Here is a 54121-nt window from a genome sequence, read left to right on the forward strand (position 1 = left end):
GTTCCCCCCCGTGGCCGACCTCGTGCCCCCCCTGTTCGGCATCGTCGCCTGCGTCGCCGGCGGGCTCGACGCCGGGGGTCCCGACGTCCTGGCCGTGGTGCGCACGCTGGTCGGCGCCGCCTTCCTCGGGGCGGTGACCGACGCCATGCTCCTCGGCCACTGGTACCTGGTGCAGCCCGGGCTGGGCCGCGAGCCGCTGGTCGAGCTCAACCGGTGGCTGGCGGTGATCTGGCCGGTGGAGGTGGCGGCGCTGCTGTGGCCGACGGGCATGCTCTCCGTGCTGTCCGGCTCGGTCGACGACGGCTGGGGCGGGCTGCTCGGGTGGTTCTGGGCAACCTGCGCGGTGACCACGGTGATCCTCACCTTCGTCACCCGGGCCGCCCTCAAGGAGCGCGCCTACTCGGCGGTGATGGCCGCCACCGGCCTGCTGTACCTGGCCATCCTCACCGCCTTCGGGACCGACCTGGTCGCACGGGCGGTCCTCGCACCGGGGTAGCCCCGCCCCTCCCCGGGCGTCAACTCCCCGCCGGCGCCGGCCCGAGGAGCGAGGCGGGGGCCAGGATGGGCGGCCGGGGGTCGCAGCGCACGGCCACCGCCACCGCGTCGGACACCCGCCAGTCGAGGTGGAGCTCGCCGCCGCCCACCTCCACCACGACGTCGGCGGCGAAGGTCGACGTCTCGGGCGAGTGGCTGACGACGATCCGCACGAGCCGCCCCCCGAGGGCGTCGAGCGTCTGCTTCAGGGCGTCGTGCGTCATCGGGCGCCGGGCCACCCGCCCCTCTAGGGCGAAGGCGATGGCCCCGGCCTCCGGGGGCCCGACGAACACCGGCAACCGGCGGTCGCCGTCCCGCTCCTTGAGGTCGAGGAAGTGGTGGGCGGCGCCCACCTCCCCGAGCCCCACGCCCTCGAGCGTCACCTCCACCAGTTCGGCGGTCTCCACGGTGTCCTCCCTCCGCTGGGCAAGGAGGGCACGGCGGGCCGCGGTGTACGACTCGCCCGTCCGGGCGGCGCGTTCCCGTACCAGCCGCTTGAACCCCTTGCCGGTGGTCATGGCTCCTCGCTGGGCGCCGACGGGCGCGCCCTGGTCCGGCCCGAGGACTCTGGTCCCCTTCGCCACCAGCCCCACCGGGGCTCGCCGTGGTCGGGCGTCGAGCCGCGCCCGGGCTCTACGGTGCGACCGGCGCCGCCGCCCTGTCAAGGGGTGCGCGGGCCAGCACCACCACGGCGGCGAGGATCAGCAGCCCGCCCACCAGCTGGGCGGCGGACAGGCGCTCGTCGAGCACCAGGGCGGCCAGCACCACGGTGACCACGGGCTCGAGCGTCGACAGCGTGGACGCGTCGGTGGGCCCCAGCCGCGCCATGCCGGCGAAGAAGGTGGTGATGGCGACCACCGTCGACACCAGGGCGATGGCGACGACCGCCGCCCAGCTGCCGGCGGTGGCGGGGAACGCCGGGCGCTGGACGGCCACCACCCCGGCGTAGACGGCGGCGGCCGCCGCCATGATCACGGCCGACGCCGGCAGGGCGCCGCTGCGGGGCGTGAGCCGGCTGCCGACCAGGATGTACGCCGAGTAGATGACGGCCGCCGACGCCCCCAGCACGACGCCGAGCGGCTCGCCCGACAGCTCGGGCCCGATGGTGAGCACGGCGCCGGCCAGGGCGACGCCCAGGGCGGCCACCCGGGGTCGGGTCAGGCGCTCGCCCAGCACCAGCACCGACAGGACGGTCACGATGGCGGGGTAGGCGTAGAGGAGCAGCGCCACCAGGCTGGCCGACGCCTTGGTCAGCGCCGTGAAGAACGAGAGCGACTGGCCCACGTACCCCAGTCCGCCCATGGCGGCCAGCCCGGCCAGGAGCCGCCCCCGGGGCCACGCCAGCCCCCGCAACCGCATCAGGAGGGCCATGAGCGGGGCGGCGATGGCGAACCGCAGGAACAGCACGGCCGTGACGTCCGCCCCGTCGTCGTAGGCCAGGCGGGCGAAGACGGCCATGGCCCCGAACGACGCCGCCGACACGGCGATGAGCACGACGCCGGCGGCGCGGGGGGACATGGGGCGCAGTCTGTCGGGCCAGCGCCGGTTCTCTGGACGGAGGACACCGGATACCGGTGTCCTCCGTCCGGAGAACGGTCGGGCGGCGATACTCAGGCGGTGAGCTCGGCCAGGAGGGCCCGGGCCTCGGCCGCGGTGGCGGCCACGCGGGCGCGGCCGGCGACGTCCCGGAGGACGGCGAGCGGGTGGCGGCGGAGCAGGTCCTTCACCTCGGCCAACGCGCCGGGGACCATCGAGAGCTCGCGGACACCGAGCCCGACGAGGGCGGCGGCGACCTCGGGGTCGCTGGCCGTCTCGCCGCACACGCCGACCCACGTGCCGTGCTCGGACGCGGCGTCGACGACGGTGCCGATGAGGTCGAGGACCAACGGCTCGCACACGTCGGTGAGCTCGGCCACCTCGGCGACCAGGCGGTCGACGGCGAAGAGGTACTGGAGCAGATCGTTGGTGCCGACCGAGAAGAAGTCCACGTGGGGGGCGATGCGGCGGGCGGCCAGGGCCGCCGACGGGACCTCGATCATGACACCGACCTCGACGTCGTCGAGCGGGACCCCCTCGTCGCCCGCCACCCGCTCCAGCTCGCTGCGGGCGGCGACGACCTCGTCGACCCGGCTGACGAGCGGGAACATGATGCCGGTGACGCCCCCTCCGGGGCGGGCGGCGTGGGCCCGGAGCAGGGCCCGCAGCTGGTCCTCGAACAGCTTGGGCCGGCGCAGCGACAGGCGGATGCCGCGCACGCCGAGGGCGGGGTTGGGCTCGGGCTCGCGGACGACGAAGGGGAGCGGCTTGTCGGCGCCCACGTCGAGGGTGCGGAAGACCACCCGCCGGCCCGGGAAGGCGGCGAGCACCTCGCCATAGTAGGCGGCCTGCTCGGCGACGGTGGGCTCGCTGCGGCGGTCCTGGAACAGCATCTCGGTGCGGACCAGCCCGGCGCCCTCGGCGCCGGCGCCCACGGCGGCGGCCAGGTCGTCGCGCCCGGCGACGTTGGCGACCAGCTCGACGAGCACCCCGTCGGCCGTGCGGCCGGGCTCGGCGCTGGCCGCCGACAGCCGGGCCCGGCGGGCCTCCTCCTCGTCGGACCGCGCCAGCAGGGCGGCGAGGACGTCGCCCTCGGGTTCCACGTGCACCTCGCCGGTGCGGCCGTCGACGGCGATGCAGCGGGCACCGGCGGCCACCGTGAGCACGCCGGCGGCGCCGACGACGGCGGGGATGCCGAGGGTGCGGGCCAGGATGGCGGCGTGGCTGGTGGGGGAGCCGGTCTCGGTGACGATGCCGGCGATGCGGTCCCGGGGGATCTCGGCCGTCTGCGACGGGGTGAGCTCGCGGGCCAGCAGGACCGATCGCCCCTCGGGGAGGTCGTAGGCGCGGGAGACGCCCGAGAGGATGCCGACGACCCGGGCGCACACGTCGTCCAGGTCGGCGGACCGGGCCGCCAGGTACTCGCTGGACGAGGCGGCCAGCAGGGTGCGGAAGGCGCCGAAGGCGGCGGCCACCGCCGACACGGCCGAGCGGCCGGCGTCGATCAAAGTGGCCGCCTGGTCCTCCAGCTCGGGGTCCTCGGCGAAGGCGGCGTGGGCCTCGAAGATCTCCGCCTCCTCGCCCGCCACCGCCCGCATCCGGTCGGCCATGGCGTGGAGCTCGGCGGCCGCCTGCACGAGCGCCTGGTGCAGGCGGGCCTTCTCGGCATCCGGGGGGCCGGCCGGCCCCGGGTCGACGACCTCGGTGACGGGGGGCACGACCACGAAGGGGGCACCGATGGCGACGCCGGGCGCCGCCCCGCTGCCGCGGAGCGAGGCGCTCACCGGGGGCCGTCCTCGCCCAGGCCGGACTCCACCAGGAGGACGAGCGACTCGAGCACGGCGTCGGCGTCGGCGCCGTCCACCTCGATGGTGACCTCGTCGCCCTGGTGGCAGTCGAGGGTGAGCACCGACAGGACCGAGCGGGCGTTGACGGTGGTGTCGCCCTTGGTGAGGCGGACCTGGTGGCCGCTCTCGGCCACCGCCGAGGCGAACACCTTGGCCGGGCGGGCGTGCAGCCCGGTGGGGTTGGGCAGGGTGACGGTGCGGCTCGGCATCAGACCGTCACCGCCTCGCGGGGCGCGGCGCCGGCGTCGGCGTGAGCCTGGTCCCGGTGGACCGACTTCAACCCGACGACCACAGCCGCGGTGACCGCCGTGCCCAGGATCCCGGCGAGCAGGTAGCCGATCTTGCCGTCGATGAGGCCGAGCACGAAGATCCCGCCGTGGGGCGCCCGCAGCTGGGCGTCGACGGCCATCGAGATGGCCGCGGCGGTGGCCGACCCGGCGATCAGGGCGGGGATGACCCGTAGCGGGTCGCCGGCCGCGAACGGGATGGCGCCCTCGGTGATGAACGACAGCCCGAGCGGCCAGGCGGCCTTGCCCGACTCCCGCTCGGCGTCGGTGAAGAGCCGGGGGCGGACGGCCGTGGCCAGGGCCAGGCCCAGGGGCGGCGTCATGCCGGCGATCATCACGGCGGCCATGACGGCGAAGTTGCCCGAGTCGAGGGAGGCGAGGCCGAAGGCGTAGGCCGCCTTGTTGACCGGGCCGCCCATGTCGAACGCCATCATCGACCCGATCAGCAGCCCGAGCAGGACGGCGTTGGTCCCCTGGAGGTCGGTGAGCCAGTCGGTGAGGCCCGACTGGACGTCGGCGATGGGGTTGCCGATGAGCAGCACGAGGACGGCCCCGGTCACCAGCGTCCCGACGATCGGGTACACCAGCACGGGCATCATCTTGGACAGCGCCCCGCCGACGTTGATGCGCATGAGAAGCATCACCACCGCGCCGGCCAGCAGGCCGCCGGCCAGGCCGCCGAGGAAGCCGGCGCCCAGCTCGTTGGCGATGAGCCCGGCGACCACGCCGGGGGCGATGCCGGGCCGGTCGACCATCCCGAAGGCGATGAACCCGGCCAGGATCGGGACCAGCATGCTGAAGGCGATGGCGCCGATCTTGAACAGCAGAGCGCCCAGCTGGACGCGGGAGTCGAACACGGAGGACAGGGCGGGCCAGTCCTCCACCTCGGTCACCCGGGTGGCGCCGCCGATGGAGAAACCGAGGGCGATGAGGATGCCGCCGGCGACGACGAAGGGCAGCATGTAGCTCACGCCGGTCATCAGCCAGATGCGGAACTGCTCGCCGGGCGACGTCCCCGCCGGGGCGGCGGCGGCCATGGGCGACGGCCGGGCGGCGGTGCGGGACGGCGCCTCGGCCGCCGCCGCCTCCACCTCGGCGATGACCTCGGCCGGCCGGTCGATGGCCCGGCGGGTGCGGACCTCGACGCTGGGCAGGCCGTCGAAGCGGCTGCGCTCGCGCACACCGGCGTCGACCGCGAAGATCACGGCGTCGGCGGCGGCGATGGTGGCGGCGGAGATGCCGGGGCCGCCGGCGGCGCCCTGGATCTCCACCTCGATCTCGTGGCCCGCCTCGCGGGCGGCCACCTCGAGGGCCTCGGCGGCCATCGCGCTGTGGGCGATGCCGGTGGGACAGGCGGTGACGGCGACGAGCTTCACTGGATCTGCTCCTTCAGGATGGACACGACGGCCTCGGCGGTGGGGGCCTCGCGCAGGGCGGTTCTGAACGACTGGTGGACGAGCCGGCGGGCCAGCTTGGACAGCACGGTGACGTGGACGTCGTCGGCCCCGGCCGGCGCCGCGATCAGGAACACCAGGTCGGCGGGGGCGTCCTCGGCGCCGAAGTCGACCCCGCCGGGCACGCGTGCGACGACCACGCTCGGCTCGGTGACGCCGGCGTGCTTGGCGTGGGGGATGGCGATGCCCGACTCCATGCCGGTGCCGCCCGTCTCCTGCTCGCGGGCCCACACGGCGTCCACGAAGCCGTCGCGGTCGGTGAGCCGCCCGGCGGCGGACAGCCGGTCGGCGATCGCCTCGATGGCGGCCCGGCGGTCGGGCGCCTCCAGGTCGAGGATCACGAGGTCGGGCGTCACGAGCGTGTCGATGGCGACGGTCATGGGGTCTCCCTTTCGGCGGGTCAGGCGGACAGGACGAGCGAGCGGGCGGGACGGACGGCGACGGCCCCGATGTCGATGGCGCCGGGGCCGGGCACCTCGGTGCCGGGGAGGGCGACGGCGGCGGCCGCCCACGCCACGCCGGCCCGCAGGGCGTCGGCCCCCGCGCCCCCGGCGGCGAGGAAGCCGGCGAGGAGCGAGTCACCCGCCCCCACGTCGCTGCGGGCGGCGACGGCGGGCGGGACGGCCAGGACGGGCTCGGACCCGTCCACCAGCAGGGCGCCCCGGGCGCCGATCGAGACGACGACCGCGGCGGCCCCCGCTGCCCGAGCCGCGTCGGCGGCGGCGATGACGTCGTCCACCGTCGCCAGCGGGCGGCCGGCCAGCTCGGCCAGCTCCGCCAGGTTGGGCTTGATGACGTCGGGCCGGGCGGCGAGGGCGGCGGCCAGCGGGGCGCCGCTGGTGTCGACGGCGGCCCGCAGGCCGGCGCCGCGGGCGTGCTCGACGAGGGTGGCGTAGATGCCCGCCGGCGCACCGTCGGGGAGCGACCCGCAGCCGACGAGCCAGGCCGCCCCGCGCATGGCGATGATGGCGGCGTCGACGAGGGCCTCGAGCTCCTCGGGGGCGAGGGGCGCCCCCGGGGCGTTCACCTTGGTGACGGTGCCGTCCGGCTCGCTCAGGGTGATGTTCGAGCGCGTCCCGCCCGCCGTCGCGACGGTGTGGTGGGGGATGCCCCCCTCGCCCAGCAGCCGCGACAGCACGGCGCCGTCGCCACCGCCGAGGGGCAGGACGGCCAGGCTGGCGTGGCCGTTGGCGACCAGCGCCCGGGTCACGTTGACGCCCTTGCCGCCGGCGTCGATCCGGGTGGACGTGGCCCGCAGCACGGCGCCCCGCTCGATGCGGGCGACCTCCAGGGTGCGGTCGACCGACGGGTTGGGGGTGACGGTGACGATCATCGGGCGACGACCACGTCGAGACCGGCGACCCGGAGGGGGAGCAGGTCGCCGTCCTCGGCGCCGCCGTCGGTGACGGCCACGTCGAGGTCGGCCAGCTCGGCGAAGCGCACGAAGTGTTCCTGGCCGAACTTGGTGGAGTCGGCCAGCAGGACGACCCGGTCGGCTGCTCCGACCATGGCCCGCTTCACGGCCGCCTCCGCCGTGTCCGGCGTGGAGCAGCCCCGCTCGGACACCCCGTTGGCGGCGAGGAACGCCACGTCCACCCGGAGGCTGCGGAGGGCGTCCACCGCGAACTCGTCGACGTTGGCCAGCGTACGGGCCCGCAACCGGCCGCCGACGACGATGACGGTGACGGTGGGGATGGGCGCCAGCGCCAGGGCGTGGGGCACGGCGTTGGTGACGACGGTGAGCCGGCGGTCGGTGGGCCACACGTCTACGACCGCCCCCGTGGTGGTGCCGGCGTCGAGGAGCACCGTGCCGCCCTCGCCCGGGAACTGCGCCACCGCCGCCCGCGCGATGGCGGCCTTCTCGGCGGCCATGTGCTCGGACCGCTCGGCCACGGCCGGCTCCACCCGCAGGTGCTCGAGGGCGACGGCGCCGCCGTGCACCCGCCGCAGCTCACCGCGGGCCTCGAGCTCGATGAGGTCCCGCCTCACCGTCTCGGGCGTCACGTCGTGGGCGGCGGCCAGCCGGCGGACCGACACCCGGCCGCGGCGGCGCAGCTCGTCGGCGATCGACTCCCGGCGGTCCTGGGCGTCCATGATTGGAGTATGTTGGATATGGCGGCAGATGTCAACGGAAATCCCACCGGGATCCCACACCCGGGACGGTCGCCCCGGTACGTCACCGGTGCACGGGGCGGGTGCTCGGGGTCGGGTACCGTCGGGCCCCGATGGGGCCGCAGTACGAGTTCGCCACCGTGTGGCGGGTGCCCGGCACGGTCGACGAGGTGACCGACGTCCTGGGCGACGCGACCGGGCTGCCGCGGTGGTGGCCGGCCGTCTACCTGGCCGTGGACCTCGTAGAGGCCGGCGGCCCCGACGGCGTCGGCCGCACGCTCGACCTCCACACCAAGGGCTGGCTGCCGTACACGCTGCGCTGGCGGCTGCGCATCACCGAGCCCGTCACCCGTGCCGGGTTCGCCCTGGAGGCCGCCGGCGACCTCGAGGGGACGGGCCGCTGGGCGTTCGAGCAGGACGGGCCCGAGGTGGTGATCACCTACGACTGGCGGGTGAGCGCCACCAAGCCGCTGCTGCGGCGCCTGAGCTGGCTGCTGCGCCCCGCCTTCGCGGCGAACCACCGCTGGGCGATGGCCCGTGGGGAGGAGAGCCTGGCCCTGGAGATGCGGCGGCGCCGCGCCGGCTCCGAGGAGGCCCGCCGCCGGGTGCCCCCACCGCCACCGCCCACCTTCGCCCGGTGGGGGCGGGTCAGGCGATGAAGTACTTGGCCTGGGGGTGGTGGAGCACGATGGCCGACGTCGTCTGCTCCGGGTGGTACTGGAAGCCGGTCTCCTCGCTGACCTCGACGCCGATGCGGCCCGCCTCGAGCAGCTCGGCCACGGTGAGGTTGTCGGCCAGCTCGGGGCACGCCGGGTAGCCCCACGAGTACCGCCCGCCCCGGTACTGCTGGCGGAACAGGCCGGTGAGCGTGGGCCCGTCCTCGTCGGCGAAGCCCCACTCCTCGCGGATGCGCCGGTGCCACAGCTCGGCCAGCGCCTCCGCCATCTCCACGCCCAGCCCGTGCAGCAGGAGGTACTCCTGGTACCGGTCCTCGGCGAACAGGCGGGCGGTGGCCTCGGAGACGGCCGCGCCCATCGACGCGATGGAGAACGCCACGTAGTCGGGCTCGGCGCCGATCGGGCGGACGAAGTCGGCGATGCACAGCCACGGCTCCTTGCCCTGGCGGGGGAAGGAGAACCGGGCCCGCTCGGCCGTGCGGGTGTCGTCCGTCCAGATCACGACGTCGTTCCCGTCGGCGTTGGCGGCGAAGAACCCGTAGACCACCTGGGGCACGAGCAGCCCCTCGGCCTTGGCCCAGGCCAGCTGCTCGCGCAGGATGGGCCGGATGCGGTCCTTGAAGGCGGTGTCCGTCTCCTCGCCGCCCTTCTCGGGGCGGAACTGCCACTGGTTGCGGAACAGCGCCGTCTCGTTGAGCCACGTGGCGATCTCGTCGACCGCGAGGCCCTTGACCACGCGCGACCCGAGGAAGGGCGGCTTGAACACCTCGTTGTCGGTGGCCACCTCCGGCGACCGGGCGGGCGCCGGCACGCCGGCGCCGTCGTCGCCCCTCTTCGGTCGAGGTCGCCCGCTCGGCTGGCGGCCGAAGCTCGGGTCGTCCACGCCGCCCCGCTTGAGCTCCATGAGCCGGTCCATCGTCCGCAGGCCCTCGAAGGCATCCTTGCCGTAGAAGACGCGACCCTTGTAGACCTCCCGCAGGTCGGCCTCGACGTAGCGCCGGGTGAGCGCGGCTCCCCCCAGCACCACGGGGATGTGGGCCAGCCCGCGGTCGTTCAGCTCGAGCAGGTTCTCGCGCATGATGAGGGTGCTCTTCACCAGCAGGCCGCTCATGCCGATGGCGTCGGCCCCCACCTCCAGGGCCTTCTCGACCATCTCGGTGATGGCCACCTTGATGCCGAGGTTGTGCACCTCGTAGCCGTTGTTGGAGAAGATGATGTCGACCAGGTTCTTGCCGATGTCGTGGACGTCGCCCTTCACCGTGGCGAGCACGATGCGCCCCTTGCCGCCCTGGTCGGACTTCTCCATGTGGGGCTCGAGGTGGGCGACGGCCGCCTTCATCGTCTCGGCCGACTGGAGCACGAACGGCAGCTGCATCTGACCGGAGCCGAACAGGTCGCCGACGACCTTCATCCCGGCCAGCAGGGTGTCGTTGACGATGGCCAGCGCGCTCGTCGTCCGCAGCGCCTCGTCGAGGTCGGCCTCCAGCCCGTCCCTGTCGCCGTCGATGATCCGCTGCGACAGCCGGCGCTCGACGGGCCAACCCGACCGGTCCTCCTTGACCAGCGAGGTGGACGACACGCCCTCGAACAGCCCCAGCAGCTCCTGGAGGGGGTCGTAGCCGGGCCGGCGCCGGTCGTAGACGAGGTCGAGGCAGACCTCCCGGGCCCGCTCGTCGATCTTGGCCAGCGGCATGATGCGGGCGGCGTGGACGATGGCCGCGTCGAGCCCCGCCTGCTGGCACTCGTGCAGGAACACCGAGTTGAGCACGTGGCGGGCGGCGGGCGTGAGGCCGAACGACACATTAGACAGGCCGAGGATGGTGCGGACGCCGGGCAGCTCGGCCTTGATGCGGCGGATGCCCTCGATGGTCTCCACGCCGTCGCGGCGGCTCTCCTCCATGCCGGTCGACAGCGGCAGGGCGAGGGCGTCGAAGAACAGGTCGGTGGGTTCGATGCCGTAGCGCCCGACGGCGAGGTCGTGGATGGCCCTGGCCGCCCGCAGCTTCCAGTCGGCCGTGCGGGCCTGGCCCTCCTGGTCTATGCACGTGCAGACGACCGCCGCGCCGTACTCGCGGGCCAGGGTGAGGAAGCGGTCCAGGCGGGTGCCCGGCGCGTCTCCGTCCTCCAGGTTCACCGAGTTGAGGATGGGCTTGCCGCCGATCCACCGCAGGCCCGTCTCGATGACGTCGGGCTCGGTGGAGTCCAGCATCAGCGGCAGGGTGGCCTGGGTGGCGAAGCGGGAGGCGATCTCCTCCATGTCGGCCACGCCGTCCTCGCCCGTGTAGTCGACGCAGACGTCCAGGACGTGGGCGCCCTCCCTCACCTGCTCCTTGGCCATGGCGACGCAGGTCTCCCAGTCGTCCGCCAGCATGGCCTCCCGGAACTTCCTGGAGCCGTTGGCGTTGGTGCGCTCGCCGACGACCAGGAACGACGGCGACTGGTCGTAGGGGACGTGGCTGTAGAGGGAGGCGCAGCCCGGGTCGGGCCGGGTGTCGCGGCGGCCGGGGGTGAGGTCTTTGCATCGCTCGACCACCACCCGCAGGTGCTCGGGCGTGGTGCCGCAGCACCCGCCGATCACCGTGACGCCGAGCTCGGTGACGAAGCGGGCCTGGTGGTCGGCCAGCTGCTCGGGCGTGAGGTCGTAGTGCATCCTCCCGTCCACCACCGAAGGGAGGCCGGCGTTGGGGATGCACGAGATCGGGGTGCGGGCGTACTGCGACAGGTGGCGCAGGTGTTCGCTCATCTCCTGCGGTCCGGTGGCGCAGTTGAGCCCGACGACGTCGGGCCGCAGGGCGTCGATGGTGGTGAGGGCGGCTCCGATCTCGGTGCCCGGGAGCATCCGGCCCGTGAGCTCCATGGTGACCTGCACCTGGAGCGGCACGTCCCGGCCGGCGGCCGCCATGGCCCGCCGGCAGGCGATCATGGCGATCTTGGCCTGGAGCAGGTCGAACACCGTCTCGATCACGATCAGGTCGACGCCGCCCTCGAGCAGGGCGGCGGCCTGGACCTCGTAGGCGTCCCGCAGGTCGGTGAACCGGATCTGGCCGAGGGACGGGAACTTCGTCCCCGGGCCCATCGAGCCCGCCACCCAGGCCCCGTAGCCGTCGGCCACCTCGCGGGCGATGCGGGCCGCCCGGACGTTGAGCTCGTGGGCACGGTCGGCGATGCCGTACTCGGCGAGCACCGGGGCGAAGGCGCCGAACGTGTCGGTCTCGACCACGTCCACGCCGACCTCGAGGAACGACCGGTGGAGCTCGTGCACGACGTCGGGCCTGGTCGCCACCAGGACCTCGTTGCACCCCTCCAGGGCGGGGCCGCCGAAGTCGTCGGCACCCAGCTCGCGCAGCTGGAGGTTGGTCCCGGTGGCGCCGTCGAAGACGACCACCCGCTCGCGCGTCGCATCGAGGTAGCTCCCAGCCGCCACCCCGCCAGGCTACCGGCGGTCCGCGTGTGGCCCCCGGGCAGCTGTTCAGTGCGCGCCGGCGCGCCAGGTGCTGGCGCGCCAGCGCGCACTGAAATGTGGGGCGGGACCCCCGAGCGATGACCTAGCGTTCGCCGGCGTGCGGAGGGGCCGGTCGTCGCTCGCGGTGGCGGTCCTCGTCGTGTCGTCGCTCGCGGCGGCGTGCGGCGGTGGACGGGGAAGCGACGCCGACGACTCCCCGCTCGGGCAGGTGCGCGCCCTGCTCCGGGAGCGGGCGGGCCTGCTCGCCGAGGGCGACGTGGACGGCTACCTGGCCGCCGTGGCCCCGAGCGCCGAGGAGGCGGAGCGGGCCTTCGCCGAGGGAGCGGCCGCCGTGCCGCTCGCCTACGCCAACGTCACCTTCCGGCCCCGCGGCGCCAGGAGCACGGCGACCAGCTTCCGGGACGCCGACGTCCAGCTGGTGTACCGCTACGAGGGGCTCCCGGCGGACAACCAGTTCCGGATGAGCTTCGAGTACGACGTCGAGCGCCGCGGGGAGAGGTGGCTGGTCACCCGTTCGGAGATGGTGACGGCCGGCGACGAGGGGTTCTCGGGCCCGCCCATCTGGGCCACCGGCCCCGTCGCCGCCTCCCGCAGCGACCACTTCCTCGCCCTGTACCGGCCCGGCCTCACCAACGCCGAGCGGGCGCTGGCGGCGGCCGAGGAGGCCCGGAAGGGGCTGGCCGAGCGGATCGAGGTGCTCGAGCTCGACCCGGTCAACCTCGTGCTGCTGGCGGGCAGCGAGGAGGAGTACGCCGAGCTCACGGGGCGGGCGACCGACGCCGGGGAGCTCGCCGCCGCCCGGTTCGTCTTCAACTCCCTCGGCGGTCCCGAGTCCCGCCAGATGATGTTCAAGGCCGACGTGGTGGTCGGCGACGGGGAGCCGACGCTCGGCGAGGGAGGCGAGATCCTCCCCGCCGCGCAGGTCTTCCAGCACGAGCTGGCCCACCTGGCGCTGTCCCGCCACGCCGGCCCGTTCACGCCCGGGTGGGCCGTCGAGGGAGCGGCCATGTACCTGGCGGGAGAGCGCCGGGTGGCTGCCTGGAGGGTCGGCCTGGCGTCGGGTGCCTTCGACGGGATGTCGCTCGCCGGCATGCAGCCCGGCCTGTCGGACGGCCTCCAGTACGCCTACGCCAACGCCGCCGTCCTGCACCTGATCGACGAGCACGGGCCCGAGCGCTTCTTCGACCTCTACGCCGGCTTCCGGCCCCTCCGGCCGACGCCCGAGTTCGCGCGCGACCCGATGGGGATCGTGCTGTCGACCCACTACGGTCTCGACGTCGCCCAGCTGGACCGGCTCACCCGCGCCTACATCGAACGGGCCGTCGCCGGGAGCGGCTGAGCCCGCCGGTAGCCTCCGCCGGGATGAGGATCTACACCCGCAGGGGCGACGACGGCACCACCGGCCTGTACTTCGGCGGGCGGCTCCGCAAGGACCAGCCGTCCGTGGAGGCGTACGGGACGGTGGACGAGGCGCAGGCCTTCCTCGGCCTGGCCAGGGCGGAGGCGGAGCAGGGGTCGGAGCTGGACGAGCTGCTGGTCGCCCTCGAGCGCGACCTGTGGGTGCTCATGGCCGACCTGGCGACGGCGCCCGCGAACCGCCACAAGCTGGAGCCCGGTCGCACCCTGGTGACCGAGGCGATGGTGGCGGCCCTCGAGTCCCGCATCGACGACCTGACGGAGAGGACCACCATGCCCGAGGAGTTCGTCGTGCCCGGGGAGAACCGCACGGCCGCCCGGCTCGACGTCGCCCGCACCGTCGTGCGCCGGGCCGAGCGGGCGGCGCTGGGCGTGGCGGCCGACGGGTCCCACGTGGTGCCCTACCTCAACCGCCTCTCGGACCTGCTGTGGACGATGGCCCGCTGGCAGGCGTCCGCCTTCCTCCCGGCGCGCGGCGCCGGCGGCGGGAGCCCGTCGTGAGCCCCGTCCGGTTCTCGGCGAGCGACGAGGTGCCCCACGACGTCGAGGTCCTCGCCGTGCCCGTCCTCCACGGGGCCGCGCCCCCCGAGACCACCCTCGGCTTCGAGGGCAGGCCGGGGCAGACGCAGCTCGTGGTGTCGGGTGGACGGGCGGTGCTGTCGGTCGGCCTGGGCGACCCCGACGCGCTCGACGCCGACGCGTTCCGCAAGGCGGGCGCGTGCATCGTCCGCACGGCGTGGAAGGCCCACCGGGTGGCGACGACCGTGCTCGACGCCGTGCCCGACGGGCCCGACCGCGGGGTGGCGGCCCGGGCGCTGGTCGAAGGCGCCGGCCTGGCCGCCTACCGGTTCTCGCGCTACCGCCGCCAGCCCGACGCCTGCCGCGTCGAGGAGCTCACCGTCGTCGTCCCCGACGCCGCCCACGTCGAGCCGGCGCTGGCCCGGGCGGCCCGGGTGGTGGAGGCCGTCTCCCTCGCCCGCGACCTCGTCAACGAGCCCGCCGGCTCCCTCTCGCCGACGGGGTTCGCCGAGCGCGCCGCCTCGGTGGCGGAGGCGGCCGGGCTGACGATCGAGGTGCTCGACGAGGCGGCCGTGACCGCCCAGCGGCTGGGCGGCCTGGCCGGGGTCGCCCGGGGCTCGGAGGAGCCGCCCTGCCTGGTGAAGCTCACCTACCAGCCGGCGGGCGCCCCGTCCGCCACCGTGGCGCTGGTGGGCAAGGGCGTCACCTTCGACTCGGGAGGGCTGTCGCTCAAGACGGCGGACGGCATGATGACCATGAAGACCGACATGTCGGGCGCGGCCGCCGTCCTGGGCGCCATGTCGGCCCTGCCGGCGCTGGGCGCCGCGGTGCGGGTCGTCGGGTTCCTGCCCCTCACCGAGAACATGCCGAGCGGCCGGGCCGTCAAGCCGGGGGACGTGCTCACCATCCGCAACGGCAGGACGGTCGAGGTGCTGAACACCGATGCCGAGGGCCGCCTGATCCTGGCCGACGCCCTGGCCCTGGCCGCCGAGGAGGCGCCCGACGCCATCGTCGACCTGGCCACCCTGACCGGCGCCCAGGTGGTGGCGCTGGGCCGGCGCATCAGCGGGCTGATGGGGAACGACGACGGCCTGGTCGACCGGGTCCGGGCCGCCGCCCAGCGGGCCGGGGAGCCGGCGTGGCGGCTCCCGCTCCCGCCCGAGTACCGCGACCACCTGGACTCCGAGGTGGCCGACCTCAAGAACATCGGCAAGGCGGGGGAGGCGGGGACGGTGGTGGCCGGGCTGTTCCTCCAGGAGTTCGTGGGCGACGTCCCCTGGGCCCATCTCGACATCGCCGGCCCGGCCCGGGCCGAGGCCGACGACGGGTGGCTCACCAAGGGCGGCACCGGTGTCGGCGTCCGCACCCTGATCGAGCTGCTCACGTCCTACGGCGACGGCGACGGCTGACCCGCCGCCCCACCCGCGCCGGCTCGTTCCGGCGGCACACCCGGGCGGATAACGCCCCTCCCTGCCGCCGGAACCGCTGCTGACCATCCTCGGCGGCGACGGCTGACCCGCCGCGCCACCGGCGCCGGCGCGTCCCGGCGGCAGATCCGGGCGCATAACGCCCCTTCCTGCCGCCGGAACCGCTGGTCGCCTCCTGAGCGACGGCGGCTGACGGGCGGGCTCAGGCCTCGACGACGGCGTTCAGCTCGGCGGACCGCTGCTCGGCGTCCTCCAGGGTGTCGCCGATGCAGGTGGCCCCCATCTTCCCGAACCGGGGGATGGCGCCCATCAGGTGCAGGCACACGCCGGTGGCCGTCGCCGGGTCGTAGGCGATGCCGGCCCGGTCGACCGCCTCGATCACGTCGGCCGGGGTGCGGCCCACCAGCCGCTCGGACTTGAGGTTGTCGGTGGCGACGTAGCGCTTCGGCACCCCGCCCGCCAGCAGCTCGCCCGAAGCGACGTCGTACGTGCCGCCGGTGGCGAGCCGGGTCATCCAGTAGGGGTGGGTGGTGCCGCCCATGCGCAGGTTGATCTCGCTCAGGTAGACGTCGAAGCCGTCGCCGACGGGGACCACGATGAAGTCGATGCCGAACGAGCCGATGACGCCCTCGCCCGCCAGCACGTCGGCCACCGCCAGCGCCGCCTCCTGGATGAGGATGCGGTAGCGGGGGTCGGCCGGGAAGCGGCACCCGAGGTAGACGTGGTTGCTGGGCCCGCCCAGGACCTGGTCGTGGGTGGAGACGACCTCGAACGAGCGGTCGGGCGCGATGCGCACCTGGACGCTGGGCGACACCACGTCGGGCGAGCGCAGCAGCTCCTCCACGATGCCGCCGCTGGCCTCGATCTTCGCCCCGAACGACGGCCACGACTCGTCCGACGCGCAGAACGTGGTGGCCGACAGCGGCAGCGGCGACGCCAGCCCGGCCAGGTCGATGAGCGCGTTGCCCTGCCCGGAGAACCCGTGGTTGAGCTTCACCACCACCGCCTCGGCGCCCGGCCGCCGCTCCCGCAGCCGGTGGATGGCGGCCTCGACGTCCTCCAGCGAGAACAGGCCCTCGTCGCCCTCCAGGACGGCCACCCCGGCCCGGCGGGCGACCCGGCGGGAGCCCGTCTTGGAGCCGAGGTGGACGAGGTCGGGGTGGGGCCCGTAGAAGGGCAGTCCGAGCTGCTCGCTGAGGTCGTGCTCGGCGGGCGTCATGTTGAACGGCAGGACGTGGGCGTCGTCCGCCTGCCCGGCCAGCTCCCGAACGCGGGCGACCACCTCGGGGCGGTGGAGCAGCTTCTCGGTGAGGGGCAGGGGCGACGGGTCGTCCAGCGTCATCATGGTGAGGCGGGCCCGGGCGCCCGCCGCGTCGGGCACGAAGCGCAGGTAGTACTCGACGATGGCCTCGTCCACCGGGAGCGACGTCAGGTACACCATGCGCAGCTCGGGCCGGCGCAGCAGGAGCGTGGTGAACAGCAAACGCTCCTCGTAGAACTGGATGCCGGTGATCTTCCGCAGCTCGGCCACCGCGAAGGTGGGCGACGGGAGCACCACCAGCGTGCCCGTGCCGGGATCGGTGGCGTGCCGGCGGCCGCGGCCCTCGGCGAAGGCGCGCTGGCGGTCGTGCCACGACGACGGAGGGGCCTCCGCCCCGGCCGGGATCAGAGGACCGCCCCCGCGAGCGCCTCGTCGACGGCGGCGAGGACCTCGGCGGAGAGCGCCACGCCGGCCGCGGCCGCGTTCTCCCGCACCTGCTCGGGGCGGCTGGCGCCCACGATGGCGGACGACACCACCGGCGGGCGGAGGACCCACGCCAGGGCGAGCTGGGCCATGGTCAGCCCTGCCTTGTCGGCCACCGGGACCAGGCGCTGGACGGCGGCCAGCAGGTCGTCGCCCCGCCACCGCTTCATCCAGTGGCCGACCGCCGGGTCGGCGGCCCGGCTGCCCCCCGGCGGCGGCGAACCGGGCCGGTACTTGCCGGTGAGGACGCCCTGGGCGAGGGGCGACCACACGATGTTGCCGATGCCCTCCCGGCGGCACAGCGGGAAGACCTCGGCCTCGGGCCGCCGCCACAGCATCGAGTACTGCGGCTGGCTGGACACGAACCGGGCGACGCCGTCGACGGCGTGGGCGGCCCGGACCTGGTCCGCCGTCCACTCGCTGAAGCCCAGGTAGCGGGCCTTTCCCTGGTCGACGAGGTGGGTGAGCGCCTCCATCGTCTCCTCCAGCGGTGTGTCCGGGTCGTAGCGGTGGCACTGGTAGAGGTCGACGTGGTCGGTGCGCAGGCGGCGCAGCGAAGCGTCGCACTGCTTGGCGATCTGGGCGGCCGACAGCCCCCGGTCGGTGTCCGACATCGGGAAGTAGGCCTTGGTGGCCAGGACGTAGCTGGACCGGTCGACGCCGGCCAGCGCCTCGCCCAGGAACGACTCGGCGGCGCCGCGGCCGTAGACGTTGGCGGTGTCGAAGAGGTTGATCCCCACGTCGAACGCGGCCCGGATGCAGGCTTGGGCACGCTCGGCGTCCACCGCCGACCCGTAGGTCAGCCACGACCCGAGGCTGATCTCGGACACCTCGAGGTCGCTCGCCCCCAGTCGCCGGTAGTGCACCCGGACTTGCTACCAGAACCGGGCGCGCAGGCGGCGACGCGCCCGGCCCGGCGGGCGACCGCCGGTCGTTCAGGCCGCGACGCGCCGGGCCCCGGGTCGACCGCCGTTCGTCAGGCGGCGGGAGCGGGCGACGAGCCCTCGGCGGCCGGGTCGACGGTGGACGCCGCCCGCAGCGCCCGGCGGTGGCGGTCCCAGGCCCACGCCGCCGACTCCCGGGCCAGCGCCGGGTGGTAGCGCCAGCGCAGGAGCTGGCGCTCGGCCGCCTCGAGGTCCTCGCCCAGCTCCAGCAGCGACAGGGCGAGCTGGCGGCCGCGGCGGCGCATGGCCTCCAGGGCGGGGACCCGGAGGTCCGCCTCCTGGAGGGCCTGGTGCTGGGCCTGGAGCACGGCCGGCAGCCGGAGCACCTGGCGGCGGTTCAGCGGCGGGACCTTGCGCCGCACGGCGAGGACGGGGTCGCCGTGCGGCTGCGCCAGGTCGAACTGCACGAGGCGGGTGAGCGCCCGCATGAACGGCGAGTTGCGCCCCCCCTTGTCGCCCAGCCCGAGGCAGCGGGCCGTCTCGGCGAGGGGCAGGTCGAAGCCGGCCGGGTTCGCCTCCAGGCCGGCGACCAGCCGCCGCAGCAGCCAGGTGGTCGACGGGCCGAGGATTCCCAGCCAGTACGTCTCGACGTAGGCGGAGCGGGGGTCGTGCCCGAGCGAGTCGATGACGTCGTCGGGCCACGGGCGGATGGCGAGGGAGCCGGCGGGCTCCGGCGAGTCGGGCGCGGAAAGGGACGGGACGAGCGGGGCAGGCATTTGGTGGCCTCCACGGCGGCGGGGTGCGGCGAGCGGGAGCGAGGAAGTGCGTTTCGATATATTCCATGCCCTTCTGCCCCGCCTGTCAAGGCCCAAATGCCGTGACACGCTGGCCCGTGCCGGTTCGTCGACCGGCCGGTCCGCCCGGGCTACCAGCCGCCCCGGTGGACCACCTGGTGCAGCGGCCGGCGGCCCCGGACTAGCGTCGAGGACGGCCGGTCGTCGCCCGCCGGGTGGCCGAGCGCCACGGCGCCGATGGGGTGGAGCTCGGGCGGGACCCCGAGGTCGGCCAGCAGCGCCTCCCCGCCGTCCGGGAGGGCGAAGAACAGGGCGCCCAGCCCCTCGTCGACGGCGGCCAGCAGCAGGATCATGGTGGCGAAGGCGCAGTCGACGTCCCAGTAGGGCACCCGCCACCGCTGCTCGTCGGGTGGGACCGAGCCCTTGTCGGGCTCGGCGTAGCGGTCGAGGTACGCCTTCGGGGAGGCCAGGGGGAGCACGAGCACGGGCGCCCGCAGGAGCCCCGGCCACGGGAAGGCCTCCCGCCGCTCCGGGGGCAGCGTGCGGCTCCAGAAGCGCGCCGTCTGCTCCGGCTCGTCGAGCACCACGAACGCCCACCCCTGGGTGAACCCGGCCGACGGGGCGCGCACGGCGGCGGCCAGGAGCCGGTCCACCACGGCGCGGTCGACGGGCCGGCCGTCGTAGCTGCGCACCATCCGGCGGCGGCGGACGACCTCGGCCAGCTCCATGCCCGGACGTTAGGACGGCCCCGCCCGTGCGGTTGGGGAATGTCGACCGATCAGGTAGGGTTTAGCTCGGGGAAACACCGAACACCCGTCGTCGGAAGGTTGGTCGCAACGATGCCCTCGAGCCGTGAGCTGCTCGCCCAGGTCAAGGCCCACATCACCGAGGTCGACGCGGCGACGGCCCAGGCCCGTCTGCGCGAGAGCGTCGTGCTGGACGTGCGGGAGCCCGACGAGTACGCGCAGGGCGCCATCCCGGGCGCCGTGCACCTCGTCCGGGGCCACCTCGAGATGCAGGTCGAGGGCAAGATCCCCGACAAGTCCAAGCCGGTGATCGTCCACTGCGCCAGTGGCGTCCGCTCCGCCTTCGCGGCCAAGACGCTCCAGGACCTGGGCTACACGAACGTCGCCAGCCTGGCCGGCGGCTTCAACCGGTGGAAGGACGAGGGCCGCCCGTGGTCCGAGCCCCGCACCCTGTCGGCCGACCAGCGCAACCGCTACCACCGCCACCTCCTGCTGCCCGAGGTGGGCGACCGGGGCCAGCAGAAGCTGCTGGACGCCAAGGTCCTGTTGCTGGGCGCCGGCGGCCTGGGGTCGCCCGCCGGGCTGTACCTGGCCGCCGCCGGTGTGGGGACGCTGGGCGTCATCGACATGGACGTGGTCGACGCGTCCAACCTCCAGCGCCAGATCCTCCACAACATGGACCGGATCGGCGACCGCAAGGTGGACTCGGCCAAGAAGACGCTGACCGCCCTCAACCCCGACGTGAACGTCGCCACCTACGACGTGCGCCTGGGCGCCGACAACATCCTCGACATCATCGATGGCTACGACGTGATCGTCGACGGCACCGACAACTTCCCGACCCGCTACCTGGTCAACGACGCCTCGTTGCTCAAGAGGATCCCGGTGGTCCACGGGTCGATCTTCCGGTTCGAGGGCCAGGCCACGGTGTTCGCGCCCTACGAGGGCCCCTGCTACCGCTGCATGATCCCCGAGCCGCCCCCCGCCGAGCTGGCGCCGTCGTGCGCCGAGGCGGGCGTGCTCGGCGTCCTGCCCGGCATCGTCGGCAGCATCCAGGCCATGGAGGCCATCAAGATCGTCCTCGGCCTGGGCGACCCCCTCGTCGGCCGCCTGCTCGCCTACGACGCCCTCGAGCAGTCGTTCCGGACGTTCAAGGTCCACCGGGACCCCGAGTGCCCGGCGTGCGGGCCGAACGCCGGCCCCATCACCATCGCCGAGTACGACGAGCTGTGCATGCCGCACCCTGTCGCCGTCGGAAGCGGAGCTTCCTCGGCGAGCTGATCGGGCAGGGCCGGCCGGCGGAGCCGGCCGGCCCTGCGCTGACACCTCGTCGCCGCCAGCCGGCGAGGGCCGCCTCTGGCGGCCGTCGGGCGGCCGCCGGCGCCCGTAGCCGACCTCTAGCCTCCCCTCTCGTGACGGGCGACTCGCGCTGGACGGACTCCGGGATCGTGGTCCGGCCGCTCTACACCGCCGGCGATCTGGTCGGCTGGGACCCCGGCGCCGCGCTCGGGCTGCCGGGGTCGCCGCCCTACACCCGGGGCGTGCACCCGTCCATGTACCGGGGGCGCCTGTGGACCATGCGGCAGTATGCCGGGTTCGGTGACGCCGAGGCGACCAACGAGCGGTTCCGCTTCCTGCTCGACGCCGGCCAGACCGGCCTGTCGTGCGCCTTCGACCTGCCCACCCAGATGGGCTACGACTCGGACCACCCGCGAGCGGAGGGCGAGGTGGGCCGCGTCGGCGTCGCCATCGACACGGTGGACGACATGCGCCTGCTCCTCGCCGGCCTGCCCCTCGACCGGGTCACGACGTCGATGACCATCAACGCCACGGCGGCGGTCCTGCTGCTGCTCTACCAGCTGGTCGCCGAGGAGCAGGGCGTGGCGCCCGACCGGGTCCGGGGGACGGTCCAGAACGACATCCTGAAGGAGTACGTGGCCCGGGGCACGTACATCCACCCGCCCCGGCCGTCCATGCGGCTGGTCACCGACCTGTTCGCGTACTGCCGGCGGGAGCTCCCGGCCTGGAACACCATCTCGGTGTCCGGCTACCACATCCGGGAGGCGGGCTCGACGGCCGTGCAGGAGCTGGCCTTCACGCTGGCGGACGGCATCGCCTACCTCCGGGCGGCGGTGGACGCCGGCCTCGCCGTCGACGACGTGGCGCCCCGAATGAGCTTCTTCTTCAACGGCCACAACAACCTCTTCGAGGAGGTGGCCAAGTTCCGGGCCGCCCGCCGCATGTGGTCCCGCATCGTGACCGAGCGGTTCGGCGCCCGGGACGAGCGGTCGGCCCAGCTGCGCTTCCACACCCAGACGGGCGGGTCCACCCTCACCGCCCAGCAGCCCGACAACAACGTGGTGCGGGTGACGCTCCAGGCGCTGGCCGCCGTGCTCGGCGGCACCCAGAGCCTCCACACCAACGGGTTCGACGAGGCGTTCGGGCTCCCCACGACGCGGGCCGCCCGGCTGGCCCTGCGCACCCAGCAGGTGATCGCCCACGAGTCGGGCGTCGCCGACACCGTCGACCCCCTGGCCGGGTCGTACTTCGTGGAGACGCTCACCGACGAGGTGGAGGCGGCGGCCCAGGCCTACCTCGACCGCATCGACGCCCTGGGCGGCGCGGTGGCCGCCATCGAGGCCGGCTTCCTCCAGGACGAGGTGGAGAAGGCGGCGTACGCGGCCGCCCGCGCGGTCGAGTCGGGCGACAAGGTCGTGGTGGGCGTCAACCGGTTCGCCGGCGGCGAGGCGGCGGGCGCCGAGCTGCTCCCCGCCGACCCCGCCCTCGAGCGCCGCCAGGTCGACCGCGTGCGCGCCGTGCGGGCGGCCCGCGACGGGGCGGCGGTGCGGGGTGCGCTCGACGCCGTGGCCGCCGCCGCCCGGGGCGGTGACAACCTGCTCTACCCGATGAAGGAGGCGTTGCGGGCCCGGGCCACCCTGGGCGAGGTGAGCGACGTGCTGCGGGCGGAGCTGGGAACGTACGAGCCCGGCGGCTGACCGTCGGGCCCGGGCGTTCAGGGCTTCGGGCGGTCCCCGACCCGGTGGACGAACCGCAGGCCCGACCACACCTCGTCGATGGCGCAGACCTTGTTGTCGACCAGCCCGGCGTCGAGGCCGAAGGGCTGGACGACCTCGAACGACAGGTCGGTGGCGACGCCCGACGCCTTCTTGGGCCACGCCACCCACAGCCCTCCGTCCCACGCCAGGGCCCTCCTGGCCGCCAGGAACCGCCGGCGCAGCCCCGCCGCCGAGGTGGCGAACACGACGATGACGTCCACCGGGTGGCGCAGCCGGGACGGCACGGTGACGCCCTCGTCGGAGAACCGCTCGGCGAAGCCGGGCGGTGCTCCCGGGAACGCCACCGCATGCCCCGGCTTCATGCCGAGCTTGCGGGGGAGCGGCGTGCCCGAGTACCCGGCGGGTCTCATCGGCGGCGGCGGGCGTGGACGTGGGCGGCGCGGGGCCGGCGGGCCTCGGCCGGGAGGTGGAGGCGCTCGTCGGGCGGGGCCACGGCTCCCGTCCTACCCGGCGAGCGGGCCCGCCGGCAACCGGCGGTCGGGCGGCGCCGCGCCAGCCGTTAGCCTCGGCGGCGTGGCCACCGTGCGGTTCGTGATCCTCGGCGCCGGGCCGGCCGGCGTCCAGGCCGCCACGTCGGCCGCCCGCATGGGCGCCGAGGTCACCGTCGTCGAGCGCGACGTGATGGGCGGCGCCGCCAACCTCTGGGACTGCATCCCGTCCAAGGCCATGATCGCCACCGGCGGGGTGCTGTCGCTGGTGCACCGGTCCGAGGGCATGGGCCTGGCCCGCCTCCAGGCGACGGTCGACCTGCCCGCGCTGCGCGAGCGCATCAACGCCGTCTCCGACCACCTCCGGGCGTCGGTGTGCGACCTCCTCGACGACCAGGGCGTGCGGGTCGTCCGCGGCACCGGCCGCATGAAGGGCCCGCACGAGGTGGTGGCCGAGACGGAGGGCGGCCTGGTGGAGCTGTCGGCCGACGCCGTGCTGCTCGCCACCGGCAGCCGTCCGCGCATCCCGGACTGGGCAGCGCCCGACGGCGAGCGCGTCCTCACCACCCGCCAGGCCTACCCGCCCCCCGAGCTCCCCCGGCACCTGGTGGTGATCGGATCGGGTGTCACGGGCGTGGAGTTCGTGCACATGTTCCGCTCGTTCGGGGCCGGGGTCACCCTGATCGTGAGCCGCCAGCAGGTGCTCCCCCAGAAGGACGCCGAGGTGGCCGCCGCCCTGGAGGACGACTTCCTGCGCTCGGGCGTCTCCCTCTACAAGGGGGCGCGGGCCGTCGGCATCGACCGCGAGGGCGACGAGGTGGTGGTCCGCTGCGACGACGGCCGCGTCGCCCGGGGGTCGCACGCCCTGCTGGCCGTCGGCTCGATCCCCAACTCCGAGGGCCTGGGGCTGGAGGCGGCCGGCGTCGAGGTGGACGCCGGCGGCTACGTGCCGTGCAACCACCACTGCCAGTCCAACGTGGCGCACGTCTACGTGGGCGGGGACCTGTCGGGGAAGCTCCCGCTGGCGTCGGTGGCGTCGATGCAGGGGCGCAAGATCGCCGAGCACGTGATGGGCCTGCACACCCGCCAGCACCGCCACCTCGACTACGACAAGGCGGCCAGCGCCATCTTCACCGAGCCCGAGATCGCCGACGTGGGCCTGGCCGAGGCGGAGGCGTTCGCCATCGGCCGCAAGATCCGGGTCACCAAGGTGCCGTTCGCCTCCAACCCCCGGGCGCTCATCGACGGCGACCCCCGCGGGTTCGTGAAGATCGTCTCCGACCCGGCCACCGGCGTGGTGCTCGGGGGGTCGATCGTGGGGCGGGGGGCGGCCGAGCTCATCTCGGTCATCGCCCTGGCCGTCAGCGCCCACCTCAAGGTGAGCGAGATCGTCGAGAGCCTGCTCGTGCACCCGGCGCTGGCCGAGGCCCTCTCCGACGCCGCCGAGTAGCGAAGCCGCCTACTCCACCACCGCGAGCACGTCGCCGGCGCTGACGGTGTCGCCGGCGGCGACGTGGAGCTCGCGCACCGTCCCCCCCGCCTCGGCCGTCACGTTGTTCTCCATCTTCATCGCCTCCAGCACGCAGATGGTCTGCCCCGCCTGCACGGTGTCGCCCACGGCCGCGACCACGGCGACGACCGTGCCCTGCATGGGCGCCACGACGGTGCCGCTCGACGGGCGGGCGGCGGCGGCTGCTGCGGGCCGGGGCCGCGGGCGCCCCGCCGCCGATGCCGGGCGCCCGCCCAGGGTGGACGCCGCCGCCGGCGGGCCGGCGGGGACGATGTCGGGCACCCACACGCTCACCCGGTAGCGCCGGCCGTCGACCTCCACGTCCACGTCGCGGCGCACCCGGCCGTCGGCGGTGGGCGCGGCGCCTGCCGCGGTGGCCGCCCCGGCGGTGGCCACGGGCGCCAGCGCCGAGAGGTCGAGGTCGCGCTCGACCCAGTTGGTGTCGTGGCGGCCGGCGACGAAGTCGGCGTGCTCCAGCACGGCCAGCTGGGCGGGGATGGTGGTGGGGACGCCCTCGATCTCGGTCTCCCGGAGGGCCTGGACCATCCGGCGCCGGGCCGTCTCCCGGTCCGGCCCCCACGTCACGATCTTGGCCATGAGGCTGTCGTAGGCGCCGGGCAGGACGTCGCCCTCCTGGTAGCCGGCGTCCACCCGCACGCCGATGCCGGCGGCCGGTCGGAACCGGCTGATGGTGCCCGGCGACGGGAGGAAGCGCCCGCCGGTGGGGTCCTCGGCGTTGACCCGGCACTCGATGGCGGCGCCCGTGCGGACGACGTCGGCCTGGGTGAGGGGGAGGCGCTCGCCGCTCGCCACCCGCAGCTGGAGCTCGACCAGGTCCAGCCCGGTGACGACCTCGGTGACCGGGTGCTCGACCTGGAGCCGGGTGTTCATCTCCAGGAAGAAGAACCGGCCGTCCTGCACGAGGAACTCGACGGTGCCGGCGTTGACGTAGCCGCAGGCGGCGCCGACGTGGACGGCCGCCTCGCCCATGGCGGCACGCATGGCGTCGTCGAGGCCGGGGGCGGGCGTCTCCTCGATGAGCTTCTGGTGGCGCCGCTGCACGGAGCAGTCGCGCTCGCCCAGCCAGACGCCGTTGCCGGCGGCGTCGAACAGGACCTGGACCTCGACATGGCGGGGCCGGGGCAGGTAGCGCTCCACGTAGCAGTCGGGATGGCCGAAGCCCGCCTTGGCCTCCCGCTGCGCCGACTCCAGGGCGGCGGCCGCGTCGGCGGCACCGTGGACCACGCGCATCCCCCGTCCGCCGCCGCCGTAGGACGCCTTGACGGCGACCGGCCAGCCGTTCTCGTCGCCGAAGGCGACGACCTGGGCGGCGTCGGTGAGCACCTCGGTGGTGCCCGGCACCGGCCTCACGCCTGCGTTGGCGGCGGTGATGCGGGAGCTGACCTTGTCGCCCATGGCCTCCATGGCCTCGGGCGGCGGGCCGATCCAGACGAGCCCGGCGTCGGCCACCGCCCGGGCGAAAGAGGCGTTCTCGGAGAAGAACCCGTAGCCGGGGTGGACGGCGCCGGCGCCGCTGCGGCGGGCGGCGTCGAGGATCTTGGCGGCGTCGAGGTAGCTCTCGGCCGCCGCCTCCCCGCCCAAAGCGAAGGCGGCGTCCGCCAGCCGCACGTGCAGGGCGTCCCGGTCGAGCTCGGAGTACACGGCCACCGTCTCGACGCCGAGCGCCCGGCACGTGCGGATGACCCGCACGGCGATCTCCCCCCGGTTGGCGACGAGGACCCTGGCCAGCATGGCGCATATGGTTAGCGCATCGACTGGGACGTGCGCCGGTCGGCGGAGGTCGACTCGACCAACCGGGTCGCCCTCGACCTGGCCCGCTCCGGTGCGCCCGAGGGCGTGGTCGTGGCGGCCTGCTCGCAGACGGCCGGACGGGGCCGGCGGGGCCGGACGTGGGATGCGGCGCCGGGTTCGGCGCTGCTCGTGTCGGTCCTGCTCCGGCCGGCGTCGGGTGCCGCCCCGCTGCACCTGGCCGTGGCGGTGGTGTCGCTGGCCGCGGCCGACGCGTGCGAGGCGGTGGCCGGGTTCCGGCCCGGCCTCAAGTGGCCGAACGACCTGGTGGTGGGCGACCGCAAGCTGGCCGGAGTCCTGGCCGAGGTGGCGGGCGACGCCGTGGTGGTCGGAGTGGGCCTCAACGTGGCGTCGGCCGCGCCCTGGCCGCCGGGCGCGGTGGCGGCCGAGGAGGTCGCCGGCCGCTCGGTGGCGGTCGACCGGCTGCTGGACGCGTTCCTGGCGGCCCTGGGCGGGCGCTACCCGCCCGGGGACTGGGCGGCCGTCGCCTCCGAGTACCGGCGGGCGTGCACGACGATCGGCCGTGTGGTGCGGGTGGACCTGCCCGACGGGTCCTTCACCGGGGCCGCCGCCGACGTCTCCGACGACGGCCGTCTCCTCGTCGACGTCGGCACGTGCCGGCGCGCCGTCGAGGCCGGCGACGTCGTCCACCTCCGTCCCACCCCCGCGCCAGACTGAGGGCCCACCTCCCCCCGCTCGACGACGACGCGTTCTCTGGACGGATCTCGCCGCATACCGGCTGTCGACGTCCAGAGAACGGCGAAAGGGAGGACGGATGGACGCCATGGAGGCGCTCGACCGGCTGGGAGCAGCCCAGCACGGGCTGGTCACCGGCGCCCAGGTGGACGGCGCCGGGTGGGCGGCGAGCGGGCGGCGGCGGCTGGTGGCCGCCGGCCGCCTGCTCGTCGTGCGGCCCGGGGTGTACCGGCTGGCCGGGGCGCCGGTGACCTGGGAGCAGGGCGTGCTGGCGGCGGTGCTCGCCGCCGGGCCGGGGGCCGTGGTGTCCCACCGGTCGGCGGCTCGGCTCTGGGGCCTGCTCGACGGCGACGTGCTCGAGCTCACGGTCCCCGCCCACCGCCGGCCCCGCCTCGGCGGTGCCGTCGTGCACCGTTCGGCGGACGTGGCGGGCGCACCGGTGGTCCGCCGGCGTGCCGTGCCGGTGACGTCGCCGCTGCGCATGCTCGTCGACCTCGGCGCGGTTCTCGATGCCGGTGCGGTCGAGGATGTCCTCGACCGCACCCTGGAGCGGCGCCTGGTCACCCTGGCCGGCGTCGAGCGGGCACTGGCGGAGCTGGCAGGCCGCGGGCGGGCCGGGGCCGGGGTGTTGCGCGCCGTCCTGGAGCACCGGGCCCTCGGTTCGGCGCGGCCGGAGAGCCTGCTCGAGCCCCGGATGGCGCGGCTCATCCGCGACGCCGGCCTCCCCTCGGCCGCCTTCCAGCACGAGGTCCGCCACGCCGGCCGTCTCGTCGCCCGGGTCGACTTCGCCTACCCCGACGTGCGCCTCGCCGTCGAGGTCGACGGCTGGGGCTCCCACTCGTCGCCGCGCGCCTTCCAATCGGACCTGGCCCGCCAGAACGCCCTCGTCGCCCTGGGCTGGACGGTGCTGCGGTTCACGTGGCCCGACGTCGTCCGCCGCCCGGCGATCGTCGGCACCGACATCCGCCGCGTTCTCCGGACGCTACGCACCGCATAGCGGCGGTTTCGGTCCAGAGAACGACGGGCCCGGGGGCTCAGGGGTCGAGGTCGGTCCCGACGATGGCGGTGAGGGCGGCGGCCGCGGCCGACGTGAGGGGACCGGGGCACGACGGCAGGGGGCGGCCGTCGACGGCGGAGATGGGCTGCACCTCGCGCGTGGTGGACGTGAGGAAGGCCTCGTCCGCCTCGGCCAGGGCCGATACGGGCACGTCCTCCTCGGCCGCCCCGCACGCCTCGATCACGAGGGCGCGGGTGACGCCGGCCAGGCACCCGGCGGACAGCGGCGGCGTCACCAGCCGGCCGCCCACCCCGAGCACCACGTTCGACCCCGTCCCCTCGCACAGGCTGCCGGCCAGGTTGGCGAAGATCGCCTCCGACGCCCCCCGCCGGCGGGCCCACTCGACGGCGACCACGTTCTCGCCGTACGACGTCGTCTTCAGGCCGGCGAGCGCCCCCCGCTCGTTGCGGGGCCACGGTACGACGGCGACCTGCACCGACGGCGGCCACGCCGGCAGTGCCCCGGGCACCACCAGCACCGTCGGCCCAGCCGAGCCGCGGGCCGACCCCATGGGCCCGGGCCCGCCGGTGAGCGTGATCCGCAGGGCGGCGTCGCCCAGGCCGTTGGCGGCGGCGACCGCGTCCAGCGCCTCCCGCAGCACCCCCGCCGGCGGCGCCACCAGCCCCATCCCCGCCGCCGACGCCGCCAGCCGCGCCAGGTGACGGCGGACGGCGAACGGGCGGCCCCCGTACGTCTTGAGCGTCTCGAACACGCCGTCGCCCACGGTGAGCCCGTGGTCGGACACCGAGACGCACGCCGAGCGGGCGTCGACCAGCGAGCCGTTCATCCAGACCTTCACGAGGACGCCACCGCCAGCAGCCGCCGGGCCTTGAGCTCGGTCTCCTCCCACTCGCCCTCCTCCGTCGAGTCCCACGTGATGCCGCCGCCCGTCCCCAGGTGGACCTCGCCCGCCTCGATCCACAGCGTGCGGATGGCGACGTTGAGGTCGCCCCGCCCGGCGTCGCCGTCCACCCACCCGACGGCGCCGCAGTACGGCCCCCGGGGGACGGGCTCGAGCTTGTGGATCGTCGCCATGGCCGCCAGCTTGGGGGCGCCGGTGACCGACCCGGGCGGGAAGGTGGCGCCGACCAGCTCGGGCCACCCGGCGTCGGCCCGCAGCCGCCCCCGCACCGTCGACACCAGGTGGAACAGGCCCGGGTGCGGCTCCACCTCGCACAGCCCGGTCACCTCCACCGACCCGTATTCGCAGACGCGGCCGAGGTCGTTGCGCACCAGGTCGACGATCATGACGTTCTCGGCCCGGTCCTTGGCGAGGAACCCGTCGGCCGTGGCCGCCGTCCCCTTGATCGGCGACGACTCCACCACCCGGCCGGCCCGGCGGAGGAAGCGCTCGGGCGACGCCGAGGCGACGTGCAGGCCGAGGGCCGGGAGGCGCACCACCGCCGAGTAGGGCGCCGGGTTGCCGGTGGCCAGCGCCGCGCCCAGGGCGGCGACGTCGGCGTCGGCCGGGGCGGGCGCCGACAGCCGGCGGGTGAGGTTGACCTGGTACACGTCGCCCTCGGCGATCGCCGCCCGGACGGCGGCCACGCCGGCGCAGAACGCCGTGCGGTCGAGGCTGGACCGCCACGACGAGCGGGGCGGCCCCACCCAGGGCCGGCCCGGCCAGGGCGTGGCCGGCCGGACCCGCGAGAAGCGGGCGCACACGGGCGGGCCGTCGAAGGGGAGCACCACCGCCCAGAACCCCGGCCCGTCCAGGGCCGACAGGTCGGAGGTGACGTCCACCAGCCCCGTGGCCAGCCGGCCGCCGACCACGGCGAGCGGCGCGGGTCCGGGCACGGGCGGAGCCTACGATCGGCGCCCCAGGAGGACGCCGTGGACTTCGAGCTGTCGCCCGAGCAGGAGCAGTTCCGGACGGTGGTGCGCGACTTCGCCGCCGCCGAGATCGCCCCGCACGCCGAGGCCTGGGACCGGGACCACGTCTTCCCGGTGGGCACGGTGCGGGCCATGGGCGACCTCGGGCTGTTCGGCCTGCCCTTCCCCGAGGAGTACGGCGGGTCCGGCGCCGACCTGACCACCCTGTGCGTCGCCGTCGAGGAGGTGGCGCGCGTCGACCAGTCCCTCGCCGTCACCCTGGAGGCGGCCGTCGGCCTGGGCGCCACGCCCATCTTCCGGTTCGGCTCCGAGGAGCAGCGGCGGCGCTGGCTCCCCGACCTGTGCGCGGGCCGCTCGCTGGCCGCCTTCGGCCTGACCGAGCCCGAGGCGGGGAGCGACGCCGGCGCGGTGCGCACGCGCGCCGACCTCGACGGCGGCGACTGGGTCGTCAACGGCGAGAAGGCGTTCATCACCAACTCGGGGACGCCGATCACGGCGCTGGTCAACGTGACGGCCCGCACGGGCCCGGGCGAGGTGTCCACCATCCTCGTGCCCGCCGGGACGCCCGGTCTCGACGTCCAGCCGGCGTACCGGAAGATGGGTTGGCACGCCTCCGACACCCACGGCCTGGTCTTCACCGACTGCCGCGTGCCGGCCGGGAACCTCCTCGGGGAGCGGGGCCGGGGCATGGCCGAGTTCCTCGCCGTGCTCGACGAGGGCCGGGTGGCGCTGGCCGCCCTCGCCCTCGGGGTGATCGAGGCGTGCCTGGCGGCCAGCACGGCCTACGCCAAGGACCGCTCCGCCTTCGGCCGGCCCATAGGGGCCAACCAGGCCATCGCCTTCAAGTGCGCCGACCTGGCGGTGGCCGCCGACGCCGCCCGCCTCCTCACCTACCGGGCGGCGTGGCTGCGGGACACGGGCCGGCCGTTCAAGCGGGAGGCGGCCATCGCCAAGCTGTACGCCACCGAGGCGGCCGTCACCGCCACCCGGGAGGCGACGCAGGTGTTCGGCGGCTACGGGTTCATGGACGAGACGCCGGTCAGCCGCTTCTACCGCGACGCCAAGGTGCTCGAGATCGGCGAGGGGACGAGCGAGGTGCAGCGGCTGGTCATCAGCCGCTCGCTCGGGTTGCCGGTGACATGAGTCCCGAGAGGGGCCGCTGCTAGCCTCGGCCGCCGTGGTCATCGAACCGGGCGAGGTACGACCGCGCCGGTGGCCCCGCCGGCTGCTGATCGGCGCCAACGTCCTCGTCGCCGTCTGCCTGGTCGTCACCGGCGTCACCTACGCCTACCTCCGCTGGCAGTTCGGCAAGGTCGACAAGATCGACTTCGCCTGCGACGTCCTGCGCAACTGCGGCGACGACGACCCCGGCCGGCCCATGAACGTCCTGCTGGTGGGTTCCGACAGCCGGGCCGAGATCTCGCCCGAGGAACGCGAGCAGTTCGGCACCGAGGGGCAGGTCGGCAGCCAGCGCAGCGACACCATCATCATCCTCCACGTCGACCCCGACGCCGAGAAGGCCCGGCTCATGTCCATCCCCCGGGACCTCTCCGTCCCCATCGCGGGCAGCGAGGACGCCGGCCCGCGGCGCATCAACACTGCCTTCGCCCAGGGCCCCGAGGTGCTCATCGCCACCCTGCGCGACCAGCTGGGCATCGAGATCGATCACTACGCCCAGGTCGACTTCAACGGGTTCCGGGGGATCGTGGACGCCATCGGCGGGGTGGAGATGTACTTCCCGTCGCCCGTGCGGGACACCGTCTCGGGCCTCGACATCGCCGAGCCCGGGTGCGTCCATCTCGACGGCGACCGCGCCCTCGCCTTCGTGCGCAGCCGGAACTACCAGTACCAGGACGGCGGCAGGTGGCGGGTCGACCCCACGGCCGACATCGGCCGCATCGAGCGCCAGCAGACCTTCATCCGCCGGGTCATCGGCAAGGCCTCGCAGGTGGGCCGCAACCCGGTGAAGCTGAACTCGATCATCAACAGCGCGGTGCCGAACGTGAAGATCGACAAGGCGTTCTCCACCAAGGACATGCTCCGCCTGGCCAAGCGCTTCCGCTCGCTGGAGGCCGACGCCGTCGAGATGCTCCCCCTGCCCACCGTCCAGACCCGTGAGGGCGGCGCCGCCGTGCTCAAGCTCAAGCAGCCGGAGGCCGGCGAGATCATCGACCGGTTCGTCGGCCGCGCCGATCCGGTGCAGCCGGCCGGCCCGCCGCCCAAGGTCCTCGCCGGCACGGTCAGCGTCCGGGTCCTCAACGGGACGGGAACGGGCGGGCAGGCGGGGACGACGGCAGCGGCGCTGCGGGAGGCCGACTTCTCGGTGGCGGCCACCGGCGACGCCGACCGGTTCGGCTACCCGCGCACCGCGATCCGCTACGCCAAGGGCCAGCTCCCCAAGGCCCAGCTGCTCCAGGCCTACGTGGAGGGCCCCACCCAGCTGACCGAGGACACGGCGCTGCGGGGCGGCGACCTGGTGCTGGTCACCGGCGGCGGCTTCCAGGGCATCCGGGAGGCCCCGGGCGCCGCACCGGCGGCCACCGCCCCCACGACCGCCGCCCCGACCGCCGCCACCACGGCGGCGCCCGCGCCGGCCGAGCCGGCGTGCTGAGCACATCGAGGAGCACGACGTGAAGGGCCTGATCCTGTCGGGCGGCGCCGGCACCCGGCTCCGGCCCATCACCTACACCAGCGCCAAGCAGCTCGTCCCGGTCGCCAACAAGCCCATCCTGTTCTACGGCCTGGAGGACATGGCCGCCGCCGGCATCAACGAGATCGGCATCGTGATCGGCGACACCGGCGACGAGATCAAGGCGGCCGTCGGCGACGGCTCGCGCTGGGGCCTGGACGTCACCTACCTGCCGCAGGACGCCCCGCTGGGACTGGCCCACTGCGTCCTCATCGCCCGCGACTTCCTGGGCGACGACGACTTCGTCATGTACCTGGGCGACAACCTGCTCCAGCAGGGGTTGAAGGAGTTCGTGGACCACTTCGAGGAGGACCGGGAGGACGTCGCCGCCCAGATCCTCCTGTGCAAGGTCCCCGACCCGCAGCGCTTCGGGGTGGCCGAGCTGGACGCCAGGGGCGAGGTGGTGCGGCTGGTGGAGAAGCCGGCCGAGCCGCCCTCGGACCTCGCCCTGGTGGGGATCTACCTGTTCGACGCCTCGATCCACGACGCGGTGCGGGCCATCGGGCCGTCGGCCCGCGGCGAGCTGGAGATCACCGACGCCATCCAGACGCTGGTCGACCGGGGCCACCGGGTGCGGGCCCAGGTGCTCGACGGCTGGTGGATCGACACCGGCAAGCTGACGCCGCTGCTGGAGGCCAACCGCCTCATCCTGGAGACGCTGGACCGGAGCATCGCCGGCTCGGTCGACGAGGACAGCCGGATCGACGGTCGGGTCGTCGTGCAGCCGGGAGCCGAGGTCGTCCGGTCGACGGTGCGGGGCCCGGCCATCATCGGCGAGGGCACCCGCATCGTGGACTCCTACATCGGCCCCTTCACCGCCGTGTACCACGACTGCCTGGTGGACGGGTCGGAGGTCGAGCACTCGGTGGTGCTGGAGCACAGCCGGATCGTGGAGGCGGGCCGCCTCATCGACTCCCTGATCGGCCGCTCGGTGGAGGTCACCCGCAGCGCCGAGCGGCCCCGTGCCAACCGGCTGGTGCTGGGCGACCACAGCGTGGTCGACCTGGGCTGAGCCGGTAGCCTCCTCCTGTGAAGCTGCTCGTCACCGGCGGAGCCGGGTTCATCGGGTCGAACTACGTCCGCCACGTCCTGGCCACCAGCGACGACGAGGTCACCGTCTTCGACCTGCTGACCTACGCCGGCAACCTGGCCACCCTGGCCGACCTCGACGACGACCCCCGCTACCGGTTCGTCAAGGGCGACGTGGGCGACCGGGAGGCGGTCGAGCAGGCCATGGCCGGGCACGACGCGGTGGTCCACTTCGCGGCGGAGAGCCACGTCGACCGCTCCATCGTGAGCCCCGACGAGTTCGTGCACACCAACTGCCAGGGCACCAACGTGGTGGTGGACGTGGCCCGCCGCCTCGGGACCGAGCGGGTGCTGCACATCTCCACCGACGAGGTCTACGGCTCGGTGGAGACGGGGTCGTCGCTGGAGTCCGACCCCCTCGCGCCCCGCTCGCCGTACAGCGCCTCCAAGGCCGGCTCCGACCTGATCGCCCTCTCGTACTTCACCACCTACGGGGTGCCCGTGATGGTCACCCGGTCGTCGAACAACTTCGGGCCCTACCAGTACCCCGAGAAGGTCATCCCGCTCTTCGTCACCAACCTGCTGGACGGCCGGCCCGTGCCCCTCTACGGCGACGGCATGAACGTGCGGGACTGGTGCCACGTGGACGACAACTGCGCCGCCGTCGACCTGGTGCTCCGAGAGGGGCAGCCAGGGGAGATCTACAACGTGGGCGGCGGGAACGAGGTCCCCAACCGGGCGTTGGTCGACATGATCCTCGCCCTGCTGGGCGCCGACGAGTCGATGGTGAGCTACGTGCCCGACCGGCTCGGCCACGACCGCCGGTACTCGGTGGACTGCTCCAAGGTGCGGCGCCTGGGCTGGGAGCCGTCCCGGAGGCTGGACGAGGCCCTGGCCGCCACCGTCGACTGGTACCGCGACAACCGCTGGTGGTGGGAGCCGTTGAAATGATCCTCCTCGCTCGCTGCGCTCCGCTCGGAGGAGCTGACCGTGCTCCGGCCGGCCGGCGGAGCCGGCCGGCCTCCGCTCGACGACTCGTCGGCGGGCCGGCTGGGCCGGCCCGCGTGGCCGCCGGCCATCGGGGCCGCCTGCGGCGGCGTGCGTGGCCGGCGGCCCTGGCGACCGAGCCGGCGGCCCTGGCGACCGAGCCGGCGGGCCTGGCGACCGTGCCGGCGGGCCTGGCGACCGCGCCGGCTGCGCTGGCGACCGCGCCGGCTGCGCTGGCGGGCCTGGCGCCTCGGGGCTGCTCGTGAGGGTGTTCGTGACCGGGGGTTCGGGGCAGCTCGGTTCCGAGGTGGTCTCGGCCTTCGCCGGCCACCGCGTCGTGGCGCCCGACCAGGCGGACTTCGACCTGGCGTCGCGGGACTCGGTGCTGCAGGGCATCACGTCGATGGCGCCCGACGTGGTCGTGCACGCGGCGGCGTGGACCGACGTCGACGGGTGCGAGCAGGATCCCGACCGGGCGTTCCTGGTCAACGCCTTCGGGACCCGCCACGTGGCCGAGGCGGCGCGCATCGTCGGCGCCCGCGTCGTCTACGTGTCGACCGACTACGTCTTCCCGGGCGACAGCGGGCGGCCCTACGACGAGTGGGACGCCACCGGGCCGATCTCGGTGTACGGGCGGTCCAAGCTCGGTGGCGAGCACGAGCTCGACCCGGGCTCGACGATCGTCCGCACGTCGTGGGTGTGCGGCCGGCACGGGAGGAACTTCGTGAAGACGATGCTGCGGGCGGCGTCGGCGCCGCCCCCCGAGGGCCTCGCCGTGGTCGACGACCAGCACGGCTGCCCGACCTTCGCCGACGACCTGGCCACCGCCGTCGCCCGCCTCACCGTGGCCCGCCTGCCCGGCGTGTTCCACGTCACCAATGAGGGCCGGACCACGTGGTTCGAGTTCGCCCGGGACATCATCGCCGCCGCCGGCGGGGACCCCGACGTGGTCCGTCCCATCGCCACCGCCGATCTCCGCCCGGCCCGTCCCGCACCCCGGCCCGCCTGGTCGGTGCTCGACAACGCCGCCCTGCGCCTGGCCGGCCTGCCCCTGCTCCCGCACTACCGCGAGTCGCTGGACCGCCTGGTCGCCGAGCTCACCGGGCGGCGGGCGGCGACCGCCGCCCCCGCCGCCCCGTGAGCGCCGCCGTGCCGGCCCCCGGGGCCCCGGGAGGCCGGTCGTGAGCCGGGTCGCGGTGGTCGGCACCGGCTACGTGGGGCTGACGACCGGTGCCTACCTCGCCCACCTGGGCCACGACGTCGTGTGCGCCGACGTGGTCCCCGAGAAGGTGGAGCGCCTCAACCGGGGCGAGATCCCCATCTTCGAGGCGGGTCTGGAGGAACTGGTGCGCGAGGGGCTGGACGGGCGTCGCCTGTCGTTCGTGCTGGGGGCCCACCAGGCGGTGCCCGACGCCGAGTTCGTCTTCCTGTGCGTACCCACGCCCCAGGGCGACGACGGGTCGGCCGACATGAGCTACGTGCAGTCGGCGGCCCGCCAGATCGGGCCGTTGCTGGCCACCGACGCCGTGGTCGTCAACAAGTCGACCGTCCCCGTCGGGTCGACGCTGGTCGTCGAGCAGGCCCTCGGGCGCGACGACGTGTCGGTGGTGTCGAACCCGGAGTTCCTCCGTGAGGGCTCGGCCGTGCACGACTGCCTGCACCCCGACCGGATCGTCATCGGCAGCGTCGACCACCGCGCCGCCATGCGGGTGGCGTCGCTGTTCGAGCGCCTGGAGGCGCCGCTCATCGTCACCGACCCGGCGTCGGCCGAGACGATCAAGTACGCGTCGAACGCCTTCCTGGCCACCAAGGTGTCGTTCGTCAACGCCGTCGCCAACCTGTGCGAGGCGGTGGGCGCCGACGTCCGCGAGGTCGTGCTCGGCATGGGGTACGACAAGCGCATCGGTTTCGAGTTCCTCAAGCCGGGGCCCGGCTGGGGCGGCTCGTGCTTCCCCAAGGACACCAGGGCGCTCATCCGCATCGGCGACGACGCCGGCTACGACTTCAGCCTCCTGCGGGGCGTCGTCGGGGTCAACGACCAGCAGCGCGAGCGTGTCGTGTCGAAGGTCGAGCGGATGGTGGGCGGCTCGCTGGACGGTGCCAACGTCGCCGCGTGGGGGCTCACCTTCAAGGCCCGTACCGACGACACCCGCGACTCGCCCGCCCTCGACGTCATCCGCCGCCTCCAGGCGCGAGGCGCGACGGTGCGGGCCTACGACCCGGCGGCCGCGCCCGCCGGGCTCGACGACATCACCAGGGTCCCGGACCCCTACGCCGCCTGCGAGGACGCCGAGGTGCTCGTCGTGCTCACCGAGTGGGACGACTTCCGGTGGCTGGACCTCGACAAGGTCCGCGACGTGATGGCGCACGCCCGCCTGGTGGACGCCCGGAACCTCATCGACCCGGCGGTGGCGCGCCGCAAGGGGTTCGCCTACGAGGGCATGGGCCGGTGAGGGTGGTGGTGGCCGGCGCCGCCGGCTTCCTGGGCTCGCACCTGTGCGACCGCCTGGTCGAGCGGGGCGACGAGGTGGTGGGCGTGGACAACCTGCTCACCGGCCGCCTCGCCAACCTCGATCACCTCTTCGGGCACGAGCGCTTCACGTTCCTGCACCACAACGTCTCGGAGTTCGTGCACGTGGCCGGGCCGGTGGACGCCGTCCTCCACTTCGCCAGCCCCGCCTCGCCGGCCGACTTCGAGCGCATGCCCATCCAGATCCTCAAGGTCGGCAGTCGCGGCACGCACCACCTCCTCGGCCTGGCCAAGGACAAGGGCGCCCGCTTCTTCCTCGCCTCGACCAGTGAGGTCTACGGCGATCCTCTCGTCCATCCGCAGCCCGAGGACTACTGGGGCAACGTCAACCCGATCGGCCCGCGCGGCGTCTACGACGAGGCCAAGCGGTTCGCCGAGGCGATGACGATGGCGTACCACCGCTACCACGGCGTGGACGTGCGCATCGTCCGCATCTTCAACACCTACGGGCCCCGCATGCGGCCCGACGACGGGCGGGCGGTGTCGAACTTCCTCGTCCAGGCGCTGCTGGGCAAGCCTCTCACCGTGTACGGCGACGGGTCGCAGACCCGGAGCTTCTGCTTCGTCGACGACGAGGTGCGCGGCTTCCTCGGGCTCCTGGGCTCCGACCACGTCGGCCCCGTCAACGTGGGCAACCCGGGCGAGTACACCGTGCTCCAGCTCGCCCAGCTGGCCGTGGAGGTCACCGGGTCGACCTCGGAGATCGTGTTCGAGCCGCTGCCCGTCGACGACCCGGCCCGCCGCCGGCCCGACATCTCCCTGGCCCGCAGCCTGTTCGGCTGGGAGCCCGAGGTCGACCTGCGCTCCGGCCTGGTGCGCACGGCCGAGTACTTCCGGGAGCTGGTCGCCGGTGGCCGCTGACCGGGCGTCGGGCCCCGGCACGGCCCCCCCGCCGTACAAGCGCCTCTCCGTCCTGGTCCCCGTGTACAACGAGCGCGCGACGGTGGGCGAGATCCTCCGCCGCATGCGCCGCGTCGAGCTGCCGGGCGACCTCGACCTGGAGATCGTGGTCGTGGACGACGGCTCCACCGACGGGACCGACAAGGTCCTCTCGGCCATCGAGGACTCCACCGTGCTGGTGCTCAGCCACGACGCCAACCGGGGCAAGGCGGCCTGCATCCGCACCGCGCTGGCCAGGGCCCGGGGCGACGTCGTGCTCATCCAGGACGCCGACCTGGAGTACGACCCCGAGGACTGGCCGGCCTTGCTGGCCCCGCTGCTGCGGGGCCGGGCCCAGGTGGTCTACGGGAGCCGCTTCCTCGGCGCCCGGCGCACCACGAGCTACACCACCCACCTCGGCAACCGCTTCCTCTCGCTGGCCACCGACATCCTCTACAACACGAACCTTTCCGACCTGGAGACCTGCTACAAGCTGTTCGACCGCAGGGTGCTGGACGGGATCACCATCGAGTCCGAGCGCTTCGAGTTCGAGCCCGAGGTGACGGCGAAGCTCCTGCGGGCCGGGGTGCGCATCTACGAGGTGCCGATCTCGTTCGTGGGCCGGGAGGACGGCGAGGGCCGGAAGTACGAGCGGCGGGACACCTGGCGGGCGCTGCTGGCGCTGGTCCGGTACCGCTTCGCCCGCTCCGGTCGGCCGGGTTGAGCGCCGGCCACTCGCAGTCCGTGAGCGCCGTGTCCGTGAGTGCCGTGGTCGTGAACTTCAACGCGCGGGAGCACCTGCTGGAGTGCGTGCGCAGCCTGCGGGCCGAGGGCGTGGACGACGTGGTGGTGGCCGACAACGACTCGGCCGACGCTTCCACGTGGGCGCTGGCGTCGTCCGACCCCGACGCCCGCATCGTGGCCACGGGGGGCAACGTCGGCTACGGGACGGCGGCCAACCGGGGGGCGGCGGTCGCCTCCGGCGAGCTCCTCCTCGTCTGCAACTCCGACGTGGTCGTGGAGCCGGGCTCGGTGAAGGCGATGGCCGACGCCCTCGCCGCCGACCCCGCCGTCGCCCTCGTCGGCCCCCTGGTGGAGAACCTGGACGGGACCGTGTACCCGACGCCGCGGACGTTCCCGGACCTGGGCGTGGCGGTCGGCCACGCCTTCCTCGGGATGGTGGCGCCCGGCAACCGGTTCACCCGCCGCTACCGGATGCTGGACGCCGACCGCAGCCGGCCGGCGGCCGTCGACTGGGTCTCGGGAGCCTGCTTCCTCGTCCGCCGGACGGCGTGGGAGGAGGTCGGCGGCTTCGACGAGTCGTACTTCATGTACGCCGAGGACGTGGACCTGTGCTGGCGCGCCCACCGGGCCGGGTGGAAGGTCGCCTTCGAGCCCTCGGCCCGGGTGGTGCACGTCCAGGGCGTCTCCAGCGACCTGGCCCCGTACCGCATGATCGTGGAGCACCACCGGTCGCTCCTCCGCTTCTACCGGCGCACGACGACGGGGGCCAGGGCCGCCCTGGTGCCGGTCGTCGCGGCCGGGCTGGCGGTCCGGGCGGCGCTGGCCTGCGCCCGTCGCTCCGTGGAGAGCCTGCGGGCACGGTAGCTTCGACCTCATGGGAAAGGCTTCGAGCAACAAGAAGGTGGCGCGCGCCGCCAGCACCGGGGGAGGGCGCACCGCCCGCGGCGCTCGGCCCTGGGGGTGGTACGGCGCCATGAGCGTCGTGGTGCTGGCGGGCAGCCTCACCATCTTCACCAGCCGGAACGAGCGCCAGGCGGCGTCCAACCCGCTCAAGTCGGAGAAGCCGCGCCCGCCCGCCCAGAGCAAGAACTTCCCGGGCGACCACTGGCACGCCGCCTACGGGATCTACATCTGCGACGAGTTCGTCCCCGCCATCCAGAGCGACCGGGACCCCAGCGGCATCCACACCCACAACGACGGCATCATCCACATCCACCCCTTCACGCGGGCGGTGTCCGGGCGGAACGCCACCTTCGGGGTGTTCGCCGACACCGTCGGGCTCGAGGTGGGCAAAGACTTCATCGAGGTGCCCGGCGGCACGCGCTACGAGAACGGCGACACGTGCGAGGGCCAGGACGAGAAGGGCGAGCTCCAGGTCCTCCTCAACGGCGCCGAGCGCACCGGCGACCCCAAGAAGCTGCGCCTGCGCGACCGCGACGTGCTGGTGATCGCCTTCGCGCCACCCGATGCCGACATCCCCGAGGACCCGCCGTCGAAGAGCGGGCTCGACAACCTGAGCGACGTGTCGCCCGTGTCGAACCCCGAGGCGTCGACCACCGTCCCCGCCGGCACGGAGACCACCACGGCCACGTCGGCGCCCGCGGGCACCGACACCACCACCGCTTCCCCGGCCCCGGCCGGCACGGACACCACCACCGCCACCACCGCCGCCTCGACGCCCAGCCCCTCGCCGTGAGGGCCCTCGTCCTCGTCGGCGGCCAGGGGACGCGCCTGCGCCCCCTCACCCTCAGCGTGCCCAAGCAGATGCTCCCGGTCGCCGAGGTGGCGATGATCGAGCGGGTCCTGGCCCACCTCCGGGCCCACGGCATCGACTCGGTCACGCTGTCGATGGGCTACCGGCCCGACGCCTTCCTGGCCGCCTTCCCGGACGACCGCTGCGCCGGGTTCCACCTGGACTACGCCGTCGAGCCCGAGCCCCTCGACACGGCCGGCGCCATCCGCTTCGCCGCCCGCCACGCCGGAGTGGACGGGACGTTCGTGGTGGTGAACGGCGACGTGCTCTCCGCCGTCGACCTGGGCGCCCTGGCCGACTTCCACCGGTCGTCGGGCGGGGAGGGCACCATCGCCCTCACCCCGGTGGACGACCCGTCGTCGTTCGGCGTCGTCCCCACCGACGACAAGGGCCGCGTGACGGCGTTCGTGGAGAAGCCGCCGAGGGACGAGGCGCCCACCAACCTGGTCAACGCCGGCTTCTACGTCCTCGAGGCCGACGTGGTGGACCGCATCCCCGACGGCCGGCGGGTGAACATCGAGCGGGAGACGTTCCCTGCCATGGCGGCGCAGGGCGCCCTGTTCGCCATGGCCTCGGACTCCTACTGGACGGACACGGGCACGCCCGAGCTGTACCTGGGGGCCAACCTCCACTTCGCCGGCGACGGGGACGTCCCACCGGCGGCCGGTGCCCGCCGGACCGGCTCCGGGGCCTGGGTGCTGGGCGGGCCGGTCGTGGACGCCGACGTGGGCCCGGGCTCGCTGGTCGGCGACGCCGCCTTCGTGGGGAAGGGCTCCACCGTCCACCGCTCGGTGGTCGGCGCCGGCTCGCGGGTGGAGGCGGCCACCGTGGAGGAGTCGGTGCTGCTGCCGGGCGCCGTCGTACGCCCGGGCGCCGTCGTGCGGCGGTCGATCGTCGGCCCCGGTGCGGTGGTGGGCGCCGGCGCCGAGGTGGTGGGACTGTCGGTGATCGGTGAGGGTGCGCACGTCGACGGGGGCTCCCGGCTGGACGGTGCCCGCCGCGCCGGGCCATGAGGGCGCTCGTCACCGGGGGGGCGGGGTTCATCGGCTCCACCCTGGTCGACCGCCTCCTAGCCGAGGGCCACGCCGTCGACGTGGTGGACGACCTGTCCACGGGCTCGTTCGCCAACCTGGCCGACGCCCGGTCGGACCCGGCCTTCGACTTCACGTTCCACCGCCTCGACGTCCGCTCCGACCAGGTCACCGAGCTGATCGCCCGGCGGCGGCCGGACGTGGTGTTCCACCTGGCCGCCCAGGCCGACGTCCGGGTGTCCGTCGCCCGCCCCGCCTTCGACGCCGAGGTGAACGTCCTGGGCACCATCAAGGTGCTGGAGGGCGCCCGCCGGGCCGGCGCCCGCAAGGTGGTGTTCGCCTCCAGCGGCGGGACGATCTACGGCACCGTGGGCCCCGAAGACCTGCCGACCCGCGAGTCGCACCCCCAGCGGCCGGAGTCGCCCTACGGGGTCGCCAAGAAGGCGGCCGGCGACTACCTGGCCGCCTATCGCGAGCTGCACGACCTCGAGTTCACGGCCCTCGCCCTGGCCAACGTCTACGGGCCCCGCCAGGACCCCTACGGGGAGGCGGGCGTGGTCGCCATCTTCGCCTCCCGACTGCTGGCGGGAGAGGGGTGCACGATCTTCGGCGACGGCGACCAGACGCGCGACTTCGTCTTCGTGGACGACGTGGTGGATGCCTTCGTCCGGGCGGCGGACCGGGCCGGGGGGCTCCTGGTGAACATCGGCACCGGGGTGGAGACGTCGGTGAACGAGCTCTACGACACGCTGGCGCGTGCCGCCGGCGTCGGCGAGCCGGCGACCTACGCGCCGCCGCGCCCGGGTGAGCTGCTCCGCAACGCGCTGGATGCGGGACGGGCCGGCATCCACCTCGGCTGGAAGCCGTGGACGTCGATCGACGAGGGCTGCGCCGCCACCCTGGACTGGTTCCGCCGCCGGCCGCCGGCCTGACGGACGGTTCAGCGCCAGCGAGTCAGCGGAACAGGTCCTCCGACGGGGGGCGCACGACCTCGGTGCGCACCGAGGACTCCCGCAGCCAGGCGGCGTCCACGCCCCGCACGACGGCGGCGGGGATGCCCGCCGCCTTTCCCATGACCAGCTCGGCCGCCGATGCCAGCTCGTCCGCCACGCACACCTCGGTCACCACGAGCTCGCGCCCGGCGGCGTCGGTCGTTCCCCGCAGGTCGACCACGGCGGCCACCCCGGCGGCCCCGATGGCGACGTCGGTGAGCCCGCGGCGCCACGGTCGCCCGAAGGTGTCGGACACGATCACGCCCACCCGCACACCGGCCCGCCCGAGCAGCCCGTCGCGGATGCGGCGGGCCGAGCGGTCGGGGTCCACCGGGAGCAGGGCCGCCGTCCCCGCCTCGACGTTCGACCGGTCGACCCCGGCGTTGGCGCAGACGAAGCCGTGGACCGTCTCGCTGATGACCAGGTCGCCCCGCCGGCGCAGCACCCGCACCGACTCCCGCTCGACGACCTCCCTGGCCGCCGCCGCCCCCGCCTCGGCGCCGAGGCGCACGAGGCGGCCCTCGGCCTTGGAGACGACCTTCTGGGTGACGACGACCACGTCGCCGTCCTCGAGCTCCACGGCGGCGGCCAGCAGGTCGGCGAGCACGTCGCCCGGCCGCACCTCGGGGACGCCCGTCACCGGCAGGACCGTGAGGGGCCGGGTCACCGGCGCTTGCTCACCCGCCCACGACGACGCGGGCGAGGGCGGCCGCCTCGGCCGGGCCCTTCATCACCGTCGGCGCCACCACGCAGCGGATCCCCTCGGCCTCCACGGCGGGCGCCAGGGCGGCGTCGGCGTCGTCGACGACGAGGCGGGCGGCGTACGGCGCGTACAGCCGGGCCACGCCGACCACCGAGACCTCGTGGCCCAGGTCGGCCAGGAGCCGGTCGGCCGGTCCCCGCAGGGCGGCGCCGGCCACGATGGGGCTGACGGCCACCACGTCGTGGCGCCGGGCCCGCACGGCATCGGCCACCCCCGGCACGGCGAGCACGGGGGCGATGGACACGATCGGGTTCGACGGGCAGATCACGACCACGTCGGCGGCGGCGACGGCGGCGAGGACGCCGGCGGCGGGCGCCGACTCGTCGGCGCCCTCGAATCGCACGGACTCGACGGGCTCGACGGCCTCGCCGTGGCGGCGGCCCACGAACCACTCCTGGAACCCGATCTCCTCCGACGTGCCGTCGCGCGGGCCGGCCACGGTGATGCGGGTCTCTACGCGCTCGTCGCTCATGGGCAGCACCCGTACGGCGACGCCCCAGGCGGCGGCGATCTCGGCCGTCACCTCCGACAGCGTCGCCTGCTGGGCCAGCCGTTGGGTGCGGTAGAGGTGGGTCGCCAGGTCGCGGTCGCCAAGGCGGAACCACGTCTCCCCGCCGTAGCGCTCGAGCGCCTCCATGGTCGTCCACGACTCGCCCGCCAGGCCCCAGCCCCGCTCCTCGTCGTTGGCGCCGCCCAGCGTGTAGACGACGGTGTCGAGGTCGGGGCTGACGTGCAGCCCGTGGAGGATCACGTCGTCCGCCGTGTTCACCACCGCCGTGATGTCCGACGGGGGGACGACGCCGGCCAGGCCGCGCAGCATGCGGGCGGCGCCCACCCCGCCGGCCAGGGCGGTCAGCACGGGCCGCCCCCCGCGCCCGCCTCGCTCGGGGATGGGGCCACGCGGCCACGCTAGATCGTCGACCTCCTTCGTTCGCTCCGCTCACTCCACTCGGTCGAGTTTGGTCGTGCTCCGGCGGGCGAGCGGAGCTCGCCCGCCTCCGCCCTGTGCCTTCTCCGTGGTCCGCAGCCGCAGAGGCCGCCTGCGGCGGCGGGTGCGGCCACGGGCCCTGCCGGCTGCCGACGCGGCGGACGTTTGTTTCGTTGTTGACTGGCCGGCGGGCGGCCTGGTCCCGGGGGTGGTGGGGCGTGGCCCGTAGGCTCGTCCGGGTGAACGTCCTGCGGGTCGCCGTCGACGCCACGCCCATGCTCGGCGAGCGCACCGGCATCGGCGCCTTCGTCGCCGGCGCCCTGGGCGCCCTCGGCAGCGATCCGGGCCTCGAGCTCTCCGGCTACGCCCTCTCGCTGCGGGCCCGCAACGGCCTGGCCGCCGCCCTGCCCCAGTCGGTCCGCCCCCTCACCCGGCCCATGGCGGCCGGGCCGCTGCTCCGGGCCTGGGCGCGGGCCGACCAGCCGCCCGCCGAGTGGTGGACGGGTCCGGTGGACGTCGTGCACGGCACGAACTTCGTGGTGCCGCCCACCCGCCGGGCCGGCCAGGTCGTCACCGTGCACGACCTCACCCCGGTGCGGTTCCCCGAGCTGGCCCGCCGCTCGACCGCCCTGTTCCCCACCCTCGTGCGCCGGGCCCTGGGCCGGGGCGCCCGGGTGCACACGCCGTCGGCCTTCGTCGCCGCCGAGGTGGTGGAGCTGCTGGGCGCCGACCCCGACCGGGTGACGCCGGTCCACCACGGGGTGCCGGAGCGCCCGGCCCCGTCCGGTGGGCCGCCGGTGGACGGTCCCTACGTGCTCGCCCTCGGCACCATCGAGCCCCGCAAGGGGTTCCCCCACCTGGTGGCCGCGTTCGACGCGGTGGCCGCCGCCCACCCCGAGCTGCGCCTGGTCGTCGCCGGCCCCGACGGGTGGGGGGCGGACGCGTTCGAGCAGGCGCTCGCCCGCGCCGCCCACGCCGACCGGGTCGTGCGCCTGGGATGGGCCGCCCCGTCCGGCATCGCCGCCCTCCTGTCGGGTGCCACCGTGCTCGCCTTCCCGTCGCTGTACGAGGGGTTCGGCCTGCCGCCGCTGGAGGCGATGGCCGCCGGCGTGCCGGTGGTCGCGACCAGGGCCGGGGCGCTGCCCGAGGTGCTGGGCGACGCCGCCTGTCTGGTGCCGGCCGGCGACCACGTGGCCCTGGCCGAGGCCCTCGCCCTGGTGCTCGACGACGCCGAGGTCCGGGCCGGGCTGGTCGCCCGGGGGCTCGAGCAGGCGGCCCGCTTCTCGTGGCAGGACTGCGCCGACGGGCTGGCCGGCCTGTACCGGCGGGCGGCCGAGGACCGCTGACCGTGCGCGTGCTCGTCGCCGCCGAGCAGCTCCGCCGGCCCGCGCCCGGCGGGATCGGCACCTACGTGCGCAGCCTGGTGACCGCCCTCGACGGCGACCCCGAGGTCACCCTGCTGGCGGGACGCCCGCCGTCGCCCGGCCGGCCCGACCCGGTCGCCGCCCTCGGGCTCCCCGTGCTCGCCTCGCCCCTGCCCGGGCGGGCGCTGACCCGGGCCTGGGGCTGGGGCGTGGGCGGCGTCGCCGGCCGCCGGTTCGACCTGGTCCACGCGCCGTCGCTGGCCGTGCCGCCGTCGTCGGTGCCCGTCGCCGTGGCCGTCCACGACGTGGCCTGGCGGCGCCTCCCGGGTGCCTTCCCGGCCCGGGGCCGGCGTTGGCACGACCGCGCCCTGGCTCGCGCCGCCCGGCGCGCCGCCCTGCTGCTGGTGCCCACGGCCGGCACCGCCGACGCCGTGGTCGCCGCCGGCGCCCCGCCCTCGCACGTGGAGGTCCTCGACCCCATGTACGGGTGCGACCACCTTCCGCCGCCCGACACGGCGGGCGCCGCCCGCACCCTGGAGGGGCTGGGCGTCACGGGCCCGTACCTGCTCTCGGTGGGGACGCTGGAGCCCCGCAAGAACCTGCCCCGGCTGGTGGCCGGGTACGGCCGGGCCCGCCCTCGCCTGCCCGAGCCGTGGCCCCTCGTGCTGGTCGGCCCCACCGGGTGGGGCGTCGACGCCGCCTCGCTCACCGCCGCCCCGGGCGTCCGCCTCGCCGGAGCGGTCGACGACGGCGTGCTGGCCGGCCTGTACGCCGGCGCCCGCTGCGTCGCCTACGTCCCGCTGTTCGAGGGCTACGGGCTGCCCGCCGTCGAGGCCATGGCCGCCGGCGTACCCGTGGTGGCGAGCCCCGTCCCCAGCACGGCGGGCGCCGCCCTGGAGGTCGACCCCCTGGACGAGCACGCCATCGCCCGAGGGCTGGTCGACGCCGCCACCGACGAGGAGCGGCGCGCCGAGCTGGTGACGGCCGGCGCCGTGCGGGCCGGCCAGCTCACATGGAAGGCGGCCGCCGGCCGCCACGTCGAGGCATGGCGGGAGGTGGCGTGACCGAAGCCACCCCCGCCGGCGGCGCGGCGGCCGCCGGCCTCGCCGCCGCCGTGCCCGTCGCCCTGGACGTCACCGCCGTCCCGGCCAACCCGTCGGGCGCCGGCCGCTACACCATCGACCTGGCCACCGCCCTGTCCCGGCAGGACGACGTGGCGCTCACCTTCGTCGCCCGCCGCGACGACGCCCGGCGCTGGCAGGAGCTGTCGCCGACGGCGACGGTGGTCGCCGCCGCCCCGAGGAGCCGGCCCGGCCGCCTGGCGTGGGAGCAGGCCCGCCTGCCGAAGCTGCTGCGGGGCCTGCCCGTGCGGGTCCACCACTCGCCCCACTACACGATGCCCGAATCGGCGAGCGTGCCCCGCGTCGTGACCGTCCACGACCTGACGTTCTTCGACCATCCCGAGTGGCACGAGCGCACCAAGGTGGTGCTGTTCCGCCGGGCCATCCGGGTCGCCGCCCGCCACGCCGACGCCGTGGTGTGCGTCAGCCGGGCCACCGCCGACCGCCTCGCCGCCCTGTGCCCGGCGTCGTGCCCGGTGCGCGTCATCCCCCACGGCGTCGACCTGGACCGCTTCCGCCCGCAGCCGCCCGACGGCGCGGTGCCCGACTCGGTCGCCCTGGCCGCCCTCGGCGTGCGCCCGCCGTTCATCGCCTTCGTGGGGACGATCGAGCCCCGCAAGGACGTGCCCACCCTGGTCAAGGCGTTCGACCGCATGGCCCCCGGGCACCCCGAGCTGTCGCTCGTGCTGGCCGGCGTCGAGGGATGGGGGAGCAAGCCGGTGGAGGCGGCCATCGGCCACGCGGCGGCACGGGACCGGATCGTCCGCACCGGCTACGTGCCCGACGAAGTCGTGCCCGGCCTGCTCCGCCAGGCGGCCGCCGTGGCCTACCCGTCGCTGGAGGAGGGGTTCGGGCTCCCCGCCCTGGAGGCGCTGGCCTGCGGCGCCCCCCTCGTCACCACCACCGGATCGGCCATGGAGGAGATGGCGGCGGGGGCCGCCATGCTGGTGGGCCCGGGTGACGTCGACGGCCTGGCCGGCGTCCTGGACATGCTGGTGCGGGGCGACGCCGGCCTGGAAGCCCGGCGCCAGCGGGGGTTCGCGGTGGCCGCCCGCCACACCTGGGAGGCGAGCGGGCGGGCCCACGCCGAGCTCTACCGGGCCGTGGCGGGCTGAGCCGTGCGCGCCTACGTCACCGGCGGGTCGGGCTTCGTGGGCACGTGGCTGCGCGCCCACCTGACGGAGGCGGGCGACGAGGTCGTCGCCTCGGGCGCCGAGGTGGACGTCACCTCCGGCGCGGCCATCGCGGCGGCCATGGCCGAGGCCCGTCCCGACGCCGTGTACCACCTGGCCGGGCTGGCCCACGTGGGCCGCTCGTGGCAGGAGCCGGCCGAGTACTTCCGGGTGAACGCGGGCGGCACGCTCAACGTCCTGGAGGCGGCCCGGCGCTGCCCGGGCCCGCCGCGGGTGGTGGTGGTCAGCTCGGCCGAGGTCTACGGGTCCGTGCGGCCCGAGCAGATCCCGGTGGGCGAGGGGGAGCCGTTCCGGCCGGTGTCGCCCTACGCCGCCGGCAAGGCCGCCGCCGAGATGGTGGCCGTGCAGGCCCACCTCGGCCACGGCCTGCCCGTCGTACGGGCCCGGCCGTTCAACCACACCGGGCCCGGGCAGGTGCCCACCTTCGTGGTACCCGCCTTCGCCCGCCGCATCGTCGCCGCCCAGCGCGACGGGTCGGGCGCCCTCGAGGTGGGCAACCTGTCCGCCGCCCGGGACATCCTGGACGTGCGGGACGTCGTGCGGGCCTACCGGCTGCTGGCCGCCGGCGGCGAGCCGGGTGAGGCCTACAACGTGTGCTCCGGCCGGGCGGTGGTCGTGGGCGACCTGGTGCGGCGGATGCTGGAGCTGGCCGGCGCCGACCTGGAGCTGGTGGAGGACCCGGCGCTGCTGCGTCCCGTGGACGTCCCCGTGCTGCGGGGCGATCCGTCCCGCCTGCGGGCGGCCACCGGCTGGGTGCCCGAGGTGGCGCTGGACGACACGCTGCGGGCCGTGCTCGGCGAGGCCCGGGCGGCGGCGGCCGAGGCGGCGGCGACCGAGGCGGCGGGGGCTACCCCTTCAGCGCCGTCCTGACGATGTCGATCGCCTCCCGGACGCCGGTCGGGAGGTGCTGCTCGAGGTCGGGTAGCTGCCTGGCCAGCTCGCGGCGCCGGACCTGGGCCCGCTGGACGCCGATCAAAGCGAACCCGACGGCGACGTAGGCGGCCTCGCGGAGGGCGGTCGGGAGGTCGTCCCCGGCTTCCACGGCGCCAGCTTACGGACCGGCCCGGGCCCGCCGTGACCGGAGGTCCGCGCACCCTCCGGGCTAGCCTCCGATCGGACATGGACACCCCGCGACAGGCGCCGCCCGTCGTCGCCGTGGTGGTCACCTGCGATTCGGGGCCGTGGCTCGAGGAGGCGCTGGAGGCCCTGGGCGACCAGGACTACCCCAACCTCTCGGTGCTCGTCGTCGACGCCGCCAGCGCCGAGGACCCCACGGCCCGGGTGGCGTCGGTCCTGCCCCGCGCGTACGTCCGCCGCCTCGACGAGAACCGCGGCTACGCGGCCGCGACCAACGAGGTCCTGTCCGTGGTGCAGGGCGCATCCCACTTCCTGCTGTGCCACGACGACGTGGCGCCGGACCCCGACGCCGTGCGCCTCATGGTCGAGGAGGCCTACCGCTCCAACGCCGGGTTGGTCTGCCCCAAGCTGGTCGACTGGGACGACCCCCGCCGCCTCCTCCAGGTCGGCATGGCCGTCGACAAGAGCGGGGCGCCCCACCCCATGGTCGACCGCGGCGAGCTGGACCAGGAGCAGCACGACGCCGTGCGGGACGTGTTCTTCGCGCCCGGCGGGTGCACCCTGGTGCGGGCCGACCTGTTCGCCGGCCTCGGCGGGCTCGACCCCGTGATGCACGCCTTCGGCGAGGACCTCGACCTGTCGTGGCGGGCCCAGGTGGCGGGTGCCCGGGTGGTGGTGGCGCCGGCGGCCCGGGTGCGCCACCTGGAGGCCATGTCGGGAGGGCTGCGCTCGCCGGGCGGCGGGCCGCCGCCGACGGGGATGGCGGCCCTGCGGCGGCGGGCCCGTCCCCTCCAGCTGCGCCACCGGCTGCGGACGGTGCTGAAGGGCTACGGCGCCTGGCACCTCGTGCGGGTGCTCCCCCAGGTCGCCCTGCTGGCCGTCGCCGAGACCGTCTTCGGCGTCCTGTCCGGCCACACGGCCACGGCGCGCGACACGGCCCGGGCGTGGACGTGGAACCTCCGCCGGCTGGGGGAGCTGCGGGCCGCCCGGCGGGCGGTTCGCGCCGTCCGCCGCCTGCCCGACTCCGAGGTCCGTCGCCTCCAGGTGCGGGGGAGCGCCCGCTTCAGCGGCTTCGTGCGCGGGCAGCTGGCCTCCGAGCGGATACGGAGGCGCACCACCGGGGCCCTCGCCCGGCGGTGGGGCGCCGACGACGCCGGGGACGAGGCCGCGCCAGGGTACGTCCTGGCCCTCGCCGTGTGGTCGGCCGTCGGGCTGGTCCTCGTGGTGGGCAGCCGGCACCTGATCACCGGGCGCATCCCCGCCGTCCACCAGCTGTCGCCCTTCCCCGGCGCCTGGTCGATGCTGCGATCGTTCCTCAGCGGCTGGGACCTCTCGGGGATGGGATCGGAGTCGCCGGCGCCCGCCGCCTTCGCCCTGCTCGGGGTGGGCGGTGTCGTGCTGGGCGGGGCGACCGCGCTCCTGCGCACCGTGGTCGTCCTGGGGTCGCTCGGCCTCGGGGTGGTGGGGGCGTACCGGCTCGCCGCCCCCCTGGGGTCGCTCCGTCCCCGCCTGGCCGCCCTGGTCGTCTACGCCGCCATCCCCCTGCCGTACAACGCGCTGTCGCGGGGGCAGCTGGGCGGGCTGGTGGCCTACGGGTTGGCGCCCTGGGTGCTGCGGTCGCTGCTGGGAGCCGCCGGCCTCCCGCCCTTCGGCGACGACGCCGACGCGCCGGGGCGGCGGCGGATGGTCGGGCTGGGGCTGGCGGTGGCCGTCGCCGCCGCGCTGGCGCCGCCGGTGGCGGTGATGGTGGTGGCGATCGGGATGGCCCTGGGCCTGTCGTGCGTCCTGGCGGGCGGGGGCGCCGGGATGGCGCGGGCGCTCGGCGCCTCGCTCGGCGCCGTGGGCGTGGCGGCCGTGGCGCTGCTCCCGTGGTCGGCCGGCTTCGCCCTGCCCGGTGGTGGGCTGTCGGCGCTCACCGGCGTCGGCTCGTCGACCGCCGCTTCGCACTCGCTGGGAGAGCTGCTGCGCTTCCAGACGGGGTCGCTCGGAGCGCCGCCCGTCGGGTGGGTGTTCCTGGTGACGGCCGGCCTGCCGCTGCTCGTGGGGCGCGACTGGCGCCTGGCGTGGGCCGCCCGCCTGTGGGTCGTCGCGCTGACGGCCTGGGGGCTGGCGTGGGCGGCCGGGCGGGGCCACCTGCCGGCGCCGGTGGCCCCGCCCGAGGTGCTCCTGGCGCCCGCCGCCGCCTGCGTCGCCCTGGCCGTCGCCCTCGGCGTGGTGGCGTTCGAGCTGGACATGCCGCGGTACCGCTTCGGGTGGCGCCAGGTGGTGTTCACCGCCGCCCTGGTCGCCACCGTGCTGGGCGCCGTGCCGGTGGCGGCGGCGGCCCTGGGCGGGCGCTGGAACGTGCCCCGGGAGGACTTCGCCGGGCTGCTCTCGTGGATGCCCGAGCGCCGGGCCGAGGGGGCGTTCCGCGTCCTGTGGTTGGGCGACCCCGCCGCCCTTCCCCTCACCGGCTGGCGGCTGGACGACGGCCTGGCGTACGCCACGTCGCGCGGCGGCCACCCCGACGCCGCCGGCCTGTGGCCGGCCGCGTCGCCGGGCACCACCGACCGGGTCGCCGACGCGGTGGCGGCCGCCCGGGGCAACGGCACGACGGCCCTCGGGCACCTGTTGGCCCCCGCTGCCGTGCGCTACGTCGTCGTCCCGCTCCGGGCCGCCCCGTCCCGGGCGACGAGGCGGCGCCTGCCGCCGCCGCCCGACCTGCCCCTCGCCCTGGACGCCCAGATCGACCTCAAGAAGCTCCAGGGCGACGCCGCTCTCCTCGTCTACGAGAACGCGGCCTGGGCGCCGGCCCGAGCCCGCCTGGGGCCCGACGTGGACCTCCACCAGGGCGACGACGCGCTGGCGGCGCTGCGGGGGGTGGAGCTGGCCGGCTCCGAGCCGGTCCTCCCCGCCGAGCGCTCACCCACCCGCTTCTCCGGTCCGCTCCAGGAGGGCGACCGGGTGGCGCTGGCCGAGGCCTCGTCGTCGCGGTGGTCCCTGGAGGTGGCCGGGCGGTCGGCGGACCGCTCGGAGGCGTTCGGCTGGACCAACGCGTTCGACTCGCCCGCCACCGGCCCGGCCACGCTGCGCTACCGGACGTCGCCCCTGCGGTACGCCATGGTGGCCGGCGAGGTGGTCGTGTGGGCGCTGGCGATCCGCTACCTGGTGCGCACCCGCCGCCGGTCGGACGGGCCGTGAGCGTGCGCCGCCTCCCCGTCGTCGCCGCCGTCGCCGCCCTGCTGGTGGGCGGCGGGGTCGCCGACCGCGCCGACCGGCCCGCGGCCGACGTCCCCGCCGCCGCCGCGGCGCGGGCGGTCATGCCCACCGCGCCGCCGGCCGGGGCCCTGTCGTCGACGTGGTTCTGCGTGGGCGCCACCGCCGACGCCGGGGGCCGGGCCGACGGTGTGGTGTCGGTCGCCAACCCCACGGAGCGGCCCGTCACGGGCACCGTCACCGTCGTCCCCGTGGCGGGCGAGACGAAGGCGGTGCCGCTCACGGTGGAGGCTCGTTCGGTGACGGCCGTCGCCCTGCGCGACGCCCTGCAGGCGCCGTTCGCCGCCGCCCTGGTGGACGTCGGCGCCGGCCAGGTGGCGGCCGAGCTGGTCGTGCGGGGGCCCCTCGGGTCGGACGCCACCGCCTGCTCGTCGCGCGCCTCGGACCGCTGGTACTTCGCCGACGGGGTGACGGCCAAGGACGCCTCGCTGGCGATCTCGCTGTTCAACCCCTTCCCCGAGGACGCCATCGTCGACCTGTCGTTCAGCACCGACCAGGGCCGCGCCGCCCCGTCCGCCTTCCGGCCGGTGGTCGTCCCCGGCCGCTCGCTGGTGGTCCGGGAGATCGGCGAGCACGTGCGCCGGCGCAACGCCATCTCCACGGCGGTGGCCGTGCGTACCGGCCGGGTGATCGCCGCCCAGACGCAGACCCGCACGGCGGCCGGCGCCGCCGGGCTCTCCGTGGCGCTGGGGTCACCGTCGCTCGGGACGGTGTGGCACTTCCCCAACGGCCTGGTCGCCGACGGCGCCGGCGAGCACTTCGCGGTCTCGAACCCCGGCACCGACGAGGCGACCGTGCTCTTCCAGGTGATCGCCGACGAGGGCGTCGTCGAGGACTTCGAGCGCACCGTCCCCGCCCGGGGCCGGCTGGACGTGGTGCTCGACGAGGAGGTCGGCCTGCCTCGCGGCGTCGGCCACGCCACGACCATCCGCGCGCTGGACGGGGTGCCCGTCGTCGCCTCGCGGACGCTGGTGTTCACCGCGCCCACGCCCCGGGTGGGGCGCGCCGACACCCTGGGCGCCCGCCGGTCTGCCACCAAATGGCTGTTCCCGGCAGGCGGCGGGGGCGGCCCGCTGACCGAGTACCTGGTGATCGCCAACGTCGGGGGTCGCCCGGCGCGCGTGTCGGCCTCCGGCCTGGTGGGCGGGGAGACGGTCCCCGTGGGCGAGGAGGTGGAGGTCGGCCCCGGTCGCCGGGCGGTGATCGCGGTGGCGGGCCGGTCGGGCGGCGCCATGCCGGTGCTGGTCACGTCGTCGGCGCCGGTGGTCGTCGAGCGCGACGCCCACGTGCCGGGGAGCCCCGGCGTGTGGGCGAGCATGGGCATCCCGCTGAGCTGACGGCGTGGAACGCCTGGTCGTCGCCGCCGTCCTCGTCGTGCTGGCCGTGGTCGTGGCGCGCCTGCTCGAGCGTCGCCGGCCGGCACCGCCCACCCAGCCGGGGCTGCGGGCGGGCTGGGCTCCGCCCGCCCAGCTCGACCGGGGCGACTTCGAGGGTGCCGATCGCCCGTGGCTGGTGGCCGTGTTCACGTCGGCGACGTGCGACTCGTGCCGGGCGACCACCGCCAAGGCGCGCGTGCTGGAGAGCCCCCAGGTCGCCTTCCAGGACATCGCGTGGCAGGAGCGCAGGGACCTCCACGAGCGCTACGGGGTCGAGGTCGCCCCCCTCACCCTCCTCGTCGACGGGGACGGCGTGGTCCGGGCGTCGTTCGTCGGCGAGCCGACGGCGACCGACCTGTGGGCGGCCCTGGCCGAGGCCCGCAGCCCCGGTTCGGGCCCCGAGCCCGATCTCGGCCGCCCCGTCGACTGATGTGGAACGGCTTGTCAAGTAGGTCGCGACGGGTTCGTCGAGATGACTTCGGGGCGTGCGGAAGTAGGGGGAGGGCGGTCAAGGCCGGCCGAAGGCCGCCCGGAGGGGAAGCCTTGACGGCCCGGTGGGC

At 75.2% G+C, this 54121-nt stretch carries 49 protein-coding genes; 29 read left to right on the top strand and 20 right to left on the bottom strand.

The genetic code is table 11. The annotated features are described in order from the left end of the window. On the top strand, positions 1-496 hold a 496-nt coding region (locus VM242_09780), incomplete at its 5' end, for a hypothetical protein (GenBank protein HVM05452.1). A 19-nt stretch (positions 497-515) separates the two neighbouring features. Here the strand turns inward: VM242_09780 and VM242_09785 are convergent. From VM242_09785 to VM242_09820, 8 genes are all read right to left on the bottom strand, one after another. Next, a complete protein-coding gene (locus VM242_09785) occupies positions 516-1052 on the bottom strand; it encodes a bifunctional nuclease family protein (GenBank protein HVM05453.1) in 537 nt (178 codons plus the stop codon). Between the two features lie 115 nt (positions 1053-1167). After that, positions 1168-2052 carry a DMT family transporter gene (locus tag VM242_09790; GenBank protein ID HVM05454.1) on the bottom strand — a complete coding sequence of 295 codons (885 nt, stop codon included), beginning with the start codon at positions 2050-2052 and terminating at the stop codon, positions 1168-1170. A 92-nt stretch (positions 2053-2144) separates the two neighbouring features. Further along, on the bottom strand, positions 2145-3854 hold the full coding sequence (ptsP, locus tag VM242_09795; GenBank protein ID HVM05455.1) for a phosphoenolpyruvate--protein phosphotransferase: 1710 nt from the start codon (positions 3852-3854) through the stop codon (positions 2145-2147). Next, entirely contained in the window at positions 3851-4126 is a 276-nt protein-coding gene (locus VM242_09800) for an HPr family phosphocarrier protein (GenBank protein ID HVM05456.1), read from the bottom strand. Before VM242_09800 ends, ptsP begins: the two co-directional genes overlap by 4 nt. Then, on the bottom strand, positions 4126-5580 hold the full coding sequence (locus VM242_09805; protein HVM05457.1) for a fructose-specific PTS transporter subunit EIIC: 1455 nt from the start codon (positions 5578-5580) through the stop codon (positions 4126-4128). The genes VM242_09800 and VM242_09805 overlap by 1 nt, the downstream gene beginning before the upstream one ends. Then, positions 5577-6038 carry a PTS sugar transporter subunit IIA gene (locus VM242_09810; GenBank protein ID HVM05458.1) on the bottom strand — a complete coding sequence of 154 codons (462 nt, stop codon included), beginning with the start codon at positions 6036-6038 and terminating at the stop codon, positions 5577-5579. Before VM242_09810 ends, VM242_09805 begins: the two co-directional genes overlap by 4 nt. A 20-nt stretch (positions 6039-6058) precedes the next feature. Then, entirely contained in the window at positions 6059-6991 is a 933-nt protein-coding gene (locus VM242_09815; GenBank protein HVM05459.1) for a hexose kinase, read from the bottom strand. Then, positions 6988-7752 carry a DeoR/GlpR family DNA-binding transcription regulator gene (locus VM242_09820; GenBank protein HVM05460.1) on the bottom strand — a complete coding sequence of 255 codons (765 nt, stop codon included), beginning with the start codon at positions 7750-7752 and terminating at the stop codon, positions 6988-6990. The genes VM242_09815 and VM242_09820 overlap by 4 nt, the downstream gene beginning before the upstream one ends. 131 nt (positions 7753-7883) lie before the next feature. Between VM242_09820 and VM242_09825 the strand changes: the two genes are divergently transcribed. Further along, positions 7884-8429 carry an SRPBCC family protein gene (locus VM242_09825; protein ID HVM05461.1) on the top strand — a complete coding sequence of 182 codons (546 nt, stop codon included), beginning with the start codon at positions 7884-7886 and terminating at the stop codon, positions 8427-8429. Here the strand turns inward: VM242_09825 and metH are convergent. After that, positions 8419-11871 (bottom strand): methionine synthase, encoded by a 3453-nt coding sequence (gene metH, locus VM242_09830; protein ID HVM05462.1) that lies wholly within the window; start codon positions 11869-11871, stop codon positions 8419-8421. The two genes, VM242_09825 and metH, sit on opposite strands and share 11 nt — an antisense overlap. 136 nt (positions 11872-12007) lie before the next feature. Here metH and VM242_09835 point away from each other — a divergent pair, with 136 nt between their 5' ends. From VM242_09835 to VM242_09845, 3 genes are read left to right on the top strand one after another with little or no spacing between them, the layout of a single operon-like run. Then, entirely contained in the window at positions 12008-13249 is a 1242-nt protein-coding gene (locus VM242_09835; protein HVM05463.1) for a hypothetical protein, read from the top strand. Positions 13250-13272: 23 nt separating this feature from the next. Beyond that, positions 13273-13827 (top strand): cob(I)yrinic acid a,c-diamide adenosyltransferase, encoded by a 555-nt coding sequence (locus VM242_09840; protein ID HVM05464.1) that lies wholly within the window; start codon positions 13273-13275, stop codon positions 13825-13827. Further along, a complete protein-coding gene (locus VM242_09845; GenBank protein HVM05465.1) occupies positions 13824-15254 on the top strand; it encodes a leucyl aminopeptidase in 1431 nt (476 codons plus the stop codon). Before VM242_09840 ends, VM242_09845 begins: the two co-directional genes overlap by 4 nt. A gap of 220 nt (positions 15255-15474) precedes the next feature. On the opposite strand, the gene VM242_09850 is transcribed toward VM242_09845, so the two are convergent. The 4 genes from VM242_09850 to VM242_09865 form a co-directional block, all read right to left on the bottom strand. Further along, positions 15475-16830: a peptide ligase PGM1-related protein gene (locus tag VM242_09850; GenBank protein ID HVM05466.1), complete on the bottom strand. Its 1356-nt coding sequence runs from the start codon at positions 16828-16830 to the stop codon at positions 15475-15477. Positions 16831-16937: 107 nt separating this feature from the next. Further along, on the bottom strand, positions 16938-17882 hold the full coding sequence (locus VM242_09855) for an aldo/keto reductase family protein (GenBank protein ID HVM05467.1): 945 nt from the start codon (positions 17880-17882) through the stop codon (positions 16938-16940). Between the two features lie 110 nt (positions 17883-17992). Beyond that, a complete protein-coding gene (locus tag VM242_09860; protein ID HVM05468.1) occupies positions 17993-18676 on the bottom strand; it encodes a hypothetical protein in 684 nt (227 codons plus the stop codon). A 149-nt stretch (positions 18677-18825) separates the two neighbouring features. Next, entirely contained in the window at positions 18826-19422 is a 597-nt protein-coding gene (locus tag VM242_09865; GenBank protein HVM05469.1) for a nitroreductase family protein, read from the bottom strand. A gap of 111 nt (positions 19423-19533) precedes the next feature. Between VM242_09865 and moeB the strand changes: the two genes are divergently transcribed. Further along, complete coding sequence (gene moeB / locus VM242_09870; GenBank protein HVM05470.1) at positions 19534-20721, top strand: molybdopterin-synthase adenylyltransferase MoeB; 1188 nt, start codon at positions 19534-19536, stop codon at positions 20719-20721. A 131-nt stretch (positions 20722-20852) separates the two neighbouring features. Continuing rightward, complete coding sequence (locus tag VM242_09875) at positions 20853-22436, top strand: methylmalonyl-CoA mutase family protein (protein HVM05471.1); 1584 nt, start codon at positions 20853-20855, stop codon at positions 22434-22436. 17 nt (positions 22437-22453) lie between these two features. On the opposite strand, the gene VM242_09880 is transcribed toward VM242_09875, so the two are convergent. Further along, the gene (locus VM242_09880) at positions 22454-22867 is read right to left on the bottom strand and encodes a DUF3052 domain-containing protein (GenBank protein ID HVM05472.1); all 414 of its coding nucleotides are present in this window, start codon (positions 22865-22867) and stop codon (positions 22454-22456) included. A gap of 163 nt (positions 22868-23030) precedes the next feature. On the opposite strand from VM242_09880, the gene VM242_09885 reads away from it, so the two are divergent. Continuing rightward, the gene (locus tag VM242_09885; protein HVM05473.1) at positions 23031-24395 is read left to right on the top strand and encodes an FAD-dependent oxidoreductase; all 1365 of its coding nucleotides are present in this window, start codon (positions 23031-23033) and stop codon (positions 24393-24395) included. Between the two features lie 9 nt (positions 24396-24404). On the opposite strand, the gene VM242_09890 is transcribed toward VM242_09885, so the two are convergent. After that, a complete protein-coding gene (locus VM242_09890; GenBank protein ID HVM05474.1) occupies positions 24405-26207 on the bottom strand; it encodes a biotin carboxylase N-terminal domain-containing protein in 1803 nt (600 codons plus the stop codon). Between the two features lie 30 nt (positions 26208-26237). On the opposite strand from VM242_09890, the gene VM242_09895 reads away from it, so the two are divergent. Together VM242_09895 and VM242_09900 are read left to right on the top strand one after the other, a co-directional pair. Continuing rightward, positions 26238-26942, top strand: a complete 705-nt coding sequence (locus tag VM242_09895; GenBank protein HVM05475.1) for a biotin--[acetyl-CoA-carboxylase] ligase — start codon at positions 26238-26240, stop codon at positions 26940-26942. Between the two features lie 97 nt (positions 26943-27039). Beyond that, positions 27040-27957: a DUF559 domain-containing protein gene (locus VM242_09900; GenBank protein ID HVM05476.1), complete on the top strand. Its 918-nt coding sequence runs from the start codon at positions 27040-27042 to the stop codon at positions 27955-27957. Positions 27958-27994: 37 nt separating this feature from the next. Here the strand turns inward: VM242_09900 and VM242_09905 are convergent, their stop codons facing one another. Both VM242_09905 and VM242_09910 read right to left on the bottom strand, forming a co-directional pair. Then, positions 27995-28816 carry an aminotransferase class IV gene (locus VM242_09905; GenBank protein HVM05477.1) on the bottom strand — a complete coding sequence of 274 codons (822 nt, stop codon included), beginning with the start codon at positions 28814-28816 and terminating at the stop codon, positions 27995-27997. Beyond that, positions 28813-29814, bottom strand: coding sequence for an anthranilate synthase component I family protein (locus tag VM242_09910; GenBank protein ID HVM05478.1), 1002 nt, complete (start codon positions 29812-29814; stop codon positions 28813-28815). The genes VM242_09905 and VM242_09910 overlap by 4 nt, the downstream gene beginning before the upstream one ends. A gap of 36 nt (positions 29815-29850) precedes the next feature. On the opposite strand from VM242_09910, the gene VM242_09915 reads away from it, so the two are divergent. The 12 genes from VM242_09915 (at position 29851) to VM242_09970 (ending at position 42424) form a co-directional block, all read left to right on the top strand. Then, positions 29851-30993 carry an acyl-CoA dehydrogenase family protein gene (locus VM242_09915; protein ID HVM05479.1) on the top strand — a complete coding sequence of 381 codons (1143 nt, stop codon included), beginning with the start codon at positions 29851-29853 and terminating at the stop codon, positions 30991-30993. A gap of 34 nt (positions 30994-31027) precedes the next feature. Next, positions 31028-32461, top strand: coding sequence for an LCP family protein (locus VM242_09920; GenBank protein ID HVM05480.1), 1434 nt, complete (start codon positions 31028-31030; stop codon positions 32459-32461). Between the two features lie 19 nt (positions 32462-32480). After that, positions 32481-33551, top strand: a complete 1071-nt coding sequence (locus tag VM242_09925) for a glucose-1-phosphate thymidylyltransferase (protein ID HVM05481.1) — start codon at positions 32481-32483, stop codon at positions 33549-33551. A gap of 17 nt (positions 33552-33568) precedes the next feature. Continuing rightward, the gene (gene rfbB, locus VM242_09930) at positions 33569-34519 is read left to right on the top strand and encodes a dTDP-glucose 4,6-dehydratase (protein ID HVM05482.1); all 951 of its coding nucleotides are present in this window, start codon (positions 33569-33571) and stop codon (positions 34517-34519) included. 298 nt (positions 34520-34817) lie between these two features. Then, positions 34818-35696 carry a dTDP-4-dehydrorhamnose reductase gene (rfbD, locus tag VM242_09935; GenBank protein HVM05483.1) on the top strand — a complete coding sequence of 293 codons (879 nt, stop codon included), beginning with the start codon at positions 34818-34820 and terminating at the stop codon, positions 35694-35696. Between the two features lie 40 nt (positions 35697-35736). Next, a complete protein-coding gene (locus VM242_09940; GenBank protein HVM05484.1) occupies positions 35737-37008 on the top strand; it encodes a UDP-glucose/GDP-mannose dehydrogenase family protein in 1272 nt (423 codons plus the stop codon). Then, positions 37005-37946, top strand: coding sequence for a UDP-glucuronic acid decarboxylase family protein (locus tag VM242_09945; GenBank protein HVM05485.1), 942 nt, complete (start codon positions 37005-37007; stop codon positions 37944-37946). The genes VM242_09940 and VM242_09945 overlap by 4 nt, the downstream gene beginning before the upstream one ends. After that, complete coding sequence (locus VM242_09950; GenBank protein HVM05486.1) at positions 37936-38688, top strand: glycosyltransferase family 2 protein; 753 nt, start codon at positions 37936-37938, stop codon at positions 38686-38688. The genes VM242_09945 and VM242_09950 overlap by 11 nt, the downstream gene beginning before the upstream one ends. 20 nt (positions 38689-38708) lie before the next feature. After that, complete coding sequence (locus VM242_09955) at positions 38709-39572, top strand: glycosyltransferase family 2 protein (protein HVM05487.1); 864 nt, start codon at positions 38709-38711, stop codon at positions 39570-39572. 10 nt (positions 39573-39582) lie between these two features. Next, positions 39583-40404 (top strand): hypothetical protein, encoded by an 822-nt coding sequence (locus VM242_09960; protein HVM05488.1) that lies wholly within the window; start codon positions 39583-39585, stop codon positions 40402-40404. After that, positions 40401-41474 (top strand): NDP-sugar synthase, encoded by a 1074-nt coding sequence (locus VM242_09965; GenBank protein HVM05489.1) that lies wholly within the window; start codon positions 40401-40403, stop codon positions 41472-41474. The genes VM242_09960 and VM242_09965 overlap by 4 nt, the downstream gene beginning before the upstream one ends. After that, entirely contained in the window at positions 41471-42424 is a 954-nt protein-coding gene (locus tag VM242_09970) for an NAD-dependent epimerase/dehydratase family protein (GenBank protein HVM05490.1), read from the top strand. Before VM242_09965 ends, VM242_09970 begins: the two co-directional genes overlap by 4 nt. Positions 42425-42446: 22 nt before the next feature. On the opposite strand, the gene cofE is transcribed toward VM242_09970, so the two are convergent. Both cofE and cofD read right to left on the bottom strand, forming a co-directional pair. Further along, positions 42447-43151 (bottom strand): coenzyme F420-0:L-glutamate ligase, encoded by a 705-nt coding sequence (gene cofE / locus VM242_09975; protein HVM05491.1) that lies wholly within the window; start codon positions 43149-43151, stop codon positions 42447-42449. Between the two features lie 10 nt (positions 43152-43161). Beyond that, the gene (gene cofD, locus VM242_09980) at positions 43162-44106 is read right to left on the bottom strand and encodes a 2-phospho-L-lactate transferase (GenBank protein ID HVM05492.1); all 945 of its coding nucleotides are present in this window, start codon (positions 44104-44106) and stop codon (positions 43162-43164) included. Positions 44107-44414: 308 nt separating this feature from the next. Between cofD and VM242_09985 the strand changes: the two genes are divergently transcribed. The 4 genes from VM242_09985 to VM242_10000 are packed head-to-tail and all read left to right on the top strand — an operon-like array spanning position 44415 to position 48723. Continuing rightward, on the top strand, positions 44415-45521 hold the full coding sequence (locus tag VM242_09985; GenBank protein ID HVM05493.1) for a glycosyltransferase family 1 protein: 1107 nt from the start codon (positions 44415-44417) through the stop codon (positions 45519-45521). Between the two features lie 2 nt (positions 45522-45523). Further along, positions 45524-46603 carry a glycosyltransferase family 1 protein gene (locus VM242_09990; protein HVM05494.1) on the top strand — a complete coding sequence of 360 codons (1080 nt, stop codon included), beginning with the start codon at positions 45524-45526 and terminating at the stop codon, positions 46601-46603. Next, positions 46600-47775: a glycosyltransferase family 1 protein gene (locus VM242_09995; protein ID HVM05495.1), complete on the top strand. Its 1176-nt coding sequence runs from the start codon at positions 46600-46602 to the stop codon at positions 47773-47775. The genes VM242_09990 and VM242_09995 overlap by 4 nt, the downstream gene beginning before the upstream one ends. 3 nt (positions 47776-47778) lie before the next feature. Further along, the gene (locus tag VM242_10000) at positions 47779-48723 is read left to right on the top strand and encodes a GDP-mannose 4,6-dehydratase (protein HVM05496.1); all 945 of its coding nucleotides are present in this window, start codon (positions 47779-47781) and stop codon (positions 48721-48723) included. Here VM242_10000 and VM242_10005 read toward each other — a convergent pair. After that, positions 48701-48895 (bottom strand): hypothetical protein, encoded by a 195-nt coding sequence (locus VM242_10005; GenBank protein HVM05497.1) that lies wholly within the window; start codon positions 48893-48895, stop codon positions 48701-48703. The two genes, VM242_10000 and VM242_10005, sit on opposite strands and share 23 nt — an antisense overlap. 77 nt (positions 48896-48972) lie before the next feature. Here VM242_10005 and VM242_10010 point away from each other — a divergent pair, with 77 nt between their 5' ends. The 3 genes from VM242_10010 to VM242_10020 are packed head-to-tail and all read left to right on the top strand — an operon-like array spanning position 48973 to position 53991. Beyond that, positions 48973-52110, top strand: a complete 3138-nt coding sequence (locus VM242_10010; GenBank protein ID HVM05498.1) for a glycosyltransferase — start codon at positions 48973-48975, stop codon at positions 52108-52110. After that, the gene (locus tag VM242_10015) at positions 52107-53522 is read left to right on the top strand and encodes a DUF5719 family protein (protein ID HVM05499.1); all 1416 of its coding nucleotides are present in this window, start codon (positions 52107-52109) and stop codon (positions 53520-53522) included. Before VM242_10010 ends, VM242_10015 begins: the two co-directional genes overlap by 4 nt. 4 nt (positions 53523-53526) lie before the next feature. Beyond that, a complete protein-coding gene (locus tag VM242_10020; protein HVM05500.1) occupies positions 53527-53991 on the top strand; it encodes a hypothetical protein in 465 nt (154 codons plus the stop codon). Positions 53992-54121: the final 130 nt, after the last annotated feature.

This window comes from Acidimicrobiales bacterium (assembly GCA_035540975.1).
Classification (GTDB): domain Bacteria; phylum Actinomycetota; class Acidimicrobiia; order Acidimicrobiales.

Excerpts from the sequence above, each read along its gene's own strand:
- VM242_09785 (HVM05453.1), bottom strand. The coding sequence starts at position 1,052 with ATGACCACCGGCAAGGGGTTCAAGCGGCTGGTACGGGAACGCGCCGCC.
- VM242_09790 (HVM05454.1), bottom strand. The coding sequence starts at position 2,052 with ATGTCCCCCCGCGCCGCCGGCGTCGTGCTCATCGCCGTGTCGGCGGCG.
- VM242_09800 (HVM05456.1), bottom strand. The coding sequence starts at position 4,126 with ATGCCGAGCCGCACCGTCACCCTGCCCAACCCCACCGGGCTGCACGCC.
- VM242_09810 (HVM05458.1), bottom strand. The coding sequence starts at position 6,038 with ATGACCGTCGCCATCGACACGCTCGTGACGCCCGACCTCGTGATCCTC.
- VM242_09815 (HVM05459.1), bottom strand. The coding sequence starts at position 6,991 with ATGATCGTCACCGTCACCCCCAACCCGTCGGTCGACCGCACCCTGGAG.
- VM242_09820 (HVM05460.1), bottom strand. The coding sequence starts at position 7,752 with ATGGACGCCCAGGACCGCCGGGAGTCGATCGCCGACGAGCTGCGCCGC.
- VM242_09825 (HVM05461.1), top strand. The coding sequence starts at position 7,884 with ATGGGGCCGCAGTACGAGTTCGCCACCGTGTGGCGGGTGCCCGGCACG.
- VM242_09840 (HVM05464.1), top strand. The coding sequence starts at position 13,273 with ATGAGGATCTACACCCGCAGGGGCGACGACGGCACCACCGGCCTGTAC.
- VM242_09860 (HVM05468.1), bottom strand. The coding sequence starts at position 18,676 with ATGCCTGCCCCGCTCGTCCCGTCCCTTTCCGCGCCCGACTCGCCGGAG.
- VM242_09865 (HVM05469.1), bottom strand. The coding sequence starts at position 19,422 with ATGGAGCTGGCCGAGGTCGTCCGCCGCCGCCGGATGGTGCGCAGCTAC.
- moeB (HVM05470.1), top strand. The coding sequence starts at position 19,534 with ATGCCCTCGAGCCGTGAGCTGCTCGCCCAGGTCAAGGCCCACATCACC.
- VM242_09880 (HVM05472.1), bottom strand. The coding sequence starts at position 22,867 with ATGAGACCCGCCGGGTACTCGGGCACGCCGCTCCCCCGCAAGCTCGGC.
- VM242_09890 (HVM05474.1), bottom strand. The coding sequence starts at position 26,207 with ATGCTGGCCAGGGTCCTCGTCGCCAACCGGGGGGAGATCGCCGTGCGG.
- VM242_09900 (HVM05476.1), top strand. The coding sequence starts at position 27,040 with ATGGACGCCATGGAGGCGCTCGACCGGCTGGGAGCAGCCCAGCACGGG.
- VM242_09960 (HVM05488.1), top strand. The coding sequence starts at position 39,583 with ATGGGAAAGGCTTCGAGCAACAAGAAGGTGGCGCGCGCCGCCAGCACC.
- VM242_09970 (HVM05490.1), top strand. The coding sequence starts at position 41,471 with ATGAGGGCGCTCGTCACCGGGGGGGCGGGGTTCATCGGCTCCACCCTG.
- VM242_10010 (HVM05498.1), top strand. The coding sequence starts at position 48,973 with ATGGACACCCCGCGACAGGCGCCGCCCGTCGTCGCCGTGGTGGTCACC.